Raw genomic sequence first — 57466 nt, forward strand, 5'->3', positions numbered from 1 at the left:
CGGGGAGCCCGGTCGGCGGCACGCGCGGTGTCGCGAGGGGTGGCAGCGACGTCCGTGCGCGTCGGGCGTTCGGTCACGTCGTCTGCCACCTCGTTCACTCGCTCTCGGCCGCGGCCTGCGTGGCGTCGACGATGCCCTGGGGAGTTCCCTGGCCGGCGAACAGCAGCGCGATCTCGTCGTTCATCGCCCCACCGATGTTCTCACCGAAGGCCGTGTCGAAGTAGAGCTGGACGAACGGCGCCTCGTCGCGGAACGTGAGGAGCTCGGCGAGGGCCGGGTCGGCCACCGAGCCGGTCGCGGCGGGGTTGGTCGGCAGGCCCATGCTCTGCTCGGCGAAGCCGGTCTGGACCTCGTCGCTCAGCAGGTAGTTCACGAAGTCGACGCACGCCGGCGGGGCCTCGGCCGAGCAGGCCCACGCGTCGCCGCCACCGAGCGCGGCGGCGGGGTCACCCTCGCCACCCTCGACCGACGGGAACGGGAACCAGCCCGTGTCGGCGCCGAGACCCTGCTTGTCCTCGGTGAGTCCCTGCATGACGCCGGGCTCCCAGTGGCCCGCGAGCTCCATGGCGACCTTGCGGGTCGCGAGGAGGCCGGAGGCGCTCGTCGGGCCGGTCTGCGCCGGCGTCGCGAGGAAGCCGGAGTTGAACGGCTCGGCCGCGATGAGCTTCTCGAGGTCCTCGCCGGCCGCGACGAAGCACGGGTCCGAGAAGTCCTTGAGCGTGACGGCGTCCGTCAGGACCTGCTCGCTGCAGTGGCGCAGGGCCATGTAGTACCAGTAGTGCGCGGCGGGCCACTTGTCGCCCGCGCCCACGGAGATCGGCTCGATGCCGGCGGCCTTGAGCTTGTCCGCCGCGGCGATGAGGTCCGCCATCGTGGCGGGGGGCTCGGTGATGCCGGCCTGCTGGAAGAGCGCCTTGTTGTACCAGAAGCCCACGACGCCGAGGGAGAACGGCAGCGCGTAGGTCTTGCCGTCGACCTGCCAGCCCGCGACCGAGCCGCCGATCTTCTCGATGGCCTCCGACGAGCCGTCGGACAGGTCCTGGACCAGGCCGGCCTCGACGTGCGCCGCGAGCTCGCCGCCGCCGCGCTCCATGTAGACGTCGGGGGTGTCGCCCGTCTGGAAGGACGCGTCGAGCTTGGTGAGCATGTCCTCGTGAGCCAGCGCGCTGATCTCGACGGTGACGCCCGGGTTCGCGGCCTCGAAGTCGGCCGCCACCTTCTCGTAGTAGCCCTTGCCGGGCTCGTTGTTGGAGTTGTGCCACCAGGTGAGCGTGGTGCCGTCCGCGGAGTCGTCGGGGGTGTTGCCGCTCCCGCCGCCGCTGCAACCGGCGGCCAGCAGGGCCACTCCGGCAGTCATCGCAACAGCCGAGAGCAGTCGGTTCCTCGCCATAGTGAGTTCCTTCGTCGTCGTTGACTGGGTATTTCGCGGCGAGCATGCCACACCGTTTCGGGCACGGTCAATCGTTATCGATAACGTTTTCGTACCGGTAGCATCACCGTCCGTGACCGAGCGTCAGCAGCTCCCGCCCGGGGCCGAGGACCTCCACCGCGTGACGATCACCGACGTCGCACGCGCGGCGGGGGTCTCCGTCGCGACCGTCTCCAAGGTGATCAACGAGCGCTACGGCGTCGCGGCCCGCACGTCCGAGCACGTGCAGCGCGTGATCGAGCAGCTCGGGTACGAGTCGAGCCTCGTCGCGCGGAGCCTGCGCAGCCACAAGACGCACGTGATCGGCATCCTCGTGCCCGAGTTCGAACCCTTCAGCACCGAGGTCCTCAAGGGCACCTCGCGCGCCATCACCGGGACGGGCTACGAGCTGCTCGCCTACTCGGGCGGCGGCCGCGCGGGTGAGGTCGTCGGGTGGGAGCGGCGCTACCTGTCGCGGCTCAGCGGCACGCTCATCGACGGCGCGATCATGATGACGCCCACCGTGGTGCGGACCGCCGGCTCGGTGCCGGTCGTCGCGATCGACCCGCACGCCGGCCCCGCGGACAGCCCGACGGTCGACGCCGACAGCTACGCGGGCGCGGTCCTCGCGACCGAGCACCTGCTGCAGCTCGGGCACCGGCGCATCGGCTTCCTCGGGGGGCGCCCCGACCTCGACTCGGCCCGGCTCCGCGAGGACGGCTACCGGGACGCGCTCGCCACGGCGGGCATCCCGGTCGACCCGGACCTCGTGCGCCTCGGCGGATACCGGCGGCAGGTCGCCGCGGCCCCCACCCGCGAGCTGCTGTCCCTGGCCGACCGGCCGACCGCGATCTTCGCCGCGAACGACCTCTCGGCCATCGGCGTCCTCGACGTCGCGCGCGAGCTCGGGCTCACGGTGCCCACGGACCTCTCGGTCGTCGGCTTCGACAACGTGCCCGAGTCCGCCCTCACCGAGCCGCCGCTGACGACCGTCCAGCAGCCGCTCCAGGAGATGGGCGCGCAGGCCGTGCACCTGCTGCTGCGGCTCGTGCACGGCGAGCCGGGCGCCAGCACGCACGTGCGCCTGCCCACGTCGCTCGTCCGGCGCGGCTCGACGGCTCCCCCGGCCGCGGCACCCGGACGCGCGGGCGGCTGACCGGCGACCGCGGGGCGACGGGCTAGAGCGCCGCCGCCCCGAGGTGCAGCTCGGCGAGCGGCTCGGCGTCGAGCACGTCGCCGACCACGGCCGCGACGGTCAGCGCGTGCAGCGTGGGCAGCGCCGCGCGGAGCAGCACGGGGTCGGGGTCCGGCTCGGCACCGACGAGCGCGGCCGTGACGTCGAGCACCGCGACGAGCTGCGCGCGCAGCCGGCCCGTCCCGTACGCCGCCCACGCACCCGCGTGCATCGCGCGCGCCCACCGCCCGGGCGGCCAGCCCACCTCCGCAAGCCGGTCGAGCGTCACCTCGCGGCGCGCGAGGGCCCGGCACAGGTCCGCGACGGCGTCCGCGCGCGGCCCGTGCGACGCGCTCGGCTCGACGAGCGGCACCTCGACCTCCCCGAGGCCGGCGTGCCACGGCCGGCCGAGGACGAGCGCGTCCCGTGCCGCGAGACCGGGCGACGTCCACCAGACGCCGACGACGCCGGCGGCCGCCGCGGCGGACGCCGGCACGACGTCACCGCCGGAGACCGCGACGCCGGGCGCGTCGGGCCACGCGACGGCCTCCCGGGTCACGAGCCGGACGACGTCCGTGACCCGTCCGAGCCGGCTGCGGGCGAGCGTGCGCGCGGAGCCCGGACCGCCGTGCGACGCGGTGCGCAGGAGCGTCGGGGTCGTCGGGGTCCGCGCGTCGAGCCCGTCGAGGGCCCGCCACGCTGCGGCGCGCTCCCCCGGCGCGACGTCGAGGACCGCGAGCCCGAGGTGCGTGAGGGCGGCGTCGGTCAGCCGGAACGTCGCGCTCAGCGTCGCCAGCAGGTCGCGCGCGGCGGGGTGGCACGCGGCGTCGGTCGCGAGCACCGTCGGCGAGGAGAGCGTGTACACCCGGGGGCCTCCCCTGCGCGCGGAACTCGGTCAGCTCGACGGTAAACGCCCAGGGGCCGACGGAGCGGACGAATCCCCCGTGTGCCGCGCGGCGGGAGCACGCGGGCCGGGTCGCGTCACCCGGCCGGGCGACGCGGCGGGGCGGTGGCCGTGCGGCCGAGCGGTCGACCCGGGTGGTGCCGCGCCGGAGCGGCGGGCCCCCCGGAGCGCTCCGCGCCGGAGCAGCGGGCCCCCCGGAGCGCTCCTCGCCGGAGCAGCGGGTGCCCCCGGGTGCGCTCGCAGGAGACGCCCGGGGCGGGTCGGTCAGGCGTCGGGGCCGGGCTCGAGGTGGGCTTCGAGCGCCTCCCGGGCGATGCCCGCGTGGTCGGCGATGTGCGTGCGCGTCAGGACGCGTGCGGCGTCGACCCCCCGGACGGCCTCGCCGACGAGCGCGGGGTGTGCGGCCGGGCCGCGGGCGGCGAGCTCGCGCAGCAGCCGGTCGCCGTGCGTCGCGTACCAGGCCGCCGCGAGGTCGGCGCGGTTCGGCGCCAGCGCCAGCACCGCGCGGCACAGCGCGCCCGTCGCCGCGACGAGCCCCGGTCCGTCGGAGTGCGTGAGCCAGGCGGCGACGAGCCGGGTCTCGCGGCGTGCGTCGGTGTCGTCGCCCGCGGGCAGGTGCTTGAAGGTGCGGCGCAGGTCGAGGGCGACCTGCATGCGGGTGTCCCAGTCCCACGACCCGACGGCCTCGGTCGAGGTCGCGAGCGCGAGCGTCCACGGCTCGTCGTGCCCGTGCTGGACCGCCTCGATCGCGCGGAACCGCAGCAGGTGGGCGGCGCTCTGCCCGGCGGACGCGGTGCGCCGGGCCGCCTTGTGCCCGGTGCGCGGGCGCTCCTGGCCGGCCTCGGCGGTGGCCCACGCGCCGTCGTCGTCCACCGACGGCGGGGCGGCGGCGCGGGTGGCCTCGACCAGCTCGATGATCGGGCCGGCCCACTCGGCGGGCAGCGGGGCGTGCGCACGCGGGGTCATCGGGCGCCTCCTGGCGTCGGGTCGCGGTCGGTGCCCCGGACGCGCTCGCGCGTCCGGGCGGACCCCGGCAGCCTACGGCGCCTCGTCATAGGCATTGTCTTATATAAGCCGCGGCCGATAAGGTGGCACCGTGCACGCCTTCGACGTCCTGGGTGACCCGGTCCGCCGCCGCATCCTCGAGCTCCTGCTCGAGGACGAGCGATCCTCCGGCGACGTCACGGCCGTCATCCGCGCCGAGTTCGGCATCAGCCAGCCCGCCGTGTCCCAGCACCTGCGGGTGCTGCGGGAGAACGGGTTCGCCCGGGTGCGGGCCGAGGGTGCACGCCGCCTGTACGCCGTCGAGGCACGTCCGCTCCAGGACGTCGACCGCTGGCTGCAGCCGTTCCGCGAGTTCTGGGCCCAGCGCCTCGACGCGCTGGGCACCGAGCTCGCCCGGGGGCGCCGGGACCGGCGCTCCCGAGGACCGAACCAAGAGGACTGAACGATGATCGACCTGCTCCAGGAGCTCGCCGCACTCCACCGCGCCGTGGTGCGCGACGAGGGCACGCAGACCGTCTCGGTCACCGTCGCCCGCACGTACGAGGCCGACACCGAGGACGTCTGGGACGCGCTCACCGACCCCGACCGGCTCCCCCGGTGGTTCTACCCCGTGACCGGTGACCTCCGCGTCGGCGGCACCTTCCAGCTCGAGGGCAACGCCGGCGGCGACATCCGGGCCTGTGAGCGCCCCGCGCGGCTCGAGGTGACCTTCGGCATGCCGGACAGCGTCGTGACGGTGACCCTGGTGCAGGACGCGGACCGGACGACCGTCGAGCTCGTGCACACGGTGCCGCTCGCGATCGCGGGCAGCGGCGCCGGCGCGCTGTTCGTGGGCCCCGGCTGGGACGGCGCCCTCGTGCAGCTCGCCCGGGAGCTGCGGGGCGAGTCCTCGGGCGACCCGCTCGCCTTCGCCGGCTCGCCCGCGATGGTCGAGTACAACCGCGGCTCGATCGACCGCTGGGCGGAGGCCGTCGAGCGGTCCGGCACCGCGTCGGCCGAGGAGGTCGCCGGCGGGCGCGCGGCGGCGGAGGCGCAGTACACGACGACGCCGTCCTGAGGGCCGTCTGCGCGGGCGCCCGGGCCGGGTCGACGTGCGGGCCACGCCGGCCCGGCCTACGTTCGAGGCCACGACTCGCACGGGGGCGCGCTGGAGTCGGTCGCCCGTGCGCACGAGGAGGAGCACCGTGGGAGCAGCACCCGACCTCGACGTCGGCCCCGTCCTCGCCGACCGCTACCGGCTCGACGACGTGCTGGGGCAGGGCGGGATGGCGACCGTGCACCGCGCCCACGACCTCGTGCTGGACCGCGACGTGGCGGTCAAGCTTTTCCCGCCGGTCGCCGAGGGGGCCGACGAGCTCCAGCGCCACCAGGCCGAGATGCGGGTCCTCGCGCGGCTGAACCACCCGGGCCTCGTGACGCTGCACGACGCCGGGAGCGTCACGGCGGGCGGCCCGCTGCGCCAGACGTACCTCGTCATGGAGCTCGTGGTCGGTCGTACGCTCGCCGACCGCCTGCACGACGGCCCGTTGACCCCAGGGCACGTCGCGCACCTCGGCCGCCAGGTCGCCGAGGCGCTCGTCGTCGTGCACGCGGCCGGGGTCGTGCACCGCGACATCAAGCCGGCGAACGTGCTCCTCGCGGAGGCGGGCGACGGACCCGACGAGCGGCTGACCGGCGACGGGCACGACGCGTCGGCCGGCGAGCTCCGCGTCAAGCTGGCCGACTTCGGGATCGCGCGCCTGTCCGACGGCGCCCGGCTGACCGTCACCGGCACGACGCTCGGGACCGCGAGCTACCTGAGCCCCGAGCAGGCCACGGGGTCGGCGATCGGTCCGACGAGCGACGTGTACTCGCTCGGGCTCGTGCTGCTCGAGTGCCTCACGGGCGAGCGCGCGTTCACCGGGACCATGCTCGAGGCCGCTGCGGCACGCCTCACGAGCTCGCCGGTGATCCCCGGCAGGTTCGGCTCCGCGTGGGCCGACGTGCTGAGCGCCATGACGGCGCGCAGCCCCGGCGACCGGCCCTCCGCCGCCGAGGTCGCCGTGCGCCTGGCGGTGCTGGGCGGCGAGCCCGCGGGCGCGGGCGCCCTGTCCCCGCCCACGGTGGCGGCACCCGTCGTCGATCCGCCGTTCGCCCCGCCGCCGACCGCGGCCGCGGCGGCCGTCCCCGCGTCGACCGCTCCCGTCCGGGCGGCCGTCCCCGCCTCGACCGCGCCCGTCCCGGCGGCCGTCCCCGCGTCGACCGTGCCCGTCCCGGCGGGGCCCCCGTCCCCGGCGGCCGGCGTGACGGCGGAGATGCCGACGACGTCCGCGGACGTCCCGCCGGTGCCGGCCGCCGACCCGCGCCCCGACGGTGTCGCCGACCGGCGCGCGCGCCGCGGGACCCGCCTCGCCGCAGCCGCGCTGCTGCTGTGCGTCGGGGGCGCGGCCGTGCTCGCCACGCAGGCGTCCGACGACGCCCCGCCCGTCGTGCCGTCCTACCCCACGGTCGAGGGCGGGCTGGGCGACGCGCTGCAGGACCTGCAGCGGAGCGTGCAGCCGTGAGGGCCGGACGCGGCGCGACCGCGCTCCGCCCGGTGCTCGGCACCGCGGTCGCGCTCGTCCTCGTGCTCGCGGGCTGTGCGCAGGCCCCGGAGCTCGACGCCGCGCGCGCGGGCGCGCTGCAGTCGGCGGTGCTGACCGTCTCGGAGGAGGCTGCCGCGGGCCGGTACGACGCCGCGCAGGCCGCCCTGGCGCAGGTTCGCGAGCAGCTCGAGGCGGCCGCAGACGCCGGCGAGGTGTCGACGGCCCGCTACCGCCAGATCGACGACGCGCTCGACCGCACCGCGCAGGAGGTCGCGGCGGCCGTGGATGCCCAGGCCGCAGCGGCGCGCGCGGCCGCCGAGCAGGCAGCGGCGGAGCAGGCGGCGGCCGAGCAGGCGGCCGCGGAGCAGGCTGCGGCGGAGCAGGCCGCCGCCGAGAGAGCCGCGGCCGAGCAGGCAGCCGCCGCCCGGGACGCCGCCCCGCGCGCCGGCGAGGGCGCCGGCGAGGGCGCCGACCCGAAGGACGACAAGGGCCCGAAGGGCAAGGGCAAGGAGGGCGACGACGACTGACCGGACGGAGTGTCCGGCCGGCATCCCTTGATCCGGGGCCCGCACCAGCCGATAGTGCCTGAGAGGCGCGGCGCAGGTCACCGCGCGCAGGGCGCCCGCGACGCGTCCGACGACCGACGCCCGGGGACCGCTCGGGTCGAACCCTGAGGGGAGGGTCCGTGCCCGGCAGCAGGTCCGACCTGGAGCCGTCCGAGCCGACCGCCCCGACCGCCGCGGCGCCGCCCGTGCCCGTCCCGCGCGTGGGGGAACCTGCACCCGTCGCGGCACCCGCCCCGAGCCTCGCGTCTGCCCTGGGGTCCGGCGCCGTCGAGTCGGCCCAGATCGGCACCTACGCGTGGGACCTCACGACCGGCGAGCTCGCGCTCGACGAGCAGCTCATGGCGGTCTTCGGGTTCGGCTCCGACGAGTTCGACGGGACGATCGGGGCGGTCGGCGAACGGCTGCACCCGCACGACCGGCCGCGCGTCGCGCGCGCGTTCGAGCTCGCCGTCGAGTCGCAGGGCTACCTCGAGATCGAGTTCCGCGTGCTCGTCCCCCACGGCGACGCGCGCTGGGTGCTCGCGCGCGGACGCCTCGTGCAGGGCGGCGACGGACGTCCGGCGCGGGCGGTCGGTGCCGCGTTCGACGCGACCGCACGCCAGCAGGGCGAGGCGCGCACGGCACGCCTGCTCGAGGCCATGCCGACCGCGTTCTTCTCGGTCGACGCGGAGTGGCGCTTCACGTACGTCAACAGCGAGGCCGAGCAGCTCCTGCGCCGGCCGCGCGAGGAGCTCCTGGGCGGCACGCTGTGGGAGCTCTTCCCCGAGACGCGCGGCACCGAGTTCGAGACGGGCTACCTGCGCGCGGCGCACACCGGCGAGACGGTCGGCTTCGAGGCGCACCACCCCGCACCGCTCGACGCGATCTTCGAGGTGCGCGCATGGCCCGGGCCCGATGGCCTCGCGGTCTACCTCCAGGACGTGACCGAGCGGCACCGCGCCCAGCGTGCGAGCGAGCACTCCGCGCGGCTCGAGCGGCTCAAGGCGCAGGTCACCGACCGGCTCACCGAGACCCTCGACGCGGAGCAGTCGGTCTCGCGGCTCGCCACGCTGCTCGTGCCGACGCTCGCGGACTGGTGCATCGTGACCGTCGTCGACCACGCCGACGACCCCGCGACACCGCCCGTGATGCGCGACGTCGGCTTCGCGCACCGCGACGCGCGCCTGCTGCCGCTCGTGGCCCGCTACGCCGGGCGCCGCCTCGAGTCGCTCCGGGACGACTCCTACGTCGAGCGGTCGCTGCGCACCGCGCAGGTCGTCGAGGTGCGCAGCGGCGCGACGGAGGCGGTGCGCGCGGTCCTCGCGCCCGGCGAGGCACGTGACGTCCTCACGCGGCTCGCACCGGGGAGCGGGGCCGTCCTGCCCCTGCGCGGGCGCGGCCGCACGCTCGCGCTGGTCAGCCTGTTCAACGGCCCGGGGCGCGGTCCGATGACGCGGCAGGAGCTGCGCGCCGCGCAGGACATCGCCGGTCGCGCGGGCCTCGCGCTCGACAACGCCCGGCTGTACCGCCAGCAGCGCCACCTGGCGGAGGAGCTCCAGCGGTCGCTGCTCGCCGAGCCCGCCGGCCCCGAGCACGTGCAGATCGTCGCGCGCTACGTCCCGGCCGCCGAGGCCGCGGAGGTCGGGGGCGACTGGTACGACGCGTTCCCGCAGCGCAACGGCGACACGGTCGTCGTGATCGGCGACGTCCTCGGCCACGACAGCGCCGCAGCAGCGACCATGGGCCAGCTGCGCGCGGCGCTGCGTGGGATCGCCGTCGCGACCGGCGCCGGTCCCGCGGAGCTGCTCGGCGTCGTCGACCAGACGATGCACACGCTGCGCACCCCGACGATGGCCACGGCGTTCGTCGCGCGGCTCGAGCACTCGTGCGAGCAGGCGGCGCGCGGCGAGGCGACCGTCCGGTGGTCGAACGCGGGCCACCCCTCCCCGCTGCTCATCGGGCCCGACGGGACCGTCGAGGACGTCGTCGGCGTCCGCCCGGACCTGCTCCTGGGCGTCGACCCCGACGCGACCCGGTCCGAGGCCACGCGCACCCTCCAGCCCGGCGCGACGCTCGTGCTGTTCACCGACGGGCTCGTCGAGCGGCGCGACGAGAGCATCAGCGACGGCCTCGCGCGGCTGCGCACGACGCTCGAGGAGCTCGCGGGCCGCGACCTCGACGACCTCTGCGACCAGGTCGTGGCCCGGATGCTGCCGTCCCGCCCGCAGGACGACGTCGTGGTGCTCGCGCTGCGCCTCGACCCCGTGCGGGCGCGAGCCCCGGAGGTCGTCCGGTGAGGACCGACTGCCGCGCGGAGCTGCGGCTCGACGCCGATGCCACCGCGCCCCACCGCGGCCGGCACTGGGTCGTGCCGGTCCTGCGCGCGCACGACGCCCCCCAGCCCGCCGTCGACCTCGTCGAGCTGCTGACCAGCGAGGTCGTGACCAACGCCGTGAAGTACGGGTCGGCCGAGCACGGCATCGTGCTCTCCGTGGGCTGGGCCGACAGCCGGGTCACGGTGCGCGTGAGCGACGCCAACCCTTCGGCCCCCGTCGTGCAGCGCTCGGCCCCCGAGGACCTCGGGGGCCGCGGCATGGAGCTCGTCGACCTGCTCGCCGAGTCGTGGGGCGTCGAGACGCACGCCGAGGGCAAGACGGTGTGGTTCACCGTGCACGCGTCCTGACTCCCCCGCGGTGGGGCCGGGTGCGCGACGGCGTCCGGGGCGTGCCCGGGGTTCGGGCGGGCGTGCGGTCGAACGGCGGCCGCCGTCGAACGGCGCGCGGCCTCAGGGCGTGCGCGCCACCACGTCGTCGAGCTGGGCGACGAGCGGTGTGCCGGTCGCGGAGCTCGAGAGGTACAGGTACGCGCCGATCTCCCCCGCCGCCTGCAGCCCGGCGGTCGCGTCCGTCGCCGTGAGCTGCCACGCGGACGGCTCCGGGTCGCCGGCGCGCCAGACCCGCGCGCGCACGGTCGTCGGCGACGTGCCCGTGACCTGGACCCGCACCTGCAGCCGCTGGCCGACGACGTGCGTGAGCCCCGGGACGACCGTGCTCGGCGCGAGCGCCGTCTCGCTCGAGCCGGCGGTGCGCGTCAGCCCGACGGACACGGCGCCGCTCGAGCCGACGTGCACCTTCGCCCGGTAGCCCCCGACGCCGGGGACCCGCCGGCCGTCGACCGAGAGGTAGAGGCCGCCGCCCGTCGGGGCCCGGTCCGTCGCGGCCGTGAGCGTGAGGTCGGTCGACGCCGACGAGACGGGGAGCGCGAGGTCGCGCCCGGTCCCGGCCCCGAGCTGCACGCGCGCGGTGCCGCCCGCCACGGAGTAGCCGGTGCCGCTCGTGCGCCACGCACCGCCCGTCTCGGCGCTGCCGAGCCCCGACGCGACCGTGCGCGTGAACGTGTCGGCCGCGAACGGCGCAGCGCCGGGGTCGGGCGTCCCGCCGATCGTGAACGCGTCCGTGAAGGTGCCGCCGTCGGCGCGCACGAACGCGGCGGTGAGCGTCGTCGCGCTCACGCGCACGTCGAGCACGCCCCAGGTGGCCGTCGCGAGCCCGGACGCCGCCGCGAAGTAGGGCGCCTCGGGGTCGGACGGGTTGACGTCGCGCTGCACGACGCCGCCCGTGCCGACCGTCGCGAAGACGGTCCCGGCACCCTTGACCATGCTCGCGTCGGCGTCGACGACGCAGTCGAGGTCCGCGGTACCGGGCGTCATGCGCGTGCAGCCGGTGCCGTGCCCGAGCTGCTTCGTGCGCTGGTAGAGGTGCTCGTGCCCGTGCAGCACGAGGTCGACGTCGGAGCCGAGCAGCAGGTTGAGCAGGTCGGGGCCCATGTCGCACGGGTACTGGCCCATCGACAGGCAGGGGGTGTGCGACCCGACCACGACCCAGGGGATCTGCTCGGCCCGAGCGCCGTCGATCGCCGCCGCCGTCCACGCGTACCGCGGCGAGCCCGCGGCGTAGGACGCGAGGCCCTCGGGGAAGGTCAGGCCCGGCGAGATCATGACGTAGCGCACGAGCGGGTCCTGTGCGGGCACGTCGACGTACCACTGGCGCCCGTAGGTCCCGACGAGACCCGGGAGCTGGTTCGGCAGGCACGACGAGAAGTCGTTGATGTGGCCGTTGGTGCCGTTGGACTCGTGGTTCCCCGCGAGCAGCTGGAACGGGAAGCCCGCGCCGACGTGCTGCGTGACGAGGTCGCACCAGGCCTGCTCGCCGCCGACCGCCCCGTAGGACAGGTCGCCCAGCGCGAGGTTGAGGTCGGGGGCGAGCCGCCCGATCGCGGCGAGGACCGCGCGGGACTGCGGGCCGGCGCCGTAGTCGCCCGCGGCCGTGAAGTGCACCTCGCCCTCGGTCGCGGCGGCGGCCACGTCGGCCGCGGCGACCACGGGCGGGCCTGCCGGGAGCGCTGCGGGCGCGCGGGCGACGTCGGTCGCGAGCAGCGCGGTGAGGGCCGCGGCCGCGAGCGTCGCGACGAGCGGGGCGAGAGCGGTGCGGTGCGACATGAGTGCCTCCGGACGGCGAGGGGCGCGCACGACCCACACCACCACGAACCGGGACGAAGCGGAACAGGCGGCGTGGGTGAAGCGTCCGCCCGGCGCCGACGACCCGGCGCCGCGCCGCGTCCGGTCGCGCGCCTTCCCGTCAGCCCGTGGGGCAGACCCAGCTCCCCCGGGCGGCCACGAACGCGAGCTCGCCCGGTCGGCCGCCGAAGGGCGCGCGCGCGAGGACGTAGTCCGCCTCCGGCGCGCCGCCCGGACCGGGACCGTGCCCGACGTCGGCGACCTCGACGGTGACCGTCTCGCCCGCGCGCACGGCCGAGGACCAGCTGAAGACGTGACCCGCGAGGATCCCGTCGAGACACGTGTACTCCGGCACCGCGGACCTCCCGGTCATGACCTGCCCACCGTCGTGGTGGACGGCGCCACGGTACGGACGCGCGATGAACGCGCTGTGTCGCGGGCGTGACAGGCGGGACGTCGCCCGGACGGCCCGCGTCCGACCTGCGGCGACGCTCCCGAAGTTCACCCGCCCTCCCCCGGACGGCCCACGCGGAACTGTGGCGCGAGGTTTCGGCCGCGTGTCGGGCGTACGTCGAACGGGTGAACGGCGCCGGTCCCGTTGACATCCGCGAGCCGCGACCACACTCTGAGCCGTCACCTAGTGACACGATTCACCAACCGAGAACCTCAGCGTGGAGGACTCTTCGATGGGCAGCACGAGCTCGCCTGCGGCCGCACCGGCCGCCACCGCCCCACCCCGTCCGCGGACCGGGTCGGGCTGAACCACCGCCCGCGCGCGACCCGGACCGGGCCGGCACACCGCCGCCCGGCACCGTCGCGTCGGGCCGCACGACCGACGACACAGAACCCGGTGCGCACCACGCGCCGGGGCACCACTCGCTGACCGGGGGACGCGGGTGACCAGCGGGCCGGACGGTCCGCGGCGTCCGACGAACCCGTCGGCCGCCCTGTGCACGACCGAGATCGGGAGACATCCGGATGTCTGCAGGGAGAGAACCAACGACGCCGACCTGGCGGCACCGAGCCCGCCCCCAGGGCCGCGTCCTCGTCGCGCTCGTCGTCCTCGCGGCGCTGCTCGCCTACGTCCTCCAGGCGGCCGTCGCGCCGCGGGCGGACGCCGCGACCGTCGGGGCCGGGAGCTACGCCGAGGGCACGCCGACGGGCGGAGCGGTCCCGACGGAGTGCAACGGCACGCCCGTCACGAACCCCCGGGCGCACGTGACCAGCAACTTCCCGGCGGGCGCCGTCCCGACGAACGACTGGTGGACGTCGCTGCTGTGGCGGAAGTTCGACTGCGCGTCGATCTCCGAGAACCTCATGGCGCACCCCCTCGCGTTCCACGCGTACACCGACGGCCTCGGGGTCAGCTACCCGACGACGGCCAGCATCTCGGGGACCGCGACCGGTGTCGGGGAGTACCACTACACCTACACCGAGGACTTCCGCCTCGGCATCGCGGGCCTGAGCTCCGACGGCAAGGTCGACGGCTACTCCGACTGGACCGTGAGCGAGCTGTGGACCAACGGCAGCAGCAGCCTGCGCACGACGTTCGGGCACGGCCTGCCGTTCGTGTACGCCACGAAGACCGGCGGGAACGCGACGCTCACCGGCAAGGCCGTCCCGACCGTGTGGAGCAACGGAGGCGGCGCGGTCGGATACACGATCAACGGGCACGACTACGCCGCGTTCGGCCCGTCGGGCTCGACGTGGACCGTCTCGGGCAGCACCCTGAGCTCCTCGCTCAACGGCGGCTCGTTCTTCTCGGTCGCGGTGCTGCCCACGTCGTCGGGCAGCTCGAACGCCGACCGCGTCGCCGCGCTCAACGCCTACGCGCCCTACGCGCACAACCACGTGACCGGCACCAAGGTCTCGTGGTCGTACGACGAGGCGAGCGCCCGGATGACCGCGACCTACGCGTTCACCACGACGGCGCGCCAGGGCTCGGGGACCGGCACGGTCTACGCGCTCTACCCGCACCAGCGCGACCAGCTCAGCGGCGCCACGCCGAGCGCGTACTCCTACGTCTCGCCGCGCGGCCCGATGCGCGTCGTGATCGGCAGCTCGCAGTTCCAGACCGTCGCCACGTTCAACGGCGTGCTGCCGCAGCTCGCGAACACGGGCTTCCCGGCCGGCTCCGCCGACGCGACGCAGCTCAACGGGTACATCGAGCAGGTCGCGACGAGCGACCCGTTCGCGGGCTTCGGCGACGACACGTACTGGACCGGCAAGGCGTTCGGCCGGATTTCGCAGGTCGCGCACATGGCGAACCTCACCGGCAACACCGCCGCGCGGGACCGCCTCGTGAGCTCGATGAAGACCCGGCTGACCGACTGGATGACGGCGTCGCCCGGCGAGACGACGCGCTCGTTCTGGTACAACCCCGCGTGGGGCACGCTGATCGGCTACCCCGCGTCCTACGGCTCGGACACCGACCTCAACGACCACCACTTCCACTACGGCTACTACGTCGTGGGGGCCGCGACCGTCGCGCAGTTCGACCCGGCGTGGGCCGCGGAGTCCGCCTACGGAGGCATGGTCAACACGGTCATCAAGGACGCGGCGAACTGGGACCGCAGCGACACCCGCTTCCCGTTCCTGCGCGACTTCGACATCTACGCGGGCCACGACTGGGCGGCCGGCCACGGCGCGTTCGGGGCGGGCAACAACCAGGAGTCGTCGTCGGAGGGCATGAACTTCGCGAGCGGGCTCATCCAGTGGGGCCAGGTGACCGGCAACAAGGCGGTCCGCGACCTCGGGATCTACCTGTACACGACCCAGGCGTCGGCCATCGAGAACTACTGGTTCGACACCGACGACGAGGCGTTCCCGGCCGCGTTCGGCCACTCGACGGTCGGCATGGTGTGGGGCGACGGCGGCTCGTACTCGACGTGGTTCAGCGCCGAGCCCGAGATGATCCAGGGCATCAACCTGCTGCCCAGCACCGCGGGCCACCTGTACCTCGGGTACGACCCGGCGTACATCACCCGCAACATCGCCGAGCTCGAACGCAACAACGGCGGGCCGGCGACGGTGTGGAAGGACATCATCTGGGAGTTCCAGGCCCTGGCCGACGCGCCGACCGCGCTCTCCCAGTTCCGCGCCCAGGCGAGCTCCTACGCCGTCGAGGAGGGCGAGTCGAAGGCCCACACCTTCTACTGGCTCAAGAACCTCGCCGGCCTCGGGACGGTCGACCGCTCGGTCACGGCCAACACCCCGCTGCACGCGGTGTTCGTCAAGAACGGGGTGCGGACCTACCAGGCGGCCAACATGAGCGGCAGCCCGATCACGGTGCGGTTCTCCAACGGCGTGACGCTCAACGTCCCGGCCCGCTCGGTGACGGCGTCCACGACGTCGGCGCCGACCGACACCACGGCGCCGTCCGTGCCGGCGGGCCTCACGGCCTCGGGCACGACGTCGAGCGCGACGACGCTCTCCTGGAGCGCGTCGAACGACGGCCCGGGCGGCACGGGCGTCGCGAGCTACGAGGTGCTGCGCGGCGGCTCGGTCGTCGGCACGGCGACCGGGACGACGTACACGGCGACCGGCCTGTCCCCCGCGACGGCGTACAGCTTCACGGTGCGCGCGGTCGACGGCGCCGGGAACCGCTCGGCGTCGAGCAGCGCGGTGTCGGTGACGACGTCCTCGTCCTCGACGGGCGGCGACACCACCGCGCCGTCGGTGCCCTCGGGCCTCGGGGCCTCGGGGACCACCGCCTCGACCACGACGCTCTCGTGGAACGCCTCGACCGACGCCGTGGGCGTCACGGGGTACGACGTGCTGCGGGGCGGCACGGTGATCGGCTCGACCGCGAGCCGGACGTTCACCGTGACGGGCCTGTCCCCCGCGACCGCGTACTCGTTCACGGTCCGGGCCTACGACGCGGCGGGCAACCGGTCCGCCGCGAGCGCCGCGGTCGCCGTGACCACGTCGCCGTCGACGAGCACCGGCGTCGACGCGACGTCCCGCATCCAGGCCGAGGCCTACAGCGGGATGGTCGGCGTGCAGAAGGAGGCGACGCAGGACGTCGACGGCGGGGAGAACATCGCCTGGATCGCCAACGGCGACTACGTCCGCTTCGACAACGTCAACTTCGGCACGACGCCGCGCGGCACGTTCAGCGCGCGGGTCGCCTCGGGCGCGGGCGGGTCGGTCAGCGGCCTCGTCAACGTCCGCCTCGGCAGCCGCACGGCCCCGCCGATCGGCAGCTTCGCAGTCGGCAACACCGGCGGCTGGCAGTCGTGGCGCACGATCCCGGCCAACATCCAGGCCACGACGGGCGTCCACACCGTGTACCTGACGTTCGACTCCGGCCAGCCGGCCGACTTCCTCAACGTCAACTGGTTCACGTTCAGCTAGCCCCGCGCGAGCAGCAGCACACCGGCCCGGCAGCGAGCGCTGCCGGGCCGGTGCTACGTCGGGGGCGGGACGGCGGTCCGCGGCGCGCGCGGGAGCGCGTCGGCGACCGGGAGGCGCGGCGTGAACCGGGGAAGGCCGGCTGGCCGCGCATCCCGGGACGGGCGGCCCGCTGGGCGAGGACCCGCGGGGGTCAGGTCGACGCGCGCTGCACTACGTGGAAGAGGTCGCTCGGCGCGTGCAGCGACTCGCTCGAGCCGTCGAGCGCCGCGAGCACCGCGCGCGTGAGGTGGCGAGCCTGCGCGTCCGTCGCCTGCCACACCGTCGTCAGCGCGGGCGCCGCGAGCGCGGCCGCCGGGATGTCGTCGACGCCGATCACCGCGACGTCCTCCGGGATGCCGAGCCCCTCGGCCCGCAGGCCCGCGAGGACCGCGAGCGCGACCTCGTCGTTGTACGCGACGACGGCCGTCACCGGCTCGGATTCCGCGCGCCACGCCCGCACCGCGGCGGTCGCCGACGCGACGTCGAGCTCGACCGCGTGCGGCTGCGGCGCCGGGAGCCCGCGGGCCTCGCACGCCAGCCGCGCGCCGGCGAGGCGCCGGTCGGCGAACACCGCGAGGCGCGGGTCGGCCGGCGCGGCGTAGCCCAGCACCCGGTGCCCGCGCCCGACGAGGTGCTCGACCTGCAGCTGACCGATCCCGGTCTGCGGCACCGAGAAGCTCTCGGGGTGCGGGTCCTCGTCGAGCGAGCTCGTGAGCACCTGGATGCCCGCTCGGCGCATCGCCTGCTCCTCCTCGTCCGTGAACGCCGTGAGGCCGACGACCGCGCGCGGGGTCACGGCGCGCCACAGCTCGGCGATCGGCCGGCGCCCGCGGTCGTGGTGCACGAGCATCGACAGCCCCCGGTCGGCGAGCTCGCTCGCGAGGTGGTCGAGGAGCGTGTCGATCACCGGGCCGACGGGCCAGTTCGGCAGGACGCACAGGACGAGGTCGCTGCGGCCCATGCGCAGCGCGCGGCCCGCGACGGACGGGGTGTAGCCGAGGCGCGCGGCGGCGTCCCGGACCCGCTTGCGCGTCGCCTCGGGGATCGCCACGTCGGGGCGGGCGTTGAGGACGTAGCTGACGGTCGTCCGGGACACGCCGCTCTCGCGCGCCACATCGGCACCGGTGACGCCTGGCACGGATCCTCCTCGACGCCGCCGACAGCACGTTCAGCGGTCACCCTAACGTTGCGCCCGCGCGCGGCGCAGCAGGCCACCGCCGCGGCCGAGGGGCGGGACGCCGTCCACCGGCGGCGCCGTCGTCGGCCCGGGCCCTTCGTCCCGGCGACCGCCGCCGGGGCGTCGCTACCGTGCCCGGACCACCCCGTCGAGGCACGGAGCAGTCATGACCCGCACGCAGGACGCCGCCCGGCAGTTCCTCGACCTCCGGCGCATCGCCGTGACGGGTGTCTCGCGCACCGCCGGGGGCCACGGGGGCAACGTCGTCTACCAGCGGCTGCGGGAGACCGGCTACGAGGTGTTCGCGGTCAACCCCAACGCCGAGGTGGTCGAGGGCGACCCCAGCTGGCCGGACCTGCGCTCGATCCCGGGCGGCGTCGAGGCGGTCGTCGTCGCGACCCGTCCGGAGCACGCCGCGGCGACGGTGCGCGAGGCGGTCGAGCTCGGCGTCACGCACGTGTGGATGCACCGGTCCGTCGACCGCGGGAGCGTCGACGACGAGGCGACCGCCTTCGGCCGCGCGCACGGCCTGACCGTGATCGACGGCGGCTGCCCGCTGATGTACGGCGCCCCGTCCGACCGCGCGCACCGCGTGATGTGCCGGCTCCTGACGCTCACCGGCCGGGTCCCACGCACCGTCTGACGCCCCGGCCTGGTCGCGCCTCCCGGCCCGGACGTGCGCCGGCCGGCGGGGCGCGCAGGGGGCGCGTCCCGCCGGCCGGGTGCCGGTGGTCGTGCTCAGCGCAGCCAGGGCGCCCTCTGCACGACGGGCAGCCGGGCCCACCAGCGGCCGAGGCCCCAGGTGTCGCCGGCGAGGAGCGCCGCGCACACGATCAGCACGAGCGCGTACACGACGTGGTAGTCGACGACCGGGTTGGTCGACCCCTGGAGGAGCGGCCACTCGGCCACCCACATGAGCAGCATCATGACCGTCGCCGCGACCGCGGAGATCCGCAGCCCGATGCCGAGCACGACGGCGACGCCGATGCCGAGCAGCCCGAGCATGAACAGCCAGTCGGTCACCGGGCCGGCCATCGACGCGAAGGCGTCCCGGAACGGGCCGACCGTCGCGTAGGTCATGAACCCCTGGCTGGGGGTCCCGCCGTCGATCCAGGCGAGGCTCGGCTCGCCCTCGGCGACCGCGGCGCCGGTGCTGTAGTGCAGCCCGAACGTCTTGTCGAGGAACGCCCACAGGAAGATGAAGCCCGTCGCGATCCGGGTCACGGCGAGCCAGCGCCGGCCGGTGGCGGACGTCACGAGGTCGTGCTCGACGAGCGTGGCGGGGTGTGTCACGCGGGCTTCGGCGGAACGTGTGGCAGACATGAGGTGCCTCCTTCGTCGCTGGCGTGTTCCGTGCGCCGTGGTGCCTGACCCTTCCCACGATCCTCGTGCGCCCACGCCGCGCCAGGGCCCAACGTCCCGGGCCCAGCCCCGAGACCGCGGCCCCGACCCGTGACGGGGACCCGCGGGTTCTGGCACGGTCGGGGGGAACCCCGGAGGCGGAGGAGATCTCGTGGCCACGTTCGTCCTGATCCACGGTGCCGGTGACGTCGGCTGGTACTGGCACCTCGTCGAGGCGAAGCTGCGCGCCCGGGGCCACGACGTCGTCGCGCCGGACCTCCCCTGCGACGACGACACCGCGGGGCTCGTCGAGTACGCCGACGCCGTCGTCGCGGCGGTCGCGGCGCGGCCGGACCTGCACCCCGACCTCGTCGTGGTCGCGCAGTCGTTCGGCGGCTTCACCGCCCCGCTCGTCTGCGAGCGGCTGCCGGCGCGCCTGCTCGTCCTCGTCGCGGCGATGATCCCCGCACCGGGCGAGGCCCCCGCGGAGCACACCGAGAACACCCGGTACGCCGACGACGCGTGGGGCGGGTACGGCGACGAGATCGAGGTCTTCTACCCCGACGTGCCCCGCGCGCTCGCGCTCGAGGCCGTGCGCCGGGCACCCCGGCAGTCCGAGGCCCGGATGCGCGAGCCGTCGCCGCTGCGGGCGTGGCCCGACGTGCCGACCCGGGTGCTGCTGTGCCGCGACGACCGCGTGCTGCCGGCTCGCTACCTGCGGCGCGTGGCCCACGAGCGCCTCGGGATCACCCCCGACGAGATCGACGGCGGGCACACCCCGGCGCTGAGCCGCCCGCGCGAGCTCGCCGACCGGCTCCTGGCCTACGCCGCCGAGCAGGGCATGGCGGCGTCCGGCCCGCCTCCGGAGCGGCCGTGACGGGCGACGCGCCGGACCACGCCCCGGCGCCGGGCGACGCGGCGCCGGGGGACGCGGCGGCCGCCGGGGGCTACGACGCCGAGCTGCGCCGGTACGACCCCGTGCTGCGCCGCGCCGCCGCCGTGCGCCCCGACGACCGGGTGCTCGACCTCGGCTGCGGTGCCGGGCGGACGACGCGGGACGCCGCGCGGGCGGCGGTGCGGGGCCACGCGCTCGGGGTCGACGTCTCGGCCGCGGCGATCGAACGCGCCCGTGCGCTCGCCCAGGCCGAGGGCTTGACCCATGTGACCTTCGAGCAGGGGGACGCGCAGGTGCACCCGCTGCCCGAGGACGGCTTCGACCTGGCGATCAGCCGGTTCGGCACGATGTTCTTCGACGACCCGGTAGCGGCGTTCGCGCACGTGCGGCGCGCGCTCGCCCCCGGGGGACGGCTGGCGATACTGGTGTGGCAGGCGGCGGAGCGCAACGCCTGGGACGGCGCGCTGCGGGCGGCGCTCGGCGCGTCGGACCGCCCGGACGGCGCGGGCGGCGCCGGCGTCACGGGCGGCACGGGCGGCACGGCGCAGAATGGCACGGCCGCCCCCGACCCGTTCTCGCTCGGGGACCCGGACGCCGTCCGCAGCGTCCTGGGCGCGGCCGGGTTCGCCGACGTCGTGCTGACCGACGTTCGGGAGCCCCTCTGGTTCGGCCCGGACATGACCGCGGCCCTCGCGTGGGTCCGCGGCTTCACGTGCACGGAGGCCGCGCTGGCGGGCCTCGCGCCGGACGCGGCGGAGCGTGCGCTGGACCGCGTCCGCTCGGTGCTCGCCGCGCACCTGCGGGACGACGGCGTGTGGTTCGACGGGCGCGCGTGGTTGGTCACGGCCCGCTGCGCGCCCTGACCACCGCCGGGATCCGCGACGACCGGGCGGCCGGGCGAGCCTCGCCCCCGGCGGGGCCTTCGACCGGGCGGCACGTCGCGGCGCTGCTCCCCGAGAGCCGCCCGGAGCCCTCGTGGTTCCGGCGGCGCCGTCGTCCACCCGCCACCTCCCCGACGCCAGGACGTCGCGCGCGGGCCCTCCCCCCGCCGTCGCGCGCGGCGTACGGTCGTGCCGAGGGGCGGGCGGCCGTCCCCGGGCTCGTCGGGGAGAGATCATGAGGAACGGACTTCTCGTGCGGGTGGCGCTCGCCGCGGCCGTCGCCGCGGCGCTCTCGGGGCTCGTCGTGCCCACGGCGAGCAGCACCGAGACGGACGACCGGGGCACGTACCGGCCGAGGACCGTCGACGTCCAGCTGCTCGCGCTCAACGACTTCCACGGGGCGCTCGAACCCCCCACGGGCTCGGGGGGACGCGTGCAGGTCGGGCCCGCCGTGGGGACCGACCCGGCGCCGACCGTCGACGCGGGCGGCGCGGAGTACCTCGCGACCCAGCTCGCGCAGCTCGCCGCCGAGCAGCGCAAGCGCCGGACGATCACCGTCGCGGCCGGCGACCTCATCGGCGCCTCGCCCCTGCTGTCCGCCGCGTTCCACGACGAGCCGACGATCGAGTCTCTCGGGCTCGCGGGCCTCGACTACGCGAGCGTCGGCAACCACGAGTTCGACGAGGGCGCCGCCGAGCTGCTGCGCATCCAGGGCGGCGGCTGCCACCCGGTCGACGGCTGCGCCGACGGGACGCCGTACGCGGGTGCCGACTTCCAGTACCTGTCCGCCAACGCGTTCCTGACCGAGACCGGGGAGCCGCTGCTCCCGCCGTACGCGATCCACCGCGCCGGCGGGGTCCGCGTCGGGTTCATCGGCATGACGCTCGAGGGCACGGCGGACATCGTGAGCCAGGAGGGCGTCGCGGGCCTCGAGTTCGCCGACGAGGTCGCGACCGCGAACTGGTACGCCGCGGAGCTCCAGCGGCGCGGGGTCGAGGCCATCGTCGTCCTGCTCCACGAGGGCGGGTCGCAGTCGGGCCCGGACGCGTGGGACGTCGACGGGTGCTCCGGCCTGACCGGTCCGATCGTCGACATCGTCCAGGGCTTCACCGACGCGATCGACGTCGTCGTCAGCGGGCACACGCACCAGGCGTACCGCTGCGACCTCGACGGCACGCTCCTGACGAGCGCCGGGTCGAACGGCCGGCTCGTCACGGACATCGACCTGACGATCGACCGGCGCACCGGCGACGTCGTGACCGCGGTCGCCGACAACGTCGTGGTGACGCGCGACGTCGCGCCGGACCGCCGCCAGTCCGCCCTGATCGCGCGGTACGGCGAGGTGCTCGGCCCGATCGCCGACGAGGTGGTGGGCGAGACGGCGGAGGCGCTGACGCGGACCCAGGAGACCCTGTTCCCCGGCGCCCTCGGTGAGTCGGCGCTGGGCGACGTGATCGCCGACGCCCAGCTCGCCGCGACGGACGACGAGGAGGGCGCGGTCGCCGCGCTCATGAACCCGGGCGGCGTGCGGGCGGACCTCGACGCGGGCCCGGTCACGTACGAGGAGGCGTTCACGGTGCAGCCGTTCGCGAACAACCTCGTCACGCTGGACCTCACGGGCGCCCAGCTCCAGTGCGTGCTCGAGCAGCAGCTCCAGGTCGGCCGCACGCTCTACCCGTCGGCGACCCTGACGTACGCGGTCGACCCGGCCGGCACCACGGCTCCCGCGGGCACCGACCCGTGCGCGGGCACGCGCGTCCCGGACGCGAGCGTCGCGATCGGCGGGGTGCCGGTCGACGCCGCCGCGACCTACCGGATCACCGTCAACAACTTCCTCGCGGGCGGGGGCGACGGGTTCAGCACGCTGACGCTCGGCACGAACCGGACCACCGGGCCCATCGACCTCGACGCGCTGATCGCCTACCTCGACGCGAACCGCCCGCTCGCCGCGCCGACCGACGACCGCATCACCGTCGTGGGCTGACCCGGCCGGCGGGCCGGCGGCACCCGCCCGTCCGAGCGCCCGGCCAGCCGGTCGGGCCGCCCGCTACAGCCAGCCGTTGCGCTTGAACAGCCGGTGGAGCACCGTGCACGCGGACGCGATGACCGTCAGGACGGCGAAGTAGCCGTACTTCCAGTGCAGCTCGGGGATGTTGTCGAAGTTCATCCCGTACAGCCCTGCGATCGCCGTCGGCACGAGCGCGATGGCCGCCCACGCGGAGATCCTGCGCGTGTCCTCGTTCTGCCGCAGGGCGATGCCCGACTGCACGACGGTGACCCGCGCGACGTTCGCCTGCAGGACGTCGCTGAGCAGCCGGTCGATCCCCTCGACCCGGTCCGCGGCGCGCAGCGCGTGGTCGTGCACGTCTCGGAACCAGCTTCCGGCGGCGGGCGCGACGTGCTCGACGCCTCCCGCAGCGAGCTGCTCGAGCGGGCGCAGCAGCGGGACGAGCGCTCGTCGGAACTCGGCGACCTCACGCTTCAGGTTGTAGATCCGCTCGGCGTGGTCGTCCTCCCCCGGCCCGAACACGCGCGCCTCGATGTCGTCGACGTCCACGTCGATGCGCTCGATGACCCGCTCGTACCCGTCGACGATGAGGTCCGCGGCCCGGTACAGCACCGCGGTCGGCCCGAAGGCGGCGACCTCCTCGGCCAGGCCGCCGCCGAGCTCGCGGCGCACGCGGCCGAGGACGTCGGTGCTCCCGTGCCGGACGGTGATGACGAACCGCTCGCCCACGAACACGGCGATCTCGCCGACGTCGACGACCTCGATGCGGTCGACGTACCGGACGGGCTTGAGCACCGCGAACGCGACGTCGTCGTAGACCTCCAGCTTGGGCCGCTGGTGCGCCTGCACGGCGTCCTCGACCGCGAGCGGGGGCAGGTGGAACAGCGCCGCGACCTCGGTGATCTGCGCCGCGGTCGCCTGCTGCAGCCCGATCCAGACGAACCCCTCGCCGCCCCGCGCCACGGCCGCGGCGTCCGCGAGGTCGAGCCGGCGCGGCCCGCCCGGGCCGTCGCCGTAGACCGCGCACTCGCCGACGGCGCTCGCCACCCGGCCCTGCGGCAGGCGGTCACGCAGGTCGTCCATCTCCGGCTCCGTCCGTGGCGGGTGCGCACCGCGCGTCCCGCGGGCGGCCCGGGGTGCGCGGGCGGCTCACCGTACCGACCCCGGCGGCGCACGACGACGCACGGGGCGGGAGGCACCGTTCGGACGGCCCGTCCGTCGACGCCACACCTGGGGCGCCGCGACAAACCGGGACGCACCGGGCGGACCGCACCTTCGGGCGGTGCCTCGCCACGACCCGGGCGCTCCCTCACAATGGGCCGGGTGAACCCGACCTCCGGGGTCTCGACCGCGACAGGGGCGCCGGCCCGCCCGTTCGGGGTGCTCGTGGTCGGCACGCGCAACGTGTGCCGCTCACCCGCCGCCGAGCGGCTGCTGCGCGCCCGCCTCGGGGAGCACGGTGACGTCACGGTCCTCAGCGCGGGGACCGACGCGACGCCCGACGGCGAGCTGCCCGGTCCCCTCGTCGGGCACCTGGGCTCCGCGGGCGTGGAGACCGACGAGCACGCGGCGCGCGACCTCGACCCGGAGCTCGTGCGGTCGGCCGACGTCGTGCTCACGGTGACGCGCGAGGAGCGGGCCGCCGTGGTGCGGACGGTGCCCTCGGCGATCCGGCGCACGTTCACGCTGCGCGAGCTCGCCCGGGTCGCGCGTGCGCTCGGCCCCGAGTCCCTCCCCGAGGGCGACGTCGCCGAGCGCCTGTCCGCGCTCGTCGACGCGGCCGCCCGGCACCGCACGCCGGCGACACCCCGGGCGACGGTCGACGACGACCTGCTCGACCCCTACGGCCGCGACGAGGACACGTACGCGACCGCGTTCGACCAGGTGCTCGCGGCCGTCGAGGGCATCGCGCGGACCGTGCGACCGGAGCTCGCGGCGGACGGGCCGGACCCGGGGGACGACGAGCCCCCGGTCGCCGCCGTGCGCGCCCGGCGCAGCGTCCTGCGGACCGTCGTGCTGGTCGCGCTCGCCTCGCTGCTGCTCCTCGTGGTCGCCGGCACCACCGGGGCGCTCGTGGCCGTCGACCGCCTCGACAGCCGGGTCCAGCGGTTCCCGGACCCGTTCGTGGACCTCCCGACCCGCCCGCCCGAGCCCACCGCGCCGGCGGCCGGCTCCGCGACGGACCCGGCGCTGACGATCCTCGTGCTCGGCGCGAGCGAGGACGACGCGGACGACGGCGAGGCCGGGACGGACGTCGTGCTGCTCGCGCACGTCACCGCGGACCGCCGCTCCGCCCAGGTCGTCGCGCTCCCGCCGGAGCTCCGGGTCGAGCTCCCCGGGGCGGGCCCGGGTCCGCTGCGCACCGCGGTCGCGGTCGGCGGGCCACCCGGCGCGGTGCAGGCCGTCGAGCAGCTCACCGGTGTCCGCGTCGACCACGTCGCGCTGACCGACGCCGAGACCTTCGCAAGGGTCACCGAGACGCTCGGCGGCGTCGACCTCGATGTCGCGGACGACGTCGTGGTCCGCGGCCGGGTCGTCGTCCCGGCGGGTCGGCACCGCCTGACGGGCGGGCTCGCGCTCACGTGGATGCAGTCGACCGGTGACGACGACGCCGCGCGGGCCGAGCGCGGGCAGCTCTGGTTGCGCGCGATCCTCGACCGCATGGGCCACGACGACGTCCGGAGCGACCCGACGGCATGGCTCGAGCTGCTCGACGTCCTCTCCGGGTCGGTCGCGGTCGACGAGGGCCTGGACCGCGGCGCGATGCTCGGCCTGCTGACGAGCCTGCGCACGCTGCGGCCCGGCGACGTCCAGGTGGTGACCGCGCCGACCACGAGCGGCACGGCGCCGGACGGGTCCGCGACCGTCGTCCCGGACCCGGGACCGTTCGGGGCGCTGATGGACGCGCTGCGCGCCGACACGTTGCGGGAGCACCTCGCCTCAGCGCCGCGCTGAGCCCGCGGCCCTGGACCACGGCGACCGGCGCCATGAGCGCGCCCCCGCGCGAAGGCGTTCGCCTGCTGTTCACTCCGCGCCGCCCCGCACTGTCTTGACGCGTGTCAATATAGACATGCATCGAAGCAAGCGTGCAACTCCGAGATCGCGCCGGGTGTCGCCCGGACCACGACGAGCTCTCCGCCGGGGCGCCCGTCTCCCCACCACCGACGAGGACCGTCCATGACGCTGGCCGTCGCCGCACCCCAGCAGGTCGCCGCCCGGCGCCTGTCGACCCTCGACCGGTGGCTGCCCGCCTGGATCGGCCTCGCGATGGTCGTCGGCCTCGCGCTCGGCCGGTTCGTCCCCGCCTTGGCCGAGGGTCTCGCTCGCCTCGAGGTCGGCGGGATCTCGCTGCCGATCGGCCTCGGGCTGCTGGTGATGATGTACCCGGTCCTGGCGAAGGTCCGCTACGACCGCCTCACCGCCGTGACCGGTGACACGCGCCTCCTGGTCAGCTCGCTCGTCCTCAACTGGCTCGTCGGGCCCGCGCTGATGTTCGCCCTCGCCTGGGTGTTCCTGCCCGACCTGCCGGAGTACCGCACCGGGCTGATCGTCGTCGGCCTCGCCCGCTGCATCGCGATGGTCGTCATCTGGAACGACCTCGCGTGCGGGGACCGCGAGGCCGCCGCGGTGCTCGTCGCGATCAACTCGCTCTTCCAGGTCGTCGCGTTCTCGCTGCTCGGCTGGTTCTACCTCACCGTCCTCCCGTCCTGGCTCGGGCTCGACACCCAGGGCCTGGACGTCTCGGTGGGACAGATCGCGGTCAACGTGCTGGTCTTCCTCGGCGTCCCGCTCGCCGCCGGGTTCGCCTCCGGCTGGATCGGCGAGCGCACGAAGGGCCGCGACTGGTACGAGTCGGCGTTCGTCCCGCGGATCGGGCCGTGGGCGCTGTACGGGCTGCTGTTCACGATCGTGCTGCTCTTCGCCCTGCAGGGCGACGCCGTGACCCGCAACCCGCTCGACGTCGCGCGCATCGCGCTGCCCCTGCTGGTCTACTTCGCGGTCATGTGGGGCGTCGGCCTCGCCGCCGGCAAGGGCCTGGGCCTCGGGTACGCCCGCTCGACGACGCTCGCGTTCACCGCGGCCGGCAACAACTTCGAGCTCGCGATCGCCGTCGCGATCGGCACCTTCGGCGCCACGTCCGGTCAGGCGCTGGCCGGGGTCGTCGGACCGCTCATCGAGGTGCCCGTCCTTGTCGGCCTCGTGTACGTGTCGCTGTGGGCGGCGCGCCGCTGGTTCGCCACCGACCCCACCGCCCCGGCCCCGCGAGAGGTCCGCGCATGAGCGCGCTGTCCCCCGCGGCCCCCGCCACCGGCGCGGACTGCACGCCCACGGCCTCCCCCGACGCGCACGCCATGGGCGCCGAGGCCGCCGCACAGGTCGCGACCGTGCTCAAGGCGCTGGCCGACCCGCTGCGGCTGCGCATGCTGTCGTTCGTCACCACGAGCTCCGCCGGTGAGGCGTGCGTGTGCGACATCGCGACGGTCGCCGACGTCTCGCAACCCACGGTCTCCCACCACCTCAAGGTCCTCAAGGACGTCGGGGTCCTGACGTCCGAGCGGCGCGGCACGTGGGTCTGGTACCGGGTCGCCCCCGGGGTCAAGGGCGCCGTGTCCGCGCTGCTCGAGTCCTTCGCCCCGGCCGCCCTGGACGCCGCGCACCGCCGCGAGCAGCCCCTCGCCGGGCTGGAGGACGTCGACGCGACCCTGGTCCGCGTCGCCGACCGGCTCGCCGCCCGGCACGCCGACCTGGCCCCGGAGCTCGTGCTGCGCACCGTGCGCGAGTCGTACGCCGCCCTCGCCCGCGGCGCCGGCATCAACGCCCACCTCGTCCCGACCGCCGAGCGGTTCGCCGACCAGCGCCTCGCGGACATCGCCCGGACCACCACCCCGGCCGCGGCGCCCGTGCCGCAGGTGCTGTTCGTGTGCGTCGCCAACGCGGGCCGCTCGCAGCTCGCCGCGGCGCTGCTGCAGCACCACGCCGGTGACGCGGTCATCGCCCGCTCCGCCGGGTCCGCCCCCGCCGGCGCGGTGCACGCCGCGGTCCGCCCGCTGCTCGCCGAGCTCGGGGCGAACGCGGACACGGTCTTCCCGAAGCCGCTCACCGACGACGCGGTCCGCGCCGCCGACGTCGTCGTCACGATGGGCTGCGGGGACACCTGCCCGATCCTGCCCGGCACGCGGTACGAGGAGTGGGTCGTCGGCGACCCCGCCCTGGCCTCCCCGGAGGGTGTCGCCGCGATCCGCGACGACATCGACGCCCGCGTGCGTGCCCTGCTGACCGACCTCCTGCCCACCACACCCTGAGGAGCACCACGATGACCGAGACCACCACCGCCGAGCAGACCCCCACCGGGACCGACCGGCCGAGCGTGCTGTTCGTCTGCGTCCACAACGCCGGCCGCTCCCAGATGGCCGCCGGGTTCCTCACCGCGCTCTCGGGTGGGGCCGTCGAGGTCCGCTCCGCCGGCTCCGCCCCCGCCGACCGGATCAACCCCGCCGCGGTCGAGGCGATGCTCGAGCTCGGCATCGACATCCGCGCCGAGCAGCCCAAGATCCTCACCACGGACGCGGTCAAGGCCTCTGACGTCGTCATCACCATGGGCTGCGGCGACACCTGCCCGTTCTTCCCCGGCAAGCGCTACGAGGACTGGGTCCTGGAGGACCCGGCCGGCCAGGGCGTCGAGGCCGTCCGCCCGATCCGCGACGAGATCCGCGCCCGCATCGTGACCCTGCTCGGCGAGCTGGGCGTGGAGCCCGTCGACGCCTGAGCGCGGCGAGCACGACGAAGGCCCGGGCGCTCGAGGTGCCCGGGCCTTCCTGCGTGGCGACGCCGGGTCGTCGCGGTGGTGCCCGGCCGCGGGTTACCCGGGTCACGGTGTCAGCCGCGGCGGGAGAGCACCGCCTGCGCACTCGCCGCGGGCCGCAGGTCCAGGCGCCTCAGCAGCTGGGCGTTGAGCGCCACGACGACGGTCGACGCGGACATCAGGACCGCCCCGACCGCCATCGGCATCACGAACCCGACGGGTGCGAGCACCCCGGCCGCGAGGGGCACGGCGAGGAGGTTGTACCCGGCGGCCCAGGACAGGTTCTGCTGCATCTTCCGGTAGGACGCCCGGGACAGCTCGATCACCGACAGCACCGAGCGCGGGTCGTCGCTGGCCAGGATGACCCCGGCCGAGGCGATCGCGACGTCGGTCCCGGCGCCGATCGCGATGCCGACGTCGGCCTGGGCCAGCGCCGGGGCGTCGTTCACGCCGTCGCCGACCATCGCCACGCGCCGGCCCTGCGCCTGCAGCTCGGCGACCTTCTCGCTCTTGTGCTCCGGGCGCACCCCGGCGAGGACCTGGTCCACCCCGATCTCGGCGGCGACCGCGCGGGCGACCGGCTCGGCGTCCCCGGTGATCATCACCACGTGCACGCCCAGCGCGTGCAGGGCGTCGACCGCCTGGCGGGACTCGGGGCGGATCTCGTCGGCCAGGGCCAGCGCGCCGGCGACCTGCCCGTCGACGAGGACGTGCAGGACGATCGCGCCCTGCTCGGACCACGCCCGGGTCTGGGACAGCGGGTGGGCGTGGTGCTCGGCGAGCATCCGGGGCCCGCCGACGGCGACGTCGTGCCCGGCGACGGTGGCGCGGACGCCGACCGCGGTGCCGGCCCGGAACTCGCGGGAGCGGAGCATCGGCAGGGAGCGGGCGGAGGCGGCAGCCACGACGGCGCGGGCGAGCGGGTGCTCGCTGTCCGCCTCGGCGCCCGCGGCCAGGGCGAGGAGCTGGTCCTCGGTGCGGGTGCCCGTGACGGCCACGTGGGTGAGCGCGGGCTCGCCCTTGGTCAGGGTGCCGGTCTTGTCGAACAGGACGGTGTCGACGGTGCGCATCTGCTCCAGCGCCATGCGGTCCTTGACCAGCACCCCGCCGCGCGCGGCGCGTTCGGTGGCGATGGACACCACCAGCGGGATGGCCAGGCCCAGGGCGTGGGGGCACGCGATCACCAGGACGGTGATGACCCGGATCCACGCGGTCTCCGGAGTCCCCCACACGAGCCACGCGGCGAGCGTGAGGGCGGCGGAGCCGAGTGCGAACCAGAACAGCCACCCCGCGGCGGTGTCGGCCAGGCGCTGGGCGCGGGTGGAGGACGACTGCGCCTCGGCGACCAGGCGTCGGATGCCCGCCAGGGCGGTGTTCTCCCCGACGGCGTCGACCCGGACCCGGATCGCGGAGTCCGTGGCGACGGTCCCGGCCACGACGTGCTCGCCGAGCCCGCGCCGGACCGGGCGGGACTCCCCGGTGATCATCGACTCGTCGACGTCGGCGGACCCGTCGACCACGACGCCGTCGGCAGGCACGCGCCCGCCGGGGCGCACGATCACCACGTCCCCCAGTCGCAGGTCCGCCGGGGCCACGACCGTGACGGCGTCCCCGTCGACGCGTTCGGCCTCGTCGGGCAGCAGCGCGGCCAGGGAGTCCAGCGCGGAGGACGTCTGCGCCAGGGACCGCATCTCGACCCAGTGTCCGAGCAGCATGATGACCACCAGCAGCGCGAGCTCCCACCAGAAGTCGAGCTCGTGCGACAGCACCCCGAGGCTCGAGCCCCAGGACGCGACGAACGCCACCGTGATGGCCATGCCGATCAGCAGCATCATCGCGGGCCGGCGTGACCGCAGCTCGGCAACCGCCCCGACCAGGAACGGCCGCCCGCCGACGACGTAGATGACCGTCCCGAGCACCGGCGACACCCACGCGATCGCGGGCACGTCGGGCAGGCGGTACCCCAGGAGCGTCGCGAACATCCCGCTGGCCAGCACCGTCGGGACCGCGAGCACGAGCGTCAGCCAGAACAGCCGCCGGAACTGCCCGACGTGGTCCCCGTGCCCGCCGTGGCCGCCGTGCTCGTGCTGGTGCCGGCCCGCGGGCGGTGCCGCGTGGTGGTCGTGGTGGTCGTGGTGCTCGGCCCCCGGCGGGGTGGTGTGGTGCTCGGCGTGCGACGTGCTCATGATCCGGCCCTCCTCGACGACCTGCCCGTTCTTATACCCTGGGGGGGTATACGGATGCAGAACGCGGCCGGGTGCGGGGGCATTCCCCCGCGGCTCGAGACGTCCCGTTGAGCAGGGCACCCCGAGTGATCCGTCGGACGCATGCGTAGATGTATCTGTCGGCGCTCGAGGGCGACGAGTCGCAACCGATCGTTGTCCACTTCTCGCACCTGCTCGACCTCGACACGTCGCTGGTCAGCCTGCGCTTGCACATCGGTCAGTACGCGCTCCGCTCGTTCCGTGGCGACGACTGGTACGTCTACGGCCCCGACTCAGACGACGACATCGACGAGCAGCTCCGCTCGGGTGACATGGACGCGGCACAGAGCGCGATCCCCTGGCTGCACGTCCTCGCCGTGCGTCACCCGAGACCTCGCCGACGTGACGACGTCGAACGCGTGGGGCCCTCCGGACGATCCCGGCGCTCCGGTTCACCCGGGTCCGGATGTGCCGCGCGTCACGCGCATTCGCCCGCGAACTGGCGTCACGAAGTCGCCTGCGGCCCGTCCCCTAGAGCGAAGGCGCAGGCAGACCTCGGGGTAGCAACCCCGCACTGCGCCCTCTGGCCCGGGGGGGACCACCATGACGATGCTCGACACAGACCGACCCACCACCGCAGCGACCGACGTGCACCTCACCGGCCGCGAACGGGTGGTGCTGCTCGAGCTCGCCGAGAACGTCACCCTCGAAGAGATCGCCGCCCGGCTGTGGGTCACCCGCAACACCGTCAAGACCCAGGTCCGGACCGCCTACCGCAAGATCGGGGTGTCCACCCGCGCCGAAGCAGTCGCCTGGGTGCGGACCTCCGGCTTGCGCTGACCCGCACACCGTCGCGACGGGGCCCCGGGTCCTGACCGGCGGGGGCTACCGTCGCTCCAGCGATCCTCACCCAGGTGTGCCGGTGATCTCCGCCGCAGGCGGCGCAAGGTTCGATCGATCCGAGCCTCCACCAGACGGCGCAGCGCGGCGCTGCTCGCCCGAGCTCCGCGCGAGTACATGTACTCATACCTTCGTTGGAGTGCACCGTGGCGCGTGGGCGTCGCGCTCGCAGAACGGCTTCAGCGCCCGGAGGTGGCGCCTCGTCGTGCGTAGGCTGCGGCGATGGGTGGTCTTCCGTGCCAGGTGACGCCCAGGACGCAGGCGCACTGTTCTGAGGTGTCGAGTGCCAGGATCGGCTCATGGATGCCTTCGACGAGATCGCCGACGAGCGGCGGGCACTGGCTGAGCAGCTCGCCGCTCTGACCCCTGAGCAGCAGGCGACCAGGAGCCTGTGCGTGGCCTGGAGCGTTCATGACGTGCTCGCGCACCTGATCATGCCCTTGGAGGTGAGCACGCCCAGGGTCGTGCTGGCTGTCCTGCTGGCGGGCGGGAGCTTCCACCGGGCGAACGAGCGGGTGACCCGGCGCCTCGCGAAGCGTCCCTTCCGCGACATCGTCGAGGTGCTGCATCGCAAGGCGGATACGCGGTTCACCCCGCCGGGATCGGGTCCGGAGGCGCCTCTGCTGGACGTGCTGGTGCACGGCCTGGACATCCGCTGGCCGTTGCAGCTGCATCGCGAGATCCCCGGATCGCGGCTGCGCAGCTCGCTGGCATTCCTCATGACGGCACCCTCGGGCCTCGTGCCCAAGGGCGCGTTGGCCGGTCTGCGGTTCGAGGCGCAGGACATCGACTTCGCCCACGGTGCGGGCCCGGTGGTCAGCGGCACGGCCGAGGCGCTGTTGCTCACCTGCACCGGTCGAACCGCGGCTCTCGGTTCCCTCGTCGGCGAAGGGGTTCCCGCCCTGCGCGATCGGCTCTCCACGAGCTGACGATGCCCTGCTGCCGCCTCTTGCGGCCGGGCGGTCGGCCCCGACAAGGGTGTCACCGCCGCGACGATCTTGCACCAGTGGGAGACGGGTTCCCCCGGGACCTTTCCGTTCAGCCTGGACCGGGCGGGCCGGACACCGGCGTACTGAGGCGTCCGTGAACGATCGTTGACGTCCATGCTCGTCGACGCGCGGGCGTGCGCCGAGTCCCGCGGCCGATCCTGCGGACGCGACCTGCGTGCGCGGAGAGAAGGACGCCTCAGGCCTGGGTCACGACGAGCTCCCGCACCTCGGTAGACGTCAGGACGAGAGCTGCGCCCATCCCCTGGTCACGCGCCGTCCACAGGTCCGCTCGTCCGGGCGTCACACGGGCTCGTCCGCGAGCATCCACCGACGACTGAGGCTCTCTCACGTGGGCTCCACCGCGCAGAAGAGGCCCGCCCCGACGTCCGGGACGAGCCTCTGACCTGCTGAAACACTGTCGGGCTGACAGGATTTGAACCTGCGACCCCTTGACCCCCAGTCAAGTGCGCTACCAAGCTGCGCCACAGCCCGTCGGCCCGCGAACGGGCCTCGGAAAGAATACCGCACCACGGCCGGGACGCTGGTCACCGACCGCGCGCCGCCTCCTCGGGACCGGCCTCGGCGGCCTTCGCGGCAGCCCGCGCGAGCCGCCGCTCCGCGATCACGTCGAGCTCCGCCGCGACGACGCCGAGCAAGAACAGGTCCCCGAGCAGCCCGAGCGTCGCGGCCCACTCGTCGATCCGGAACAGGAAGATCTGGGTCACGAGCAGGCTGAGCAGGACCGCGCGCCGGAACCAGCGGTAGCCCTCCTCCCGGTCGCGCCGCACGAGCCCGAGCCCGCGCAGGGCGCACAGCACCGAGGCGAACCCGCTCACGAGCATGCCCGTGACGACCCAGCCCGGGACGTCGGCGCCGGCGGACCACGCCCAGATCCCGCGCCCGACCGTCGCCGCCCCGGTGAGCGTGAGCGCACCCACGGTGATCCACGGGACCCAGCGGGCGCGCACGAGGTGGCGGGTGCCGCGCACGATCCAGTGCGCGACCGTGCCGATGACGTCGGGCAGCTCCTCGGCGTCGTCCGAGACGCGGTCGAGCAGCGCGCCCACCTCGGTGGCGGCGGGCATGTCCCCCGCGTCCGCGACGAGCCCGCGCGCGTGCCGCCGTGCGCGGGGGCTGAACCCGCCGGCCACGCCCGCGACGGCGTGGTCCACCGCACCCGCGAGCGCCTCCGAGGGGTGCCGCGGCGAGCGCCGGTGCATCGCCTCCACGAGCAGCACGAGCCCGACGACGACCACGTAGATCAGCGCGGCCGTCGGCTCGTAGAAGTAGTCGTTGTCCGACGTGACGAACTTGCCGATCTCGTCGACGAACAGCCCGAAGCCGACGCCCCCGACGAGCGCCACGACGGGCCGCACGACCGGGCCGGCGTAGGACAGCGACAGCACGATCGCGACCGCGAGCAGCAGCCCGCCCCACAGCACGTGCGCGACGTGCAGCCCGCCGCCGCCGAGCTGCGGGTACCCGCTGACCGCGAGCAGCCCGCGGGTGAGCAGCACCGTGCTGACCGTCGCGACGAGGAAGCCCGCGAGGTGCTTGGTCGCGGACGGGTCGCGCGGCAGGCCCAGGCGCAGCAGCAGGTGACGTTCCCGCACGCCGTGGCCCGCGCCCGGCCCGGCACCGCGTGGCGCCCCGCTCACCGCTTGCGCTTCTCCCGCACCCGCACCGAGATCGAGATCGGCGTGCCCTCGAAGCCGAACGTCTCGCGCAGGCGACGCTCGATGTAGCGGCGGTACCCCGCCTCGAGGAAGCCGGTCGCGAAGACGACGAACCGCGGCGGGCGCGTGCTCGCCTGCGTGGCGAACAGGATGCGCGGCTGCTTCCCGCCGCGCAGCGGGTGCGGGTGCGCCGCGACGAGCTCCCCGAGGAACGCGTTCAGCTTGCCGGTCGGGATGCGCGTGTCCCACGACGCGAGCGAGCGCTCCAGCGCGGGCACGAGCCGGTCGGTGTGCCAGCCGGTCTTCGCCGAGAAGTTCACGCGCGGCGCCCACTGCACCTGGACCAGGTCCTGCTCGATCTCGCGCTCGAGGAACGGGCGGCGGTCCTCGTCCATGAGGTCCCACTTGTTGTACGCGACGACGAGCGCGCGGCCCGCCTCGATGACCTGGGAGATCACGCGCGTGTCCTGCTCGGTGATCTTGACGCTCGCGTCGACGAGGACGACCGCGACCTCGGCCTTCTCGATCGCCGCCTGGGTGCGCAGCGACGCGTAGAAGTCCGCGCCGGACGTCTGGTGCACGCGACGGCGGATGCCCGCGGTGTCGACGAAGACCCACGGCCGGCCCTTGAGCTCGACGATCTCGTCGACCGGGTCGCGCGTGGTCCCGGCGACGGAGTCGACGACGACGCGCTCCTCGCCCAGCACCTTGTTCAGCAGCGAGGACTTCCCGACGTTGGGGCGCCCGACGAGCGCGACCCGGCGGGGGCCGCCCTCGGGGATCGCGGCACCGTGCTTCGACACGGTCGGCAGGGCGTCCATCGCGGCGTCGAGCAGGTCGCCCGTCCCGCGCCCGTGCAGCGCGGAGACCGGGTGCGGCTCGCCGAGCCCGAGGCTCCAGAGCTCGGTCGCGTCGGCCTCGACGCGCGGGCCGTCGACCTTGTTGGCGCACAGCACGACGGGCTTGCCGGACTTGCGCAGCAGGCGCACGACCCGCTCGTCGGTCGCGGTCGGGCCGACGGTCGCGTCGACCACGAAGAGCACGGCGTCGGCGAGGGAGATCGCGACCTCGGCCTGCTCGGCGACGCGCGCCTCGATGCCGGCGACGTCGACCTCCCAGCCGCCCGTGTCGACGAGCGTGAAGCGGCGCCCGGCCCACTCGGCGGGGTAGCTCACGCGGTCGCGGGTCACACCGGGCTTGTCCTCGACGACGGCCTCGCGGCGGCCGAGGATGCGGTTGACGAGGGTCGACTTGCCGACGTTCGGGCGGCCGACGACCGCGAGGACGGGCAGGGGCGCCGAGGATCCGGTGCCGTCCTCGTCGACCCCGTCGCCGGAGAGCAGCGCGAGGTCCTCGTCCTCCAGCTCGTACTCCGCGAGGCCGACGCGCAGGGCCTCCTCGCGCTGGGCGTCGGTCAGCTCGTCGGTCGGCTCGGTGGCCGCGGTGGCGGCGGGTGCGTCGGTGCCCGGGACCGCGGGCGCGGCCGGCGCGGTCTCGTCGGGCAGGCCCGTGGTCGGGTCGGTCTGGCTCATGGGCCCTATCCTCCCCCGCGCACCGCTCGCGGGACTAATGCGGGCGGGGCGTCGCCGCGGGTGAACGACGCGGCGCCTCCGGGTCGTCGGTCGGCAGCGTGAGCCCCGTGCGGGCCGCGGCGGCCGTCACGTGCGACGCGAGCCCCGTCCGGATCGCCTCCTGGGCGGCGGCGAGCGCCTCGCGCCGGGACGCGCCCGGCGCCGCCGCGAGGTCGAGCGGCGCACCGAACTCGACCGCGAGGCGGCGGCGGGGCGCGGGCAGGTGCCGGACGGACTCGCCGGTGCGGCGGGTGCCGAGCACCGCGACCGGCAGGACCGTCGCGCCCGAGTTGACCGCGAGCCACGCGATGCCGGCGCGCGCGCTCGTCACGTCGCCGCGCCCCCGGTTGCCCTCGGGGAACACGCCGACGACGCCGCCGTGCTTGAGGACCGCGAGCGCGGTGGTCAGGGCCGGGCGCCCGTTCGCGCGGTCGACGGGGATCTGCCGGCACCAGCGCAGCAGCGCACCGACGGGACCGCGGAACATCTCGTGCTTGACCAGCAGGTGGACCGGTCGCGGGGTCACGCCGAACAGCACGGGCCCGTCGAGCACGCCCAGGTGGTTCGCGGCGAGCAGCACCGGCCCGTCGGCGGGCAGGTTGTCCGTGCCGGTGACGCGCGTGTCCCAGACGCCGTGCGCGAGGAGGCGCCCGACCCACTGCCCGCGCGCGTGCCCCGGGGCGACGGCCGACGCGGTCGCCGCCGGGCGCACCGCGGCGGCGCTCATGCCCGCACGCCCGTGGCGCGGGCGACGACCTCGAGCACCGCGCGCACGGTCTGCTCGAAGTCGAGGTCCGAGGAGTCGACCGTGACGACGCCGTCCGCCGCGGTGTGGAACGTCGAGACGGTCGCGTCGTCGGCGTCACGGCGCAGCACCTGGTCCCGCGTGGCCTCGACCGCGGCGGCGTCGTCGGAGCCGTGCACGTCCCGGGCCCGGCGCGCGAGCCGGGCCTCCTCGCTCGCGGTCAGCAGGAGCCGCACGTCGGCGTCGGGCGCGATCACGGTCGTGATGTCCCGCCCCTCCGCGACGACGCCGCGGCCCTGCGAGAACGACCCGGGTGCGCTCTCAGCGGCGATGGCCTCGCGCTGGAGCCGCCCGAGCTCGGCGCGCACGTCGAGGTTCGTCGCGACCGCGCTGACCGCCGCGGAGATGCGGGTCTCGCGGATCGCCTCCGCGACGTCGTGCTCGCCGACGTGGACCGTCGGGGCGTCCGGGTCGACGCCGACGACGAGCGGGAGGCCCCGCACCGTCGCCGCGACCGCCGCGGTGTCGTCGAGCGGCACCCCGGTCTCGAGGCACCACCACGTCGCCGCGCGGTACATCGCGCCGGTGTCGAGGAACGCGAGCCCCAGCCGCCGGGCCACCTCGCGCGAGACGCTCGACTTCCCGGACCCCGAGGGCCCGTCGACCGCCACGACCACCGTGCGCCCGCCCGTCGCGGACACCTGCGTGCTCAACTCACCAGCCTCCATCCGCGGGCCGTCAGCTCCGCCTCGAGGTGTTCCGAGCGACCCGGGAGGACCGAGATCGCCGCCATGCCGACCGGGCGGCCCGCCGAGTGCTCGAGCTGCAGGTCCTCGAGGTTGACCCCCGCGTGCCCGACGTCCGTGAGCAGCCGCGCGAGCTCGCCCGGGCTGTCGGGGACCAGGACCGTGACGACCTCGTACGTGCGCTGCGCGCCGCCGTGCTTGCCGGGGACGCGCGCGACGCCCGTGTTGCCGTCCGCGATGACCTGAGCCACGGTCGCGAGCGCGCCGAGCTCGATGTCGTCCCAGGTCACCGCCGCGTCGATCTGGTCGAGCGCGTCGATCACGGTGTCCAGGTCGCCGCGCAGGGCGCGCAGCACGTCGCGCACCGCACCGGCGTTGCCCGCGAGGATCGACGTCCACAGCGCGGGGTCGCTCGCGGCGAGGCGGGTCACGTCGCGCAGCCCCTGCCCGGCGAGGCCGAGCGCCTCGGGCGGCGTCGTGCGCAGCCGCGCGGCGACGAGGCTCGCGGCGACCTGCGGGACGTGCGAGACGACGGCCACCGCGGCGTCGTGCGACACCGCGTCCATCGTGACCGGGACGGCCCCGAGGTCCACCGCGAGCGCGCGCACGGCGAGCACCGCCTCGGGCGTCGACTCCCCCGAGCCGACGACGACCCACGGGCGGCCGACGAACAGGTCCGGCACCGCGGCCGACGGGCCCGAGCGCTCCCGGCCGGCCATCGGGTGGGAGCCGACGAAGCGCGTGAGGTCCGCACCCCACGCGCGCAGCTCGTCGAGCACGACGCCCTTGACGCTCGCGACGTCCGTCACCACCGCGCCGGGGTGCGCGGCAAGCTCGTCGCGCACGACCTGCGCCGTGACGTCCGGCGGCGCCGCGACGACGACGAGCGTGGGCGGGTCGTCGTCCGGGTGGGCCGGCCGCCCGGCGCCGACGTCGCGGGCGAGCGCGAGCGCGGTGCGGGACGGGTCGTGCAGCACGACGTCGACCCCGCGCGTCGCGAGGCCCAGCCCCACGGAGGCACCGAGCAGCCCGGTGCCGACCACGCGCACCGGGCCGCGCGTGGCGACCGCTGAGCTCACATCCCCACCTGCGTCATGAGCGAGCCGAGCTCCTCCTTGCCGAGCACGCGCGTCTTGCCCGGGCGCAGGTCGCCGAGCTTGATCGGGCCGACCTGGGTGCGCACCAGGCGGGTGACCGGGTGACCGACCTCCTCGAACATGCGGCGCACGATGCGGTTGCGGCCCTCGTGCAGCACGACCTCGATCAGCGCGGCCTGCGGCGTCGAGTCGACGATCCGGTACCGGTCGACCTTCGCGAGCCCGTCCTCGAGCTCGACGCCGTGCAGCATCTTGTTCGCGACGTTGCCGGCCACGTGGCCCTCGACGTGCGCGAGGTACGTCTTGGCGACCTCGTGCGACGGGTGCGACAGGCGGTTCGCGAGCTCGCCGTCGTTCGTCAGTAGCAGCAGCCCCTCGGTCTCGGCGTCGAGCCGCCCGACGTGGAACAGCCGCTCCTCGCGGTGCGCGACGAGCTCGGCGAGCGACGGGCGCCCCTCCGGGTCGTGCATCGTCGAGACGACGCCGAGCGGCTTGTTGAGCGCGATCGTGATGAGCGACGTGTCGAGCTGGATGCGCAGCCCGTCGAGGTGGATGACCGCCGTCTTGGGGTCGACCCGCACGCCGAGCTCGCGCACGAGCACGCCGTCGACGGTCACGCGACCGTCGGCGATCAGGTCCTCGCACGCGCGCCGCGAGCCCAGGCCCGCGGTCGCGAGCACCTTCTGCAGGCGCACGCCCTCGGGGTCGTGCACGTCGCGCAGCGGCTCGGCCGCCGGAGCGGGCCGGGTCCGACGCGCGGGCTGTGCGCCGCGGGGGGCCGCGGTGCGCGAGCCGCGCTGCGGGACGCCGCGCCCGGTGCCGGCTCCGGTGCGCTCGCCGCCGGAGCGGGGTCCACCCGTGCGCTCGCCGCCGCGCGGTGCGCCCGCACGCTCGCCGCCGGCGCGTGCGGGGCCACCGCGCTCGCCGCTCCGCTCCCCCGCACGCTCGCCGCCACGACCTGCGCCGCCGCCCTGCCCGCGGCCCGCGCCGCTGCTCTGCCCACCGCGACCCGTCCCCGCACGTCCCGTGCCTCCGGCTCGCTCAGGTCGCCCTGTGCCTCCGCGCCGTCCGTCTGATGCGCTCATCGTGCCTCTCCGTTCGCCCTGTCCACGCCCTCGAGCGTGTCGATGTCCGGTAGGTAGGGCGCGAGCGGTGGCAGCTCGTCCAGGCTCGCGAGTCCCATCCGCTCCAGGAAGTATCCCGTGGTCTGGTAGAGCACCGCACCGGTCGTCGGCTCGGTGCCCGCCTCGGCGACCAGCCCGCGCGCCGTGAGCGTCCGCACGACGCCGTCCACGTTGACCCCGCGCACCCCCGAGACCTGCCCGCGCGTGACCGGCTGGCGGTACGCGATGACGGCGAGCGTCTCGAGCGCGGCCTGCGTGAGCCGCGCGGTCTGCCCCTCGAGCACGAACCGCCCGACGACGTCCGCGTACGGCGACGCCGAGTAGATCCGCCAGCCCGCCCCCGCGAGCCGCAGCTCGAAGCCGCGCGGGCGCCCCCCGTGGTCCCCCCGGTACTCCGCCGCGAGCTCGTCGAGGAGCTCCTGCACCCGCGCGGTCGGCAACGCGAGCACCGACGCGAGCCGCACCGCCGGGATCGGCTCGTCGGCCACCATGAGCACGGCCTCGAGCGCCGCGAGCGCGCCGCCGGGCAGGTCGTCGACGTCGAACGCGAGCTCGTCGGCGGCGACGTCGGTCGCCGTCGCGGTGAGGTCGGCGGGGGCGGACGAGCCGGCGGTCACGGTCGGCTCCACGGGAGCGAACGGCTCACGGGAAGCGGTCGCCTCGACGGGCACGGTCGCCTCGACGGGAGCCGTCGGGTCGGCCGCGGGCGTGGCGTCCGGCGCGACCGCCTCCGGCGACGGGACCGCGTCGGGCGGCGGGACCTGGCTCATGCGGTGGGCTCCTGCGGCTGGTCGGTGAGGTCGACCGGGAGGTCGGGGGTCGGAGGCGTGGTGGCGTCGGGGGCGGCGGCGTCGGGAGTGGCGGCCTCGCCGTCGGGCCCGTCGAAGTCATCGGACACCTCGACGTCGCCCTCCTCCGCCCCGGTCCAGCGCACGGTGAGCTCCCCGAGCGGCTCGACCTGGTCGAAGCCGACGGCCCCCTCGCGGAACAGCTCGAGCAGCGCGAGGAACCGGGCCACCACGACGATCGTGGCGTCCGCGTCGGCGGTCAGTGCCCGGAACGACAGCGCGCCACCGTGCCGCAGCCGGTCGACGAGCACCGCGGCCTGCTCGCGCACCGAGACCGCCGGGGCGTGCAGGTGGCTGAGGTCGACACCGGGCGGCGGGGCCTTCGGCGCGAGGACCTTGGCGGCCAGCGCGGCGAGCTCGTCGGGCCCGATCTGCCACACGAGCTCGGGCAGCAGCGCCGCGAGCTGCGGCTCGAGAGTGACCGTCCGCGGGAAGCGCCGCGCCTCCGCGGCCAGCCGCTCCCCGATGTCGCGGGCGACGACCTTGTACGCGCGGTACTGCAGGAGCCGGGCGAACAGCAGGTCGCGCGCCTCGAGCAGCTCGAGGTCCTCGGCGTCCTCGACGTCGCCGGACGGCAGCAGCCGGGCCGCCTTGAGGTCCAGCAGCGTCGCGGCCACGACGAGGAACTCGCTCGCCTGGCTCAGGTCCCACGACGTCCCGCCCTCGGCCGCGGCGCGCTCGGCCGCGCGGATGTGCGCGATGAACTCGTTCGTCACCTGCCCGAGCGAGACCTCGGTGATGTCGAGCTTGTGCTTCGCGATGAGCCCGAGCAGCAGGTCGAACGGGCCCGAGAAGTTCGTGAGGTGGACCTCGAAGCCGCCGGCGCCGGGCGCGGCACGTCCGGGGACCTCGGGCTGCGGGGGCGTCGTCGCGCTTGCGGAGGCCGCCTCAGGCGGCGTCGCCACGGGCGATGAGCTCACGGGCCAGCTGCCGGTACGCCGTGGCGCCGCTGTGGGTCGGCGCGTACGTGGTGATGGGCTCCGCGGCGACCGAGGAGTCCGGGAACTTGACCGTCCGGCCGATCACGGTGTGCAGCAGGGTGTCGCCGAAGGCCTCGTTGAGCCGGGCCACGACCTCGCGCGCGTGCAGCGTCCGCGGGTCGTACATCGTGGCCAGTATCCCGTCGACCTCGAGGCGCGGGTTGAGCCGGTCGCGCACCTTCTCGATGGTCTCGATGAGCAGCGCGACCCCGCGCAGCGCGAAGAACTCGCACTCGAGCGGGATCAGGACGCCGTGCGCGGCCGTGAGCGCGTTCACGGTGAGCAGGCCGAGCGACGGCTGGCAGTCGATGAGCACGACGTCGTACTCGTCGAGCACCGGGCGCAGGACGCGCGCGAGCACCGACTCGCGGGCGACCTCGCCGACGAGCTGGACCTCGGCGGCGGAGAGGTCGATGTTCGCGGGCAGCAGGTCGAGCCCGGGGACCGACGTCGCGTGGATGACCTCGCGGACGGGGGCGTGCGGCTCCATCAGGAGGTTGTAGACGGTCCGGTCGAGCTCGTGCGGGCTGACGCCGAGCCCGACGGACGCAGCGCCCTGGGGGTCGAAGTCGACGATGAGGACCCGGCGGCCGTACTCCGCGAGCGACGCCGCGAGGTTGATGGTCGAGGTCGTCTTGCCGACCCCGCCCTTCTGGTTGCACATCGCGATCACCCGCGCCGGGCCGTGGCTCGCGAGGGGTGCCGGGAGGGGGAACTCGGGCAGCGCTCGCCCGACGGGGTCGAGGATCGCCTCGGTCGTCTGCTCGCTCGCCACGCGCACAACTTACCGGAGGGCTCGCTCGGCGAGCGTGCGACAGACCGCACGCTCGCGCGGTTCTCGCGCGGCCGGCCCGGGGCGGACCGGGCGCCGGGCCCGGCGACGGGCGTCAGCGACCGGCCGGCTCGCGGCGGAGCGCCCTCGGGTGCGCGGTCGCGTAGACCTCGCGCAGCGTGTCCCGCGTCACGAGCGTGTAGACCTGCGTCGTGGTCACCGACGCGTGCCCGAGCAGCTCCTGCACGACGCGGACGTCGGCCCCGCCGGCCAGCAGGTGCGTCGCGAACGAGTGGCGCAGCGTGTGCGGGGACACGTGGGCGGACGCGGGCAGCTGCGCACGCTCGGCCGAGGCCCGCAGCACCGCCCACGCGCTCTGCCGGCTCAGCCGCGAGCCGCGCGTGTTGAGGAACAGCGCGCTCGTCCCGCGCCCGGCGGCGGCGAGCGCGGGCCGCCCGCGCACGACGTAGGCCTCGACCGCGTCGACCGCGTAGCTGCCGACGGGGACGACCCGCTCCTTGCTGCCCTTGCCGAGCAGGCGCACCGCGGAGCGGCCCCGCGTGAGGTCGAGGTCGTCGACGTCGAGCCCGACCGCCTCGGAGATGCGCGCGCCCGTCGAGTACAGCAGCTCCAGCAGCGCACGGTCGCGCAGCGGCCCGGGCCCGTCGCCCGCACCCGCCGCCTCGAGCAGCCGCTCGACGTCGTCGGTCGAGATCGCCTTGGGCAGGCGCCGGGGCTGCGCGGGCGGCCGGACGGCGCTCGCCGCGTCGGTCCCCGTGAGGCCCTCGAGCGCGCAGAACCGGTGCCAGCCGCGGACGGCGACGACGGCGCGCGCGGCGGACGACGCCGAGAGGACCGCTCCCCCGTCGGAGCCGGTGCGCACCACGAGCACGAAGTCCTCGACGTCGCGCTCGGTCACGTCGGCCGGGGCGCTGCGGCCCGCCGCCTCGAGGTACTGCACGTACCGCGCGAGGTCCCGGCGGTAGGCGCCGAGCGTGTTGGCCGAGAGGCCGCGCTCGACGGTCAGGTGCGCGAGGTAGTCCCGCATGGCGTCGTGCAGGGGACCTGTGGGGTCCGGCCGGTCCTCGGGCATCGACCGGCCGCGATCAGAGCGGGAGGAAGACGTCCACCGCGACGGCGACGCACAGGAGCGTGAGGTAGGTGATCGAGCCGTGGAACACCTTCATCGCGCCGAGCTTGCCGCGCGAGGGGTCCTGCGCGCGCCGCAGCAGGCCGACGCAGGACCAGAGGAACCAGGCGCCGAGCCCGAGCGCCACGACGCCGTAGACCCACGTCATGTCGGCCACGGGGACGAGCAGGAGGGAGCACGCGATCATCGCGATCGTGTACGCGATCATCTCGCGGGCGACCTTGGTGTCGGCGGCCACGACGGGCAGCATCGGCACCCCGGCGGCGGCGTACTCGCGCCGGAACTTCATCGACAGCGGCCAGTAGTGCGGCGGCGTCCAGAAGAAGATGACGCCGAACAGCAGGGCCGCGGCCCACGACACGGTCCCCGTGACGGCGGACCAGCCGATGAGCACCGGCATGCAGCCGGCCGCGCCGCCCCAGACGATGTTCTGCGCGGTGCGGCGCTTGAGGATCATCGTGTAGCCGACGACGTAGATCGCGATGGCGCCGAACGTGAGCCACGCGGCGGCCGGGTTGACCACGAGCGCGAACCACGCGATCGACAGCGCCCCGAGCACGAGCCCGAAGACGAGCGCGGCGCGCGGGGTGATCTCGCCCGTGACGAGCGGCCGGCGCTTCGTGCGGTTCATGACCTCGTCGATGTCGCGGTCGAGGTAGCAGTTGAGCGTGTTGGCCGAGCCGGCGGCGGCCGCTCCCCCGACGAGCGTCGCGAGCACGAGCCCGACGGACGGGAACCCGCGCTCCGCGAGGATCATCGTCGGCAGCGTCGTGACGAGCAGCAGCTCGATGATGCGCGGCTTCGTCAGCGCGACGTACGCGGCGAGGTGACGCAGCACCCGGCGTGCCCGGTCGGCGGTGCCGGCCTCGGCTCCGGCGCGGGCGGCGGTGGGGGCGACGTTCACGACGGTGGGCCGCCACGGGGTCGCTCGTCCGGACGCTCCGGCGTCGTCCAGGGGGGCGGGGCTCGTGGTGCGCACGCGCTGCGGTCTTCCGTTCGTCTGGTTCGGGGTGTTCGCCCAGCCATCGTACGGCCCCACCCCGCGCGACCCGCGCGCCGAGCAGGTGCGAAGTGCCCGCCGACGGTGTGAGATCGGTCGGCAGGGGCGCGAGAGTGGCAGTGGGAAAGCGCTATCCGCTCTCGTGGGACGCCACCGCACGCCCGGCGGATTGCGAGATAGGCTCGATATGCACAGTGCGCGGCGAGGCCGTCGGCCCCGCCCAGACGCCATGTGACCGGCACCCACCGAGGGTCGCCCGGCCAGTTCGATCGACGCCCCGAGCATCGAGCCCGCGGCGGGAATGAGGTGCGGTGAACGCGAAGGCCCCCCAGGCACAGACCGTCGGATGGACCGAGCTCGACCACAAGGCGGTCGACACCGTCCGGGTCCTCGCGGCCGACGCGGTGGAGAAGGTCGGCAACGGCCACCCCGGCACGGCGATCAGCCTCGCGCCCGCCGCGTACCTGCTCTACCAGAACGTGCTGCGCCACGACCCGGCGGACCCGCACTGGCTCGGCCGCGACCGCTTCATCCTCTCGGCGGGCCACTCGAGCCTCACGCAGTACATCCAGCTCTACCTCGCGGGCTTCGGCCTCGAGCTCGAGGACATCGCGGCGCTGCGCACGTGGGGCTCGAAGACCCCCGGCCACCCCGAGTACAAGCACACCGAGGGCGTCGAGATCACGACCGGCCCGCTCGGCCAGGGTCTCGCGAGCGCCGTCGGCTTCGCGATGGCCGCCCGCCGCGAGCGCGGGCTGCTCGACCCGGAGTCCCCCGCGGGCGAGAGCCCGTTCGACCACCACGTGTACGTCATCGCCTCCGACGGCGACCTGCAGGAGGGCGTCACGAGCGAGGCGTCGTCGATCGCCGGGACCCAGAAGCTCGGCAACCTCATCGTGCTGTGGGACGACAACCACATCTCGATCGAGGGCGACACCGAGATCGCGTTCACCGAGGACGTGCTCAAGCGGTACGAGGCCTACGGCTGGCACGTCCAGTTCGTCGACTGGACCGCGGGCCCCGACGGCTACGTCGAGGACGTCGACGCGCTGCACGCCGCGATCGAGGCCGCCAAGGCCGTCACCGACCGCCCGTCGTTCATCGGCCTCCGCACGATCATCGCGTGGCCGTCGCCGACCAAGCAGAACACGCACGGCTCGCACGGCTCGAAGCTCGGCACCGACGAGGTCCGCGGCCTCAAGGAGGCCCTCGGCTTCGACGCGACGAAGAGCTTCGACGTCGCACCCGAGGTCATCGAGCACACCCGCAAGGCGCTCGAGCGCGGCACGCAGGCCCAGGCGGAGTGGGCGCCGAAGTTCGAGGCGTGGCGCGCCGCCAACCCGGACCGCGCCGCGCTGCTCGACCGGCTCCGCGCCGGCGAGCTCCCGACCGGGTGGACCGACGCCCTCCCGACGTTCCCCCCGGGCAAGGCCGTCGCCACGCGCGCGGCCTCCGGCGAGGTCCTCTCGGCGCTCGCCGACGTCCTGCCCGAGCTGTGGGGCGGCTCCGCCGACCTCGCCGGCTCGAACAACACGACGATGAAGGGTCAGCCGTCCTTCCTGCCGCCCGAGCGCTCGACGCACGAGTTCGCGGGCGACGAGTTCGGCCGCACCCTGCACTTCGGGATCCGCGAGCACGCGATGGGCTCGATCCTCTCGGGCATCGTGCTGCACGGCCTCACGCGGGCGTACGGCGGCACGTTCTTCACGTTCAGCGACTACATGCGCGGTGCCGTGCGCCTCGCGGCGCTCATGGGCGTCCCGGCGATCTACGTGTGGACGCACGACTCGATCGGCCTTGGCGAGGACGGCCCGACGCACCAGCCCGTCGAGCACCTCACCGCGGTCCGCGCGATCCCCGGCCTCGCGGTCGTCCGCCCCGCGGACGCGAACGAGACCGCCGCGGCGTGGAGGGCCACGCTCGAGCGCACCGACGGCCCGGTCGGCCTCATCCTCACGCGCCAGAACGTGCCGACGTTCCCGCGCGGCGAGGACGGGTTCGCCGGCGCGGAGGGCGTCGTGCGCGGCGCCTACGTGCTGCTCGAGTCGAGCACCCCGACCCCCGAGGTGATCCTGATCGGGACCGGCTCCGAGGTGCAGCTCGCCGTCGCGGCGCGCGAGACCCTCGAGGCCGCGGGCGTCGGCACGCGCGTCGTCTCGGCGCCCTGCCTCGAGTGGTTCGCCGAGCAGGACGACGCCTACCGCGAGCAGGTCCTGCCCGCGTCGGTGCGCGCCCGCGTCTCGGTCGAGGCCGGCATCGCGCTGTCGTGGCACAAGATCGTCGGCGACGCCGGCCGCAGCGTCTCGCTCGAGCACTACGGCGCCTCCGCGGCGTACGAGACGCTCTACGAGGAGTTCGGCATCACCGCCGACGCCGTCGTCGCCGCGGCCCACGAGTCGATCGCCGCCGCCTCGGGCGATGCCGCTCCCTCCGCCGCCGGCGCGACCCCCACGGAGAGCGGGACCGGCGACCAGCTCTGACCTCGGTCTCCGACATCGAGGCGCCCGCACCACCGGGCGCCGGCAACAGCACGGAAGGGGAACCACCATGGCACCGTCCGGCAGCAGCGCCCTCGACCGCCTCACCGCGGCCGGGGTCGCCATCTGGCTCGACGACCTCTCACGCGAGCGTCTCCGCACGGGGAACCTCGCCGAGCTCGTCGAGACGCGCGGCGTCGTCGGCGTGACGACGAACCCGACCATCTTCGCGAGCGCGCTCGCGAAGGGCGACGCCTACGACGAGCAGCTCCGTGAGCTCGCCGCCCAGGGCGCCGACCTCGACACGGCCGTGTTCACGATCACGACCGACGACGTGCGGGAGGCGGCGGACGTGCTGCGCCCGCTGCACGAGAGCACGGGCGGTGTCGACGGCCGCGTGTCCATCGAGGTGGACCCGCGCCTGGCCAAGGACACCGAGGGCACGATCGCGTCGGCCAAGGCCCTGTGGGCCACGGTCGACCGGCCCAACGTGTTCATCAAGATCCCCGCGACCCGGGAGGGTCTCGCGGCGATCACGGCCGTCCTCGGCGAGGGGATCAGCGTCAACGTGACGCTGATCTTCTCGCTCGAGCGGTACCGCGCGGTGCTCGACGCGTTCCTCGAGGGCCTCGAGAAGGCCCGCGCCAACGGCCACGACCTCGCGCCGATCGCGTCGGTGGCCTCGTTCTTCGTCTCGCGCGTCGACGCGGCGATCGACCCGCGGCTCGACGAGCTCGGTACGCCCGAGGCGGCCGCGCTGCGCGGCAAGGCGGCGATCGCCAACGCACGTCTCGCGTACGGGGTGTACGAGGAGGTCGTCGCCTCGGAGCGCTGGCAGCAGCTCGCTGCCGCCGGCGCGCGGCCGCAGCGCCCGCTGTGGGCCTCGACGGGCGTCAAGGACAAGGCCTACCCCGACACGCGGTACGTCGACGAGCTCGTCGTCGCGGGCGTGGTCAACACCATGCCCGAGGCCACGCTCCAGGCGGTCGCCGACCACGGCGACATCCACGGCGACACGGTGACGGGCACGCAGGCCGAGGCACAGGCCGTGATCGACGGCCTCGCGGCGCTCGGCATCGAGATCGACGAGGTCACCGAGACCCTCGAGACGGAGGGCGTCGGGAAGTTCGAGGCCAGCTGGGGCGAGCTGCTCGACACGGTCACCGAGGGCCTCGCGCGGGTGAGCCGGTGAGCCCCTCGAAAATCTCGGCGGCGCACAACCCGCTGCGCGACCCGCGCGACCGCCGTCTGCCGAGGATCGCGGGGCCGTGCGGCCTCGTGATCTTCGGCGTGACGGGTGACCTCGCCCGCAAGAAGCTCATGCCCGCGGTCTACGACCTCACGAACCGGGGGCTGCTGCCCCCCGGCTTCGCCCTGACCGGGTTCGCTCGGCGGGACTGGGAGGACCAGGACTTCGCGCAGATCGTGCACGACTCGGTCAAGGAGCACGCCCGCACGCCGTTCCGCGAGGCGACGTGGCGCCAGCTCGCCGAGGGCATCCGGTTCGTCCAGGGCACGTTCGACGACGACACCGCGTTCGACCGGCTGCGCGAGACCGTCGAGGACCTCGACGCCAAGCGCGGCACGGGCGGCAACCACGCGTTCTACCTGTCGGTCCCCCCGAGCTCGTTCCCGGTGGTGTGCCGCCAGCTCGCACGCTCGGGGCTCTCGCAGCCCCGCGAGGGTGCGTGGCGCCGGGTCGTCATCGAGAAGCCGTTCGGTCACGACCTGCAGAGCGCACGCGAGCTCAACGACGTCGTCTCCGAGGTCTTCCGGCCGGACGACGTCTTCCGGATCGACCACTACCTCGGCAAGGAGACGGTCCAGAACCTGCTCGCGCTGCGGTTCGCGAACCAGCTCTTCGAGCCGATCTGGAACTCGCACTACGTGGACCACGTCCAGATCACGATGGCCGAGGACATCGGCATCGGCGGTCGCGCCGGGTACTACGACGGGATCGGCGCCGCCCGCGACGTCATCCAGAACCACCTCCTGCAGCTCCTCGCGCTGACCGCGATGGAGGAGCCGGTGTCGTTCGATGCGGACGACCTGCGCGCGGAGAAGGAGAAGGTGCTCTCGGCGGTCCGACTCCCCCGTGACCTGGGCCGGCACACGTCGCGCGGCCAGTACGTCGCCGGGTGGCAGGGCGCCGAGGAGGTCGTCGGGTACCTCGAGGAGGAGGGCTTCTCGAGCACCTCGACGACCGAGACGTTCGCGGCCATCCGCGTCGACATCGACACCCGCCGCTGGGCGGGCGTGCCGTTCTACCTGCGCACGGGCAAGCGCCTCGGACGCCGCGTCACCGAGATCGCGGTCGTCTTCAAGCGCGCGCCGCACCTGCCGTTCGAGACGACCGCGACCGAGGAGCTCGGGCAGAACGCGCTCGTCATCCGCGTCCAGCCCGACGAGGGCGTGACGCTGCGGTTCGGCGCGAAGGTCCCCGGCACCGCGATGGCCGTCCGCGACGTCACGATGGACTTCGGGTACGGGCACGCGTTCACGGAGTCCTCCCCCGAGGCGTACGAGCGGCTCATCCTGGACGTCTTGCTCGGCGACCCCCCGCTCTTCCCGCGGCACGAGGAGGTCGAGCTGTCCTGGAAGATCCTCGACCCCATCACGGCGTACTGGGCGTCCAAGGGCAAGCCCGACCCCTACCGCTCGGGCACGTGGGGCCCCGACTCCGCTGACGAGATGATGGCCCGCGACGGCCGCGCCTGGAGGCTCCCGTGATCATCGACCTGCCCGGCACGAGCACGCGGGCGATCAACCGCCGGCTCGTCAAGGCGCGCGACGAGGGCGGCGCGGTCGCGCTCGGCCGCGTCCTCACGCTCATCATCGACGTCGACGGCCGCGACGCCGAGGAGGCGATCGAGGCCGCGAACGACGCGAGCCGCGAGCACCCGTGCCGCGTCATCGTGATCGCGGAGGACACCACGGCGGACGAGTCCCGGCTCGACGCGCAGATCCGCCTCGGCGGCGACGCGGGGGCGAGCGAGGTCATCGTGCTCCGTCCGGTCGGCGCGCTCGCGCAGCACCTCGACACGCTCGTCATGCCGCTCCTGCTGCCCGACGCGCCCATCGTCGTGTGGTGGCCGTACGAGATCCCGCAGGACCCCGCCCAGCACCCGCTCGGCCGCATGGCCCAGCGCCGGATCACGGACTCGACGCAGTGCGCGAAGCCGGGCGAGGTCCTGCGCCGGCTCGCGCAGGTCTACGCGGAGGGCGACACCGACCTCGCCTGGACGCGCGCGACCCTGTGGCGCGGGCTCATCGCCGCGACGCTCGACCAGCCGCCGTACGAGCAGGTGCAGCGGGTCGTCGTCTCGGGCGAGAGCACGCACCCGTCGGTCGACCTCATCGCGGCGTGGCTCGCGCAGTCCCTGCGCTGCCCCGTCGACGTCGAGCGCATCGCCGACGCCCCGGCCATCACGACGGTCCGGCTCGAGCGCGCGTCCGGTCCGATCGTGCTGGACCGCCCCGACGGCAAGACGGCGGCGCTGATCCAGCCCGACCAGCCCGAGCACCGCATCGCCCTGCCGATCCGGCAGCTGCGGGAGTGCCTCGCCGAGGAGCTGCGACGGCTGGATGCCGACGAGGTCTACGGCGAGGTGCTGCAGAAGGGCCTCGCGAGGTTGAGCTCATGACCACGCCGGCCCCCGAGCCTGCCGTGACGGCTCCCGAGCGGCAGCCGCACCACCGGCGCCGCGTCGTCGTCCACCCGGACGCCGGCACGCTCGCGGAGGCGGTGGCCGCGCGGCTGCTCACCCGCCTGCTCGACGTGCAGTCGCTGCACTCCCCCGTGCACGTCGGCCTGACGGGCGGCACCGTCGGCATCGCGCTGCTCCGGGCCGTGGCCCGCAGCCCGATCCGCGACGTCGTCGACTGGTCCGGCGTGCACGTGTGGTGGGGCGACGAGCGGTTCCTGCCGTCCGGCGACCCCGACCGCAACGAGACCCAGGCGCGCGACGCGCTGCTCGACTCCCTCGGGGACGTGCTGCCGGCGGAGAACGTGCACGCAATGCCCGCGCTGGGCGACGGGGTCGACACCCCGGAGCGGTCCGCCGAGGCGTACGCCGCCGAGCTCGCGCGGTTCGCCGCCGACGGGGCAGCGGCGCCCGAGCTCGACGTCCTGCTGCTCGGCATGGGACCCGACGGGCACGTCGCCTCGCTGTTCCCGGGGCACGACGCCCTCACGGTCACCGGGACGCCGACGGTCGGGGTGCACGGCTCGCCGAAGCCGCCGCCGGAGCGCGTGTCCCTGACGTTCGAGGCGATCAACGCCGCGCACCAGGTGTGGTTCGTCGTGGCGGGCGCCGAGAAGGCCGCACAGCTCGGCGCGGCGCTCTCGGGTGCCGACGTCGCCGCGACGCCCGCAGCGGGCGCCTACGGGCGCGAGCGGACGTTGTGGCTCGTCGACGCGGCTGCGGCCGCCGGCCTCCCCGCGTGAGGCCGACCGTCTGAGCCTCCGGCCCGCCGCGAGCTCGGACACGACGAAGCTCGGACACGACGAAGGGCGCCTGACCTCGCGGTCAGGCGCCCTTCGCGCTGTCTGGGGTCGTGCGCCCGCGTCAGCCGCCGCGACGTGCGCGGAGCGCGGCCAGCGCCTCGTCGAGGATCGCCTCGCCGTCCTCGTCGGAGCGACGCTCCTTCACGTACGCGAGGTGCGTCTTGTACGGCTCGTTCTTCGAGGGCGACGGCGGGTTGGCCTCGTCCTGCCCGGCCGGGAACCCGCAGCGCGGGCAGTCCCACGTCACGGGCGCCTCGGCGGCGGCCTCCTCGGCGAAGCTGGGCCGGGTCTCGTGCCCGTTGGCGCACCAGTAGGAGATCCAGACGCGCGGCGCGCTGTCCCCCCGCTCGGCCTCGCCCATCGGGCCCGCACCGACACGCGAACCCCTGATCGCGCTTCCACTCGCCACGATGGGCCCCCTAGCTGACGCGCTGGATCAGGCCCAGCAGCACGATGATGATCGCCCACGTGATCGCGACGGTGATGGTGATCCGGTTGAGGTTGCGCTCGGCGACCCCGGAGCTGCCTGCGCTGCTGGTGATGCCGCCACCGAACATGTCCGACAGACCGCCGCCCTTGCCCTTGTGCAGCAGGACCAGCGGGATCAGCAGGACGCTGGTCAGCACCAGCAGGATCTGGAAGGTGATGCGCAAGGCGTCCACGTCGGCGTCGGTTCCTCACTCGTTCTGGGACGTCACCCGAAGGTGGGTGCGGTACAGGTGACCGCGGTACAGGGTAGGCGACGTCGGCACCGGAAGGCCAACATCACGCCGGGACGGGTGCGCACTCGTCGAGCGCGCACCCGTCCCGGGTGGTACACGACCTACAGGCCGACGTTGTGCGCCTGGAAGCGCGCGATCTTCGCGAACTCCTCGGGGTCGAGGCTCGCGCCGCCGACGAGCGCGCCGTCGACGTCCTGCTTGTCGAGGATCGACGCGACGTTCGACGACTTCACCGAACCGCCGTAGAGCACGCGGACGGCGTCGGCGATCTCGGCCGAGTACAGCTCCGCGAGGCGGGCACGGATCGCCGCGGCGACCTCCTGCGCGTCCTCGGGCGTCGCGACCTCGCCGGTGCCGATGGCCCAGACGGGCTCGTAGGCGATGACGACCTTCGCGACCTGCTCGGGCGTGAGACCCGCGAGCGAGCCCTCGAGCTGGGCGAGCGTGTAGGGGACCTGCTCGCCCGCCTTGCGGACGTCGAGGCCCTCACCGACGCACACGATGGGAACGATGCCCGCACCGAACGCCGCGACGGCCTTGGCCGCGACGACCGCGTCCGACTCGGCGTGGTACTCACGACGCTCCGAGTGGCCCACGGCGACGTAGCTGACGCCGAGCTTGGCGAGCTGCGCGGCCGAGACCTCGCCGGTGTACGCGCCGCTCGCGTGCGCCGAGACGTCCTGCGCCCCGTAGCCGATCTCGAGCTTGTCGGCGTCCACGAGCGTCTGCACGGAGCGGATCGCGGTGAACGACGGCAGCACGACGACCTCGGCGGCCGCGAAGTCGTGCTTCGCGTCCTTGAGCGACCACGCGAGCTTCTGCACGAGGTGGATCGCCTCGTTGTGGTCGAGGTTCAGCTTCCAGTTGCCCGCGATGAGCGGGATGCGCGTTGCCATGGGATCAGCCCTCCAGGACGGCGATGCCGGGGAGGGTCTTGCCCTCGAGGAACTCGAGGCTGGCGCCGCCACCCGTCGAGATGTGACCGAAGCCGGCCTCGTCGAAGCCGAGGATCCGGACGGCGGCGGCGGAGTCGCCACCACCGACGATCGTGAACGCGCCGTTCGCGCCGGCGTCGACGATGGCCTGCGCCACCGCACGCGTGCCGCCCGAGAACGCCTCGAACTCGAACACCCCCGCGGGCCCGTTCCAGACGACCGTCTTCGCGTCCACCAGCTTGCTGCGGAAGAGCTCCGCGGAGGCCGGTCCGATGTCGAGGCCGATCCGCTCGTCGGGGATCGCGTCGGCCGCGACCACGTCGTGCGGGGAGTCGGCCGCGAAGGCGTCCGCGACGACGATGTCCGTCGGGAGGACGATCTCGACGCCGCGCTCCTCGGCCTGCGCCAGGTAGCCCTTGACGGTCTCGATCTGGTCCTCCTCGAGCAGCGACTTGCCGACCGAGCAGCCCTTCGCCGCGAGGAACGTGAAGACCATGCCGCCGCCGATGAGCAGGCGGTCCGCCTTGGTCAGCAGGTTCGCGATGACGCCGAGCTTGTCGGAGACCTTCGAGCCGCCGAGCACGACCACGTAGGGGCGCGCCGGGTCCTCGGTCGCCTTGCGGAGGGAGTCGACCTCCTTGAGGACGAGCTCGCCGACCGCGGCGGGCAGCACCTGCGCGATGTCGTAGACCGACGCCTGCTTGCGGTGCACGACGCCGAAGCCGTCGGACACGTACGCGTCCGCGAGGGACGCGAGCTCGCCGGCGAGCTCCGCACGCTCCGCGTCGACCTTCGAGGTCTCACGCGGGTCGAAGCGGATGTTCTCGAGCAGGGCGATCTCGCCGTCACCGAGCGCGGCGACCGTCTCGCGGGCCGACTCGCCGATGGTGTCCTTCGCGAGCGTGACGGGCTTGCCGAGCAGCTCGCCGAGGCGGGCGGCGACGGGCGCGAGCGAGTACTTGTCCTCCGGAGCGCCCTTGGGGCGGCCCAGGTGCGCGGTCACGACCACACGGGCGCCGGCGTCGAGCAGCGCCGTCAGCGTGGGGAGCGCCGCGCGCACGCGGCCGTCGTCCGTGATCGTCGTGCCGTCGAGCGGCACGTTGAAGTCGGAACGGACGAGGACGCGCTTGCCGCGCAGGTCCCCGAGGTCCTCGATGGTCTTCATGGTCCTACTTCCTGACTCGGGGCAGCGGGGCCGGAGCCCGACCGCCCGGGACATGACGACGTCCGCGTGCGCCCCGCGACCCGAGGGCCGTGGGGCGCACGCGGACGCATTGCCGTGCTGGTGAGGGGACGACGCGTCAGAGACGCTCGCCGACGTAGACCGTGAGGTCCACGAGGCGGTTCGAGTAGCCCCACTCGTTGTCGTACCAGGCGACGACCTTGACCTGGTCGCCGATGACCTTCGTGAGCTTGGCGTCGAAGATGCTCGAGGCCGGGTCCGTGACGATGTCGCTCGAGACGATCTCGTCCTCGGTGTAGACGAGGATGCCCTGGAGGGCGTCCGTCGCGGCGGCGGCCTTGACCGCGGCGTTGACCTCGTCGACCGTCGTCTCGCGGCCGGCCGTGAACGTGAGGTCCGTGGCCGAGCCGGTCGGGACCGGCACGCGCAGCGCGTAGCCGTCGAGCTTGCCCTTGAGCTGCGGGAGCACGAGGGCGACGGCCTTGGCCGCACCCGTCGACGTCGGGACGATGTTCAGGGCGGCGGCGCGCGCACGGCGCAGGTCCTTGTGGGGGCCGTCCTGGAGGTTCTGGTCACCCGTGTACGCGTGGATCGTGGTCATGAGACCACGCTCGATGCCGAAGGCCTCGTCGAGGACCTTCGCGAGCGGCGCGAGGCAGTTCGTGGTGCACGACGCGTTAGAGATGATGTGCTGCGTCGCGGCGTCGTAGTCGGTGTGGTTGACACCGACGACGAACGTGCCGTCCTCGTTCTTGGCCGGGGCCGAGATGATGACCTTCTTGGCGCCGGCGTCGATGTGCGCCTTCGCCTTGGTGGCGTCCGTGAAGAAGCCCGTGGACTCGATGACGATGTCCGCGCCCAGCTCGCCCCAGGGGAGGTTGGCCGGGTCGCGCTCCTCGAGCGCGCGGATCGCCTTGCCGTCGACGATGATCGACTTCTCGTCGTAGCTGACCTCGACCGGGAGACGCCCCAGGACGGAGTCGTACTTCAGCAGGTGCGCCAGGGTCTTGTTGTCCGTGAGGTCGTTGACACCGACGATCTCGATGTCCGCCCCGGACGCGAGAATCGCCCGGTAGAAGTTACGTCCGATGCGGCCGAAGCCGTTGATACCGACGCGGATGGTCACTTGCCCTCCTCGGCACGCGCCGACGAAGGGCCGGCGCACACAGTTGCGGTGATTGACGAGCACGCACGCCGATGTGCGCTCCACCGGTGGCTGCCGAGCCTCGACCACGCTGTGCGCGCGGCCGACTCTTGACCTCCACCGGATGTTCTTGAGCCTATACCCGTGACCGACCTCACGCCGGGACCATGGTCCGCGCTGAGACGGGTCCGCAGGTGGGTGGCCCGCGGGCGGCCCCTAGAGGTCGAGGAGCTCGGGCGCGAGGCCCGCCTCGGTGTCCGGGATGCCGAGCTCGGCCGCCCGCTTGTCCGCGGTGGCGAGCAGGCGGCGGATCCGCCCGGCGACCGCGTCCTTCGTCAGCACCGGGTCGGCGAGCTTGCCGAGCTCCTCGAGCGACGCCTCCTTGTGCGCGAGCCGCAGCTCCCCCGCCTCGCGCAGGTGCTCCGGCAGGTCCGCGCCGAGGATCTCGAACGCCCGCTCGACGCGCGCCCCCGCGGCGACCGCCGCCCGCGCCGACCGGCGCAGGTTCGCGTCGTCGAAGTTGGCGAGCCGGTTCGCCGTCCCGCGCACCTCGCGGCGCACGCGGCGCTCCTCCCACACCAGCATGGTGTCGTGCGCGCCGAGCCGGGCGAGCATCGCGCTGATCGCGTCGCCGTCCCGGATCACGACGCGGTCGACCCCGCGCACCTCGCGCGCCTTCGCGGTGATGCCGAGCCGGCGCGCGGCCCCGACCAGCGCGAGCGCCGCCTCCGGCCCGGGGCACGTGATCTCGAGCGACGACGACCGTCCCGGCTCGGTCAGCGAGCCGTGCGCGAGGAACGCCCCGCGCCACGCCGCCTCGGCCTCGCCCACCCCGGCCGACACGACCTGGGGCGGCAGCCCGCGCACCGGGCGGCCGCGGTTGTCGAGCAGGCCGGTCTGCCGCGCGAGCGACTCCCCGTCCTTGACGACCCGGACCACGTACCGGCTGCCGCGGCGCAGGCCGCCCGCGGAGACCACGATGACGTCGCTGCCGTGCCCGTAGACCTCGGCGATCGCCTGGCGCAGCCGCCGGGCCGCGATCCCCGTGTCCAGCTCGGCCTCGATCACGATGCGGCCGGAGATAATGTGCAGCCCGCCCGCGAACCTCAGCGTCGCGGAGACCTCGGCCTTGCGGCAGGACGTCTTGTCCACCTGGAGCCGTGCCAGCTCATCCTTCACCTGTGCCGTCAGCGCCATGGCGTCATCCTGCCACCACCTGAGGTCAGCTCGTGCGGGTACCGACGTCCCCGAGGTAGCCCTCCACGACGTCCCGCAGGGCCGCCGCGAGCCGCAGCGGGTCGTGCCGCGCGGAGCCGTCGCCGACGCGGACCTGGCGCAGCAGGACCCGTGCGCCGAACGCCTGTGCCCTGGTCATGAGCACGTCGACGTCGTCGACCGCTCCCGGGTCGGCGACGACCGCGTCGAGGTGCAGCGCCGGCGCGTGCTCGTGCAGCACCGCGAGGTGCTCCTCGGCGCACATGCCCGCGGTCTCCCCCGAGTCCGGTGAGAGGTTGAGCACGACGACGCGGCGCGCGGACGTCCGGTGCAGCGCGGCCGAGAGCTCGGGCACCAGCAGGTGCGGGAGCACCGACGTGAACCACGAACCGGGTCCGAGGACGACCCAGTCCGCGGCGTCGACCGCCGCGACCGCCTCCTCGCACGCCGGCGGCGACCCCGGGACGAGCCGCACGTGCGCGATCCGGTCCGTGGTGACCGCGACCGCGCTCTGCCCGCGGACCACGGTGGTGCGGCCGGTGCCGTCCTCGACGTCCGCCTCGATCTCGAGCGGCACCGCCGACATGGGCAGCACCCGGCCACGCGCCCCGAGCAGCTTGCCGACCCAGTCGAGGCCCTCGACGGGGTCACCGAGGAGCTCCCAGAGCGCCACGATCAGCAGGTTGCCGACCGCGTGCCGGTCGAGGTCGCCCGACGAGGAGAACCGGTGCTGGAGCACGTCCCGCCACGTCCGGCCCCAGTCGGAGTCGTCGCACAGGGCCGCGAGCGCCATGCGCAGGTCCCCGGGCGGCAGGACGCCCAGCTCGTCACGCAGGCGACCGGACGAGCCGCCGTCGTCCGCGAC

50 protein-coding genes and 1 tRNA gene (1 of these 51 cut by a window edge) are annotated in these 57466 nt (G+C 74.7%); 23 read left to right on the forward strand and 28 right to left on the reverse strand.

Annotated features, from left to right (window positions below; genetic code table 11):
• Positions 1–94 precede the first annotated feature (94 nt).
• Positions 95–1390: an extracellular solute-binding protein gene (locus tag CCE01nite_RS14560; RefSeq protein WP_141372624.1), complete on the reverse strand. Its 1296-nt coding sequence runs from the start codon at positions 1388–1390 to the stop codon at positions 95–97.
• A 112-nt stretch (positions 1391–1502) separates the two neighbouring features.
• Between CCE01nite_RS14560 and CCE01nite_RS14565 the strand changes: the two genes are divergently transcribed.
• Complete coding sequence (locus tag CCE01nite_RS14565; protein WP_246056582.1) at positions 1503–2564, forward strand: LacI family DNA-binding transcriptional regulator; 1062 nt, start codon at positions 1503–1505, stop codon at positions 2562–2564.
• Between the two features lie 22 nt (positions 2565–2586).
• Here CCE01nite_RS14565 and CCE01nite_RS14570 read toward each other — a convergent pair whose 3' ends face one another.
• Together CCE01nite_RS14570 and CCE01nite_RS14575 are read right to left on the reverse strand one after the other, a co-directional pair.
• A complete protein-coding gene (locus tag CCE01nite_RS14570) occupies positions 2587–3447 on the reverse strand; it encodes a hypothetical protein (RefSeq protein ID WP_141372625.1) in 861 nt (286 codons plus the stop codon).
• Between the two features lie 303 nt (positions 3448–3750).
• Positions 3751–4452 carry a hypothetical protein gene (locus tag CCE01nite_RS14575; protein WP_141372626.1) on the reverse strand — a complete coding sequence of 234 codons (702 nt, stop codon included), beginning with the start codon at positions 4450–4452 and terminating at the stop codon, positions 3751–3753.
• 130 nt (positions 4453–4582) lie between these two features.
• On the opposite strand from CCE01nite_RS14575, the gene CCE01nite_RS14580 reads away from it, so the two are divergent.
• From CCE01nite_RS14580 to CCE01nite_RS14605, 6 genes are all read left to right on the forward strand, one after another.
• Positions 4583–4933: an ArsR/SmtB family transcription factor gene (locus CCE01nite_RS14580; RefSeq protein WP_141372627.1), complete on the forward strand. Its 351-nt coding sequence runs from the start codon at positions 4583–4585 to the stop codon at positions 4931–4933.
• A gap of 3 nt (positions 4934–4936) precedes the next feature.
• A complete protein-coding gene (locus CCE01nite_RS14585) occupies positions 4937–5548 on the forward strand; it encodes an SRPBCC family protein (protein ID WP_141372628.1) in 612 nt (203 codons plus the stop codon).
• 127 nt (positions 5549–5675) lie between these two features.
• Positions 5676–7034 carry a serine/threonine-protein kinase gene (locus CCE01nite_RS14590; RefSeq protein WP_246056584.1) on the forward strand — a complete coding sequence of 453 codons (1359 nt, stop codon included), beginning with the start codon at positions 5676–5678 and terminating at the stop codon, positions 7032–7034.
• Positions 7031–7582 carry a mucin-associated surface protein gene (locus CCE01nite_RS14595; RefSeq protein ID WP_141372629.1) on the forward strand — a complete coding sequence of 184 codons (552 nt, stop codon included), beginning with the start codon at positions 7031–7033 and terminating at the stop codon, positions 7580–7582. The genes CCE01nite_RS14590 and CCE01nite_RS14595 overlap by 4 nt, the downstream gene beginning before the upstream one ends.
• A 158-nt stretch (positions 7583–7740) precedes the next feature.
• Positions 7741–9897 carry a SpoIIE family protein phosphatase gene (locus tag CCE01nite_RS14600; protein ID WP_052104410.1) on the forward strand — a complete coding sequence of 719 codons (2157 nt, stop codon included), beginning with the start codon at positions 7741–7743 and terminating at the stop codon, positions 9895–9897.
• The gene (locus tag CCE01nite_RS14605; RefSeq protein ID WP_052104411.1) at positions 9894–10283 is read left to right on the forward strand and encodes an ATP-binding protein; all 390 of its coding nucleotides are present in this window, start codon (positions 9894–9896) and stop codon (positions 10281–10283) included. The genes CCE01nite_RS14600 and CCE01nite_RS14605 overlap by 4 nt, the downstream gene beginning before the upstream one ends.
• A 102-nt stretch (positions 10284–10385) precedes the next feature.
• On the opposite strand, the gene CCE01nite_RS14610 is transcribed toward CCE01nite_RS14605, so the two are convergent.
• The gene (locus tag CCE01nite_RS14610; RefSeq protein WP_084142917.1) at positions 10386–12098 is read right to left on the reverse strand and encodes a metallophosphoesterase; all 1713 of its coding nucleotides are present in this window, start codon (positions 12096–12098) and stop codon (positions 10386–10388) included.
• A 139-nt stretch (positions 12099–12237) separates the two neighbouring features.
• Positions 12238–12489 carry a hypothetical protein gene (locus CCE01nite_RS14615; RefSeq protein WP_141372630.1) on the reverse strand — a complete coding sequence of 84 codons (252 nt, stop codon included), beginning with the start codon at positions 12487–12489 and terminating at the stop codon, positions 12238–12240.
• Positions 12490–13094: 605 nt separating this feature from the next.
• Here CCE01nite_RS14615 and CCE01nite_RS14620 point away from each other — a divergent pair.
• Positions 13095–16472 carry a glycosyl hydrolase gene (locus tag CCE01nite_RS14620; protein ID WP_052104412.1) on the forward strand — a complete coding sequence of 1126 codons (3378 nt, stop codon included), beginning with the start codon at positions 13095–13097 and terminating at the stop codon, positions 16470–16472.
• 190 nt (positions 16473–16662) lie between these two features.
• Here CCE01nite_RS14620 and CCE01nite_RS14625 read toward each other — a convergent pair whose 3' ends face one another.
• A complete protein-coding gene (locus CCE01nite_RS14625) occupies positions 16663–17649 on the reverse strand; it encodes a LacI family DNA-binding transcriptional regulator (RefSeq protein ID WP_034634258.1) in 987 nt (328 codons plus the stop codon).
• 205 nt (positions 17650–17854) lie between these two features.
• On the opposite strand from CCE01nite_RS14625, the gene CCE01nite_RS14630 reads away from it, so the two are divergent.
• On the forward strand, positions 17855–18331 hold the full coding sequence (locus CCE01nite_RS14630; RefSeq protein WP_034634261.1) for a CoA-binding protein: 477 nt from the start codon (positions 17855–17857) through the stop codon (positions 18329–18331).
• A 95-nt stretch (positions 18332–18426) separates the two neighbouring features.
• Here CCE01nite_RS14630 and CCE01nite_RS14635 read toward each other — a convergent pair whose 3' ends face one another.
• Positions 18427–19011, reverse strand: coding sequence for a hypothetical protein (locus CCE01nite_RS14635; protein WP_034634264.1), 585 nt, complete (start codon positions 19009–19011; stop codon positions 18427–18429).
• A gap of 190 nt (positions 19012–19201) precedes the next feature.
• Between CCE01nite_RS14635 and CCE01nite_RS14640 the strand changes: the two genes are divergently transcribed.
• From CCE01nite_RS14640 to CCE01nite_RS14650, 3 genes are all read left to right on the forward strand, one after another.
• Complete coding sequence (locus tag CCE01nite_RS14640; protein ID WP_034634267.1) at positions 19202–19906, forward strand: alpha/beta hydrolase; 705 nt, start codon at positions 19202–19204, stop codon at positions 19904–19906.
• Entirely contained in the window at positions 19903–20787 is an 885-nt protein-coding gene (locus CCE01nite_RS14645; protein ID WP_141372631.1) for a class I SAM-dependent methyltransferase, read from the forward strand. Before CCE01nite_RS14640 ends, CCE01nite_RS14645 begins: the two co-directional genes overlap by 4 nt.
• A gap of 253 nt (positions 20788–21040) precedes the next feature.
• Positions 21041–22789 (forward strand): bifunctional metallophosphatase/5'-nucleotidase, encoded by a 1749-nt coding sequence (locus CCE01nite_RS14650; protein ID WP_034631558.1) that lies wholly within the window; start codon positions 21041–21043, stop codon positions 22787–22789.
• A 63-nt stretch (positions 22790–22852) separates the two neighbouring features.
• On the opposite strand, the gene CCE01nite_RS14655 is transcribed toward CCE01nite_RS14650, so the two are convergent.
• Positions 22853–23896 (reverse strand): magnesium and cobalt transport protein CorA, encoded by a 1044-nt coding sequence (locus CCE01nite_RS14655; RefSeq protein WP_034631556.1) that lies wholly within the window; start codon positions 23894–23896, stop codon positions 22853–22855.
• Positions 23897–24136: 240 nt separating this feature from the next.
• Here CCE01nite_RS14655 and CCE01nite_RS14660 point away from each other — a divergent pair, with 240 nt between their 5' ends.
• From CCE01nite_RS14660 to CCE01nite_RS14675, 4 genes are all read left to right on the forward strand, one after another.
• Complete coding sequence (locus CCE01nite_RS14660; RefSeq protein WP_169744036.1) at positions 24137–25768, forward strand: LCP family glycopolymer transferase; 1632 nt, start codon at positions 24137–24139, stop codon at positions 25766–25768.
• Between the two features lie 222 nt (positions 25769–25990).
• On the forward strand, positions 25991–27094 hold the full coding sequence (arsB, locus tag CCE01nite_RS14665) for an ACR3 family arsenite efflux transporter (RefSeq protein ID WP_034631552.1): 1104 nt from the start codon (positions 25991–25993) through the stop codon (positions 27092–27094).
• A complete protein-coding gene (locus CCE01nite_RS14670; RefSeq protein WP_141372632.1) occupies positions 27091–28116 on the forward strand; it encodes a metalloregulator ArsR/SmtB family transcription factor in 1026 nt (341 codons plus the stop codon). Before arsB ends, CCE01nite_RS14670 begins: the two co-directional genes overlap by 4 nt.
• Positions 28117–28127: 11 nt before the next feature.
• Positions 28128–28580 (forward strand): arsenate reductase ArsC, encoded by a 453-nt coding sequence (locus CCE01nite_RS14675; protein WP_052104238.1) that lies wholly within the window; start codon positions 28128–28130, stop codon positions 28578–28580.
• Positions 28581–28690: 110 nt separating this feature from the next.
• Here CCE01nite_RS14675 and CCE01nite_RS14680 read toward each other — a convergent pair whose 3' ends face one another.
• Entirely contained in the window at positions 28691–30802 is a 2112-nt protein-coding gene (locus CCE01nite_RS14680; RefSeq protein WP_034631551.1) for a heavy metal translocating P-type ATPase, read from the reverse strand.
• A 621-nt stretch (positions 30803–31423) separates the two neighbouring features.
• Between CCE01nite_RS14680 and CCE01nite_RS14685 the strand changes: the two genes are divergently transcribed.
• A complete protein-coding gene (locus CCE01nite_RS14685) occupies positions 31424–31660 on the forward strand; it encodes a helix-turn-helix domain-containing protein (protein ID WP_034631550.1) in 237 nt (78 codons plus the stop codon).
• Between the two features lie 359 nt (positions 31661–32019).
• Positions 32020–32649 carry a maleylpyruvate isomerase family mycothiol-dependent enzyme gene (locus CCE01nite_RS14690; RefSeq protein WP_034631549.1) on the forward strand — a complete coding sequence of 210 codons (630 nt, stop codon included), beginning with the start codon at positions 32020–32022 and terminating at the stop codon, positions 32647–32649.
• A 478-nt stretch (positions 32650–33127) separates the two neighbouring features.
• On the opposite strand, the gene CCE01nite_RS14695 is transcribed toward CCE01nite_RS14690, so the two are convergent.
• From CCE01nite_RS14695 to CCE01nite_RS14750, 12 genes are all read right to left on the reverse strand, one after another.
• Positions 33128–33201, reverse strand: a tRNA-Pro gene (locus CCE01nite_RS14695).
• Between the two features lie 53 nt (positions 33202–33254).
• Positions 33255–34367 carry a hypothetical protein gene (locus tag CCE01nite_RS14700; RefSeq protein WP_246056586.1) on the reverse strand — a complete coding sequence of 371 codons (1113 nt, stop codon included), beginning with the start codon at positions 34365–34367 and terminating at the stop codon, positions 33255–33257.
• A complete protein-coding gene (gene der, locus CCE01nite_RS14705) occupies positions 34364–35917 on the reverse strand; it encodes a ribosome biogenesis GTPase Der (RefSeq protein ID WP_084142774.1) in 1554 nt (517 codons plus the stop codon). The genes CCE01nite_RS14700 and der overlap by 4 nt, the downstream gene beginning before the upstream one ends.
• A 34-nt stretch (positions 35918–35951) precedes the next feature.
• On the reverse strand, positions 35952–36683 hold the full coding sequence (locus CCE01nite_RS14710; RefSeq protein ID WP_034631548.1) for a lysophospholipid acyltransferase family protein: 732 nt from the start codon (positions 36681–36683) through the stop codon (positions 35952–35954).
• The gene (cmk, locus tag CCE01nite_RS14715) at positions 36680–37429 is read right to left on the reverse strand and encodes a (d)CMP kinase (protein ID WP_052104237.1); all 750 of its coding nucleotides are present in this window, start codon (positions 37427–37429) and stop codon (positions 36680–36682) included. The genes CCE01nite_RS14710 and cmk overlap by 4 nt, the downstream gene beginning before the upstream one ends.
• On the reverse strand, positions 37411–38526 hold the full coding sequence (locus CCE01nite_RS14720) for a prephenate dehydrogenase (RefSeq protein WP_034631546.1): 1116 nt from the start codon (positions 38524–38526) through the stop codon (positions 37411–37413). The genes cmk and CCE01nite_RS14720 overlap by 19 nt, the downstream gene beginning before the upstream one ends.
• Positions 38523–39257: a pseudouridine synthase gene (locus CCE01nite_RS14725; protein WP_307722744.1), complete on the reverse strand. Its 735-nt coding sequence runs from the start codon at positions 39255–39257 to the stop codon at positions 38523–38525. Before CCE01nite_RS14725 ends, CCE01nite_RS14720 begins: the two co-directional genes overlap by 4 nt.
• Before the next feature lie 368 nt (positions 39258–39625).
• Positions 39626–40438 (reverse strand): SMC-Scp complex subunit ScpB, encoded by an 813-nt coding sequence (gene scpB, locus CCE01nite_RS14730; protein WP_084142388.1) that lies wholly within the window; start codon positions 40436–40438, stop codon positions 39626–39628.
• The gene (locus tag CCE01nite_RS14735; protein ID WP_052103291.1) at positions 40435–41421 is read right to left on the reverse strand and encodes a segregation and condensation protein A; all 987 of its coding nucleotides are present in this window, start codon (positions 41419–41421) and stop codon (positions 40435–40437) included. Before CCE01nite_RS14735 ends, scpB begins: the two co-directional genes overlap by 4 nt.
• Positions 41405–42271, reverse strand: coding sequence for a ParA family protein (locus tag CCE01nite_RS14740; protein ID WP_034624365.1), 867 nt, complete (start codon positions 42269–42271; stop codon positions 41405–41407). The genes CCE01nite_RS14735 and CCE01nite_RS14740 overlap by 17 nt, the downstream gene beginning before the upstream one ends.
• Positions 42272–42383: 112 nt before the next feature.
• Positions 42384–43361, reverse strand: a complete 978-nt coding sequence (gene xerD, locus CCE01nite_RS14745) for a site-specific tyrosine recombinase XerD (RefSeq protein WP_034624314.1) — start codon at positions 43359–43361, stop codon at positions 42384–42386.
• Positions 43362–43374: 13 nt separating this feature from the next.
• Positions 43375–44256, reverse strand: a complete 882-nt coding sequence (locus CCE01nite_RS14750; RefSeq protein ID WP_034624361.1) for a heme o synthase — start codon at positions 44254–44256, stop codon at positions 43375–43377.
• Between the two features lie 473 nt (positions 44257–44729).
• On the opposite strand from CCE01nite_RS14750, the gene tkt reads away from it, so the two are divergent.
• The 5 genes from tkt (at position 44730) to pgl (ending at position 51342) form a co-directional block, all read left to right on the forward strand.
• On the forward strand, positions 44730–46898 hold the full coding sequence (gene tkt, locus CCE01nite_RS14755; RefSeq protein ID WP_034624311.1) for a transketolase: 2169 nt from the start codon (positions 44730–44732) through the stop codon (positions 46896–46898).
• 67 nt (positions 46899–46965) lie between these two features.
• Positions 46966–48087 carry a transaldolase gene (gene tal, locus CCE01nite_RS14760; protein WP_034624308.1) on the forward strand — a complete coding sequence of 374 codons (1122 nt, stop codon included), beginning with the start codon at positions 46966–46968 and terminating at the stop codon, positions 48085–48087.
• Positions 48084–49625: a glucose-6-phosphate dehydrogenase gene (gene zwf / locus CCE01nite_RS14765; RefSeq protein WP_034624305.1), complete on the forward strand. Its 1542-nt coding sequence runs from the start codon at positions 48084–48086 to the stop codon at positions 49623–49625. Before tal ends, zwf begins: the two co-directional genes overlap by 4 nt.
• Positions 49622–50539: a glucose-6-phosphate dehydrogenase assembly protein OpcA gene (gene opcA / locus CCE01nite_RS14770; RefSeq protein ID WP_034624304.1), complete on the forward strand. Its 918-nt coding sequence runs from the start codon at positions 49622–49624 to the stop codon at positions 50537–50539. The genes zwf and opcA overlap by 4 nt, the downstream gene beginning before the upstream one ends.
• Positions 50536–51342, forward strand: coding sequence for a 6-phosphogluconolactonase (pgl, locus tag CCE01nite_RS14775; RefSeq protein WP_052103290.1), 807 nt, complete (start codon positions 50536–50538; stop codon positions 51340–51342). The genes opcA and pgl overlap by 4 nt, the downstream gene beginning before the upstream one ends.
• A 121-nt stretch (positions 51343–51463) precedes the next feature.
• Here pgl and CCE01nite_RS14780 read toward each other — a convergent pair whose 3' ends face one another.
• From CCE01nite_RS14780 to CCE01nite_RS14810, 7 genes are all read right to left on the reverse strand, one after another.
• Positions 51464–51811 (reverse strand): RNA polymerase-binding protein RbpA, encoded by a 348-nt coding sequence (locus tag CCE01nite_RS14780; RefSeq protein ID WP_034624303.1) that lies wholly within the window; start codon positions 51809–51811, stop codon positions 51464–51466.
• 10 nt (positions 51812–51821) lie between these two features.
• Positions 51822–52064 carry a preprotein translocase subunit SecG gene (gene secG / locus CCE01nite_RS14785; RefSeq protein ID WP_034624302.1) on the reverse strand — a complete coding sequence of 81 codons (243 nt, stop codon included), beginning with the start codon at positions 52062–52064 and terminating at the stop codon, positions 51822–51824.
• 161 nt (positions 52065–52225) lie between these two features.
• Positions 52226–53020 (reverse strand): triose-phosphate isomerase, encoded by a 795-nt coding sequence (gene tpiA, locus CCE01nite_RS14790; protein ID WP_034624301.1) that lies wholly within the window; start codon positions 53018–53020, stop codon positions 52226–52228.
• Between the two features lie 4 nt (positions 53021–53024).
• A complete protein-coding gene (locus CCE01nite_RS14795; protein ID WP_034624300.1) occupies positions 53025–54224 on the reverse strand; it encodes a phosphoglycerate kinase in 1200 nt (399 codons plus the stop codon).
• 136 nt (positions 54225–54360) lie between these two features.
• Entirely contained in the window at positions 54361–55368 is a 1008-nt protein-coding gene (gene gap / locus CCE01nite_RS14800; RefSeq protein ID WP_034624298.1) for a type I glyceraldehyde-3-phosphate dehydrogenase, read from the reverse strand.
• Between the two features lie 234 nt (positions 55369–55602).
• Positions 55603–56583 carry a DNA-binding protein WhiA gene (whiA, locus tag CCE01nite_RS14805; RefSeq protein WP_034624295.1) on the reverse strand — a complete coding sequence of 327 codons (981 nt, stop codon included), beginning with the start codon at positions 56581–56583 and terminating at the stop codon, positions 55603–55605.
• Between the two features lie 25 nt (positions 56584–56608).
• Positions 56609–57466: the 3' portion of a gluconeogenesis factor YvcK family protein gene (locus CCE01nite_RS14810; RefSeq protein ID WP_052103286.1), read on the reverse strand. The gene runs 132 nt beyond the window's last position; 858 of the gene's 990 nt are visible here — the last part of the coding sequence; its start codon lies beyond the right edge, outside the window; it ends in the stop codon at positions 56609–56611.

Origin of the sequence: Cellulomonas cellasea (assembly GCF_006538745.1) — a bacterium.
Classification (GTDB): domain Bacteria; phylum Actinomycetota; class Actinomycetes; order Actinomycetales; family Cellulomonadaceae; genus Cellulomonas_A; species Cellulomonas_A cellasea.

Coding starts and splice junctions, on each gene's coding strand:
- CCE01nite_RS14560 (WP_141372624.1), bottom strand. CDS start 1,390: ATGGCGAGGAACCGACTGCTCTCGGCTGTTGCGATGACTGCCGGAGTG.
- CCE01nite_RS14575 (WP_141372626.1), bottom strand. CDS start 4,452: ATGACCCCGCGTGCGCACGCCCCGCTGCCCGCCGAGTGGGCCGGCCCG.
- CCE01nite_RS14585 (WP_141372628.1), top strand. CDS start 4,937: ATGATCGACCTGCTCCAGGAGCTCGCCGCACTCCACCGCGCCGTGGTG.
- CCE01nite_RS14610 (WP_084142917.1), bottom strand. CDS start 12,098: ATGTCGCACCGCACCGCTCTCGCCCCGCTCGTCGCGACGCTCGCGGCC.
- CCE01nite_RS14615 (WP_141372630.1), bottom strand. CDS start 12,489: ATGACCGGGAGGTCCGCGGTGCCGGAGTACACGTGTCTCGACGGGATC.
- CCE01nite_RS14620 (WP_052104412.1), top strand. CDS start 13,095: ATGTCTGCAGGGAGAGAACCAACGACGCCGACCTGGCGGCACCGAGCC.
- CCE01nite_RS14630 (WP_034634261.1), top strand. CDS start 17,855: ATGACCCGCACGCAGGACGCCGCCCGGCAGTTCCTCGACCTCCGGCGC.
- CCE01nite_RS14635 (WP_034634264.1), bottom strand. CDS start 19,011: ATGTCTGCCACACGTTCCGCCGAAGCCCGCGTGACACACCCCGCCACG.
- CCE01nite_RS14650 (WP_034631558.1), top strand. CDS start 21,041: ATGAGGAACGGACTTCTCGTGCGGGTGGCGCTCGCCGCGGCCGTCGCC.
- CCE01nite_RS14655 (WP_034631556.1), bottom strand. CDS start 23,896: ATGGACGACCTGCGTGACCGCCTGCCGCAGGGCCGGGTGGCGAGCGCC.
- arsB (WP_034631552.1), top strand. CDS start 25,991: ATGACGCTGGCCGTCGCCGCACCCCAGCAGGTCGCCGCCCGGCGCCTG.
- CCE01nite_RS14670 (WP_141372632.1), top strand. CDS start 27,091: ATGAGCGCGCTGTCCCCCGCGGCCCCCGCCACCGGCGCGGACTGCACG.
- CCE01nite_RS14675 (WP_052104238.1), top strand. CDS start 28,128: ATGACCGAGACCACCACCGCCGAGCAGACCCCCACCGGGACCGACCGG.
- CCE01nite_RS14680 (WP_034631551.1), bottom strand. CDS start 30,802: ATGAGCACGTCGCACGCCGAGCACCACACCACCCCGCCGGGGGCCGAG.
- CCE01nite_RS14685 (WP_034631550.1), top strand. CDS start 31,424: ATGACGATGCTCGACACAGACCGACCCACCACCGCAGCGACCGACGTG.
- CCE01nite_RS14690 (WP_034631549.1), top strand. CDS start 32,020: ATGGATGCCTTCGACGAGATCGCCGACGAGCGGCGGGCACTGGCTGAG.
- der (WP_084142774.1), bottom strand. CDS start 35,917: ATGAGCCAGACCGACCCGACCACGGGCCTGCCCGACGAGACCGCGCCG.
- CCE01nite_RS14710 (WP_034631548.1), bottom strand. CDS start 36,683: ATGAGCGCCGCCGCGGTGCGCCCGGCGGCGACCGCGTCGGCCGTCGCC.
- cmk (WP_052104237.1), bottom strand. CDS start 37,429: ATGGAGGCTGGTGAGTTGAGCACGCAGGTGTCCGCGACGGGCGGGCGC.
- scpB (WP_084142388.1), bottom strand. CDS start 40,438: ATGAGCCAGGTCCCGCCGCCCGACGCGGTCCCGTCGCCGGAGGCGGTC.
- xerD (WP_034624314.1), bottom strand. CDS start 43,361: ATGCCCGAGGACCGGCCGGACCCCACAGGTCCCCTGCACGACGCCATG.
- tal (WP_034624308.1), top strand. CDS start 46,966: ATGGCACCGTCCGGCAGCAGCGCCCTCGACCGCCTCACCGCGGCCGGG.
- pgl (WP_052103290.1), top strand. CDS start 50,536: ATGACCACGCCGGCCCCCGAGCCTGCCGTGACGGCTCCCGAGCGGCAG.
- tpiA (WP_034624301.1), bottom strand. CDS start 53,020: ATGGCAACGCGCATCCCGCTCATCGCGGGCAACTGGAAGCTGAACCTC.
- CCE01nite_RS14795 (WP_034624300.1), bottom strand. CDS start 54,224: ATGAAGACCATCGAGGACCTCGGGGACCTGCGCGGCAAGCGCGTCCTC.
- whiA (WP_034624295.1), bottom strand. CDS start 56,583: ATGGCGCTGACGGCACAGGTGAAGGATGAGCTGGCACGGCTCCAGGTG.